The sequence below is a fragment of the Xanthomonas nasturtii genome (assembly GCF_001660815.1).
Taxonomy (GTDB): Bacteria; Pseudomonadota; Gammaproteobacteria; order Xanthomonadales; family Xanthomonadaceae; genus Xanthomonas; species Xanthomonas nasturtii.
On the sequence record NZ_LYMI01000078.1, the window covers coordinates 1 to 57,671 of the forward strand.

45 protein-coding genes, 2 other RNA genes and 2 pseudogenes (1 of these 49 running past the window's edge) are annotated in these 57,671 nt (G+C 65.0%); 39 read left to right on the forward strand and 10 right to left on the reverse strand.

Annotated elements, in window-relative coordinates; all coding sequences use genetic code 11:
- Positions 1-137, reverse strand: a pseudogene (locus A7D16_RS22725) (IS5/IS1182 family transposase); the annotation flags it as partial.
- 414 nt (positions 138-551) lie between these two features.
- Here A7D16_RS22725 and fliE point away from each other — a divergent pair.
- The 25 genes and pseudogenes from fliE to A7D16_RS19635 all read left to right on the forward strand — a co-directional run bounded on the left by fliE (position 552) and on the right by A7D16_RS19635 (position 30,796).
- Positions 552-923 (forward strand): flagellar hook-basal body complex protein FliE, encoded by a 372-nt coding sequence (gene fliE / locus A7D16_RS19510; RefSeq protein ID WP_064634877.1) that lies wholly within the window; start codon positions 552-554, stop codon positions 921-923.
- 13 nt (positions 924-936) lie between these two features.
- Entirely contained in the window at positions 937-2,661 is a 1,725-nt protein-coding gene (gene fliF / locus A7D16_RS19515) for a flagellar basal-body MS-ring/collar protein FliF (RefSeq protein WP_064634879.1), read from the forward strand.
- Between the two features lie 10 nt (positions 2,662-2,671).
- Positions 2,672-3,661 carry a flagellar motor switch protein FliG gene (gene fliG, locus A7D16_RS19520; RefSeq protein WP_010373680.1) on the forward strand — a complete coding sequence of 330 codons (990 nt, stop codon included), beginning with the start codon at positions 2,672-2,674 and terminating at the stop codon, positions 3,659-3,661.
- Positions 3,658-4,278 (forward strand): FliH/SctL family protein, encoded by a 621-nt coding sequence (locus A7D16_RS19525; RefSeq protein ID WP_064634881.1) that lies wholly within the window; start codon positions 3,658-3,660, stop codon positions 4,276-4,278. Before fliG ends, A7D16_RS19525 begins: the two co-directional genes overlap by 4 nt.
- A complete protein-coding gene (locus A7D16_RS19530; protein ID WP_064634883.1) occupies positions 4,275-5,651 on the forward strand; it encodes a FliI/YscN family ATPase in 1,377 nt (458 codons plus the stop codon). Before A7D16_RS19525 ends, A7D16_RS19530 begins: the two co-directional genes overlap by 4 nt.
- A gap of 3 nt (positions 5,652-5,654) precedes the next feature.
- Complete coding sequence (fliJ, locus tag A7D16_RS19535; RefSeq protein WP_064634885.1) at positions 5,655-6,110, forward strand: flagellar export protein FliJ; 456 nt, start codon at positions 5,655-5,657, stop codon at positions 6,108-6,110.
- On the forward strand, positions 6,107-7,399 hold the full coding sequence (locus A7D16_RS19540) for a flagellar hook-length control protein FliK (RefSeq protein ID WP_064634887.1): 1,293 nt from the start codon (positions 6,107-6,109) through the stop codon (positions 7,397-7,399). The genes fliJ and A7D16_RS19540 overlap by 4 nt, the downstream gene beginning before the upstream one ends.
- A 166-nt stretch (positions 7,400-7,565) precedes the next feature.
- Positions 7,566-8,117: a flagellar basal body-associated FliL family protein gene (locus tag A7D16_RS19545; RefSeq protein WP_181920513.1), complete on the forward strand. Its 552-nt coding sequence runs from the start codon at positions 7,566-7,568 to the stop codon at positions 8,115-8,117.
- Positions 8,118-8,127: 10 nt separating this feature from the next.
- Positions 8,128-9,141 (forward strand): flagellar motor switch protein FliM, encoded by a 1,014-nt coding sequence (gene fliM / locus A7D16_RS19550; protein ID WP_064634888.1) that lies wholly within the window; start codon positions 8,128-8,130, stop codon positions 9,139-9,141.
- Positions 9,138-9,476 carry a flagellar motor switch protein FliN gene (gene fliN / locus A7D16_RS19555; RefSeq protein WP_064634892.1) on the forward strand — a complete coding sequence of 113 codons (339 nt, stop codon included), beginning with the start codon at positions 9,138-9,140 and terminating at the stop codon, positions 9,474-9,476. Before fliM ends, fliN begins: the two co-directional genes overlap by 4 nt.
- On the forward strand, positions 9,473-9,880 hold the full coding sequence (gene fliO, locus A7D16_RS19560) for a flagellar biosynthetic protein FliO (protein WP_064634894.1): 408 nt from the start codon (positions 9,473-9,475) through the stop codon (positions 9,878-9,880). Before fliN ends, fliO begins: the two co-directional genes overlap by 4 nt.
- A 1-nt stretch (position 9,881) precedes the next feature.
- Entirely contained in the window at positions 9,882-10,724 is an 843-nt protein-coding gene (fliP, locus tag A7D16_RS19565) for a flagellar type III secretion system pore protein FliP (protein WP_064634896.1), read from the forward strand.
- 851 nt (positions 10,725-11,575) lie between these two features.
- Entirely contained in the window at positions 11,576-11,845 is a 270-nt protein-coding gene (locus A7D16_RS19570) for a flagellar biosynthetic protein FliQ (RefSeq protein ID WP_064634898.1), read from the forward strand.
- Positions 11,846-11,858: 13 nt separating this feature from the next.
- On the forward strand, positions 11,859-12,650 hold the full coding sequence (gene fliR / locus A7D16_RS19575) for a flagellar biosynthetic protein FliR (protein WP_064634899.1): 792 nt from the start codon (positions 11,859-11,861) through the stop codon (positions 12,648-12,650).
- 142 nt (positions 12,651-12,792) lie between these two features.
- On the forward strand, positions 12,793-15,708 hold the full coding sequence (locus A7D16_RS19580; RefSeq protein WP_064634993.1) for a ligand-binding sensor domain-containing diguanylate cyclase: 2,916 nt from the start codon (positions 12,793-12,795) through the stop codon (positions 15,706-15,708).
- A gap of 360 nt (positions 15,709-16,068) precedes the next feature.
- Positions 16,069-18,987, forward strand: coding sequence for a ligand-binding sensor domain-containing diguanylate cyclase (locus A7D16_RS19585; protein WP_082925894.1), 2,919 nt, complete (start codon positions 16,069-16,071; stop codon positions 18,985-18,987).
- 106 nt (positions 18,988-19,093) lie between these two features.
- Positions 19,094-20,584: pseudogene (locus A7D16_RS19595) on the forward strand (putative bifunctional diguanylate cyclase/phosphodiesterase); the annotation flags it as partial.
- A 255-nt stretch (positions 20,585-20,839) separates the two neighbouring features.
- Positions 20,840-21,970, forward strand: coding sequence for a flagellar biosynthesis protein FlhB (gene flhB, locus A7D16_RS19600; protein WP_064634900.1), 1,131 nt, complete (start codon positions 20,840-20,842; stop codon positions 21,968-21,970).
- 17 nt (positions 21,971-21,987) lie between these two features.
- Complete coding sequence (flhA, locus tag A7D16_RS19605) at positions 21,988-24,060, forward strand: flagellar biosynthesis protein FlhA (RefSeq protein WP_181920519.1); 2,073 nt, start codon at positions 21,988-21,990, stop codon at positions 24,058-24,060.
- Between the two features lie 716 nt (positions 24,061-24,776).
- The gene (flhF, locus tag A7D16_RS19610; protein ID WP_064634902.1) at positions 24,777-26,447 is read left to right on the forward strand and encodes a flagellar biosynthesis protein FlhF; all 1,671 of its coding nucleotides are present in this window, start codon (positions 24,777-24,779) and stop codon (positions 26,445-26,447) included.
- Positions 26,434-27,318 carry a MinD/ParA family protein gene (locus A7D16_RS19615; protein ID WP_064634904.1) on the forward strand — a complete coding sequence of 295 codons (885 nt, stop codon included), beginning with the start codon at positions 26,434-26,436 and terminating at the stop codon, positions 27,316-27,318. The genes flhF and A7D16_RS19615 overlap by 14 nt, the downstream gene beginning before the upstream one ends.
- Entirely contained in the window at positions 27,315-28,082 is a 768-nt protein-coding gene (locus tag A7D16_RS19620) for an RNA polymerase sigma factor FliA (RefSeq protein WP_010374297.1), read from the forward strand. Before A7D16_RS19615 ends, A7D16_RS19620 begins: the two co-directional genes overlap by 4 nt.
- A 34-nt stretch (positions 28,083-28,116) precedes the next feature.
- Positions 28,117-28,509 carry a chemotaxis response regulator CheY gene (cheY, locus tag A7D16_RS19625; RefSeq protein WP_002813536.1) on the forward strand — a complete coding sequence of 131 codons (393 nt, stop codon included), beginning with the start codon at positions 28,117-28,119 and terminating at the stop codon, positions 28,507-28,509.
- Positions 28,509-29,135 (forward strand): protein phosphatase CheZ, encoded by a 627-nt coding sequence (locus tag A7D16_RS19630; protein WP_010374309.1) that lies wholly within the window; start codon positions 28,509-28,511, stop codon positions 29,133-29,135. The genes cheY and A7D16_RS19630 overlap by 1 nt, the downstream gene beginning before the upstream one ends.
- A 2-nt stretch (positions 29,136-29,137) precedes the next feature.
- On the forward strand, positions 29,138-30,796 hold the full coding sequence (locus A7D16_RS19635) for a chemotaxis protein CheA (protein ID WP_064634906.1): 1,659 nt from the start codon (positions 29,138-29,140) through the stop codon (positions 30,794-30,796).
- Between the two features lie 223 nt (positions 30,797-31,019).
- Here the strand turns inward: A7D16_RS19635 and A7D16_RS19640 are convergent, their stop codons facing one another.
- The 9 genes from A7D16_RS19640 to A7D16_RS19680 all read right to left on the reverse strand — a co-directional run bounded on the left by A7D16_RS19640 (position 31,020) and on the right by A7D16_RS19680 (position 39,804).
- Positions 31,020-31,922: an XVIPCD domain-containing protein gene (locus tag A7D16_RS19640; protein WP_064634995.1), complete on the reverse strand. Its 903-nt coding sequence runs from the start codon at positions 31,920-31,922 to the stop codon at positions 31,020-31,022.
- A 104-nt stretch (positions 31,923-32,026) separates the two neighbouring features.
- Positions 32,027-32,575: a hypothetical protein gene (locus A7D16_RS19645; protein ID WP_064634996.1), complete on the reverse strand. Its 549-nt coding sequence runs from the start codon at positions 32,573-32,575 to the stop codon at positions 32,027-32,029.
- A gap of 255 nt (positions 32,576-32,830) precedes the next feature.
- Positions 32,831-33,448, reverse strand: coding sequence for a hypothetical protein (locus A7D16_RS19650; protein WP_064634997.1), 618 nt, complete (start codon positions 33,446-33,448; stop codon positions 32,831-32,833).
- 86 nt (positions 33,449-33,534) lie between these two features.
- A complete protein-coding gene (locus A7D16_RS19655) occupies positions 33,535-33,951 on the reverse strand; it encodes a SymE family type I addiction module toxin (RefSeq protein ID WP_064634907.1) in 417 nt (138 codons plus the stop codon).
- On the reverse strand, positions 33,948-34,220 hold the full coding sequence (locus A7D16_RS19660) for an XAC0095 family protein (RefSeq protein WP_064634908.1): 273 nt from the start codon (positions 34,218-34,220) through the stop codon (positions 33,948-33,950). Before A7D16_RS19660 ends, A7D16_RS19655 begins: the two co-directional genes overlap by 4 nt.
- A 691-nt stretch (positions 34,221-34,911) precedes the next feature.
- Positions 34,912-35,226: a hypothetical protein gene (locus A7D16_RS19665; RefSeq protein WP_064634909.1), complete on the reverse strand. Its 315-nt coding sequence runs from the start codon at positions 35,224-35,226 to the stop codon at positions 34,912-34,914.
- Entirely contained in the window at positions 35,223-35,807 is a 585-nt protein-coding gene (locus tag A7D16_RS19670) for a hypothetical protein (RefSeq protein ID WP_153043204.1), read from the reverse strand. The genes A7D16_RS19665 and A7D16_RS19670 overlap by 4 nt, the downstream gene beginning before the upstream one ends.
- A 2-nt stretch (positions 35,808-35,809) precedes the next feature.
- The gene (locus A7D16_RS19675; protein WP_064634912.1) at positions 35,810-36,352 is read right to left on the reverse strand and encodes a hypothetical protein; all 543 of its coding nucleotides are present in this window, start codon (positions 36,350-36,352) and stop codon (positions 35,810-35,812) included.
- 350 nt (positions 36,353-36,702) lie between these two features.
- Entirely contained in the window at positions 36,703-39,804 is a 3,102-nt protein-coding gene (locus tag A7D16_RS19680) for a TonB-dependent receptor (protein WP_064634998.1), read from the reverse strand.
- A 1,250-nt stretch (positions 39,805-41,054) separates the two neighbouring features.
- Between A7D16_RS19680 and A7D16_RS19685 the strand changes: the two genes are divergently transcribed.
- From A7D16_RS19685 to A7D16_RS19750, 14 genes are all read left to right on the forward strand, one after another.
- The gene (locus tag A7D16_RS19685; protein WP_064634914.1) at positions 41,055-41,795 is read left to right on the forward strand and encodes a flagellar motor protein; all 741 of its coding nucleotides are present in this window, start codon (positions 41,055-41,057) and stop codon (positions 41,793-41,795) included.
- 6 nt (positions 41,796-41,801) lie between these two features.
- A complete protein-coding gene (gene motD, locus A7D16_RS19690; RefSeq protein WP_064634916.1) occupies positions 41,802-42,776 on the forward strand; it encodes a flagellar motor protein MotD in 975 nt (324 codons plus the stop codon).
- Position 42,777: 1 nt separating this feature from the next.
- Entirely contained in the window at positions 42,778-43,560 is a 783-nt protein-coding gene (locus A7D16_RS19695) for a ParA family protein (protein ID WP_064634918.1), read from the forward strand.
- Positions 43,557-44,819, forward strand: a complete 1,263-nt coding sequence (locus A7D16_RS19700; protein ID WP_064634919.1) for a chemotaxis protein CheW — start codon at positions 43,557-43,559, stop codon at positions 44,817-44,819. The genes A7D16_RS19695 and A7D16_RS19700 overlap by 4 nt, the downstream gene beginning before the upstream one ends.
- Before the next feature lie 97 nt (positions 44,820-44,916).
- Positions 44,917-45,225 carry an STAS domain-containing protein gene (locus A7D16_RS19705; protein WP_010375641.1) on the forward strand — a complete coding sequence of 103 codons (309 nt, stop codon included), beginning with the start codon at positions 44,917-44,919 and terminating at the stop codon, positions 45,223-45,225.
- Positions 45,222-45,587, forward strand: a complete 366-nt coding sequence (locus tag A7D16_RS19710; RefSeq protein ID WP_002806565.1) for a response regulator — start codon at positions 45,222-45,224, stop codon at positions 45,585-45,587. Before A7D16_RS19705 ends, A7D16_RS19710 begins: the two co-directional genes overlap by 4 nt.
- Positions 45,588-45,619: 32 nt before the next feature.
- A complete protein-coding gene (locus A7D16_RS19715) occupies positions 45,620-47,611 on the forward strand; it encodes a chemotaxis protein CheA (protein ID WP_064634920.1) in 1,992 nt (663 codons plus the stop codon).
- A 394-nt stretch (positions 47,612-48,005) separates the two neighbouring features.
- Positions 48,006-50,276: a methyl-accepting chemotaxis protein gene (locus A7D16_RS19720; RefSeq protein WP_064634921.1), complete on the forward strand. Its 2,271-nt coding sequence runs from the start codon at positions 48,006-48,008 to the stop codon at positions 50,274-50,276.
- Positions 50,277-50,570: 294 nt separating this feature from the next.
- A complete protein-coding gene (locus A7D16_RS19725) occupies positions 50,571-51,104 on the forward strand; it encodes a hypothetical protein (RefSeq protein WP_064634999.1) in 534 nt (177 codons plus the stop codon).
- 61 nt (positions 51,105-51,165) lie between these two features.
- Positions 51,166-51,241, forward strand: a non-coding RNA gene (locus A7D16_RS19730) — sX9 sRNA.
- A 305-nt stretch (positions 51,242-51,546) separates the two neighbouring features.
- A complete protein-coding gene (locus A7D16_RS19735) occupies positions 51,547-53,724 on the forward strand; it encodes a methyl-accepting chemotaxis protein (protein ID WP_064634922.1) in 2,178 nt (725 codons plus the stop codon).
- Positions 53,725-53,790: 66 nt separating this feature from the next.
- The gene (locus A7D16_RS19740) at positions 53,791-56,550 is read left to right on the forward strand and encodes a methyl-accepting chemotaxis protein (RefSeq protein WP_064634923.1); all 2,760 of its coding nucleotides are present in this window, start codon (positions 53,791-53,793) and stop codon (positions 56,548-56,550) included.
- A 65-nt stretch (positions 56,551-56,615) separates the two neighbouring features.
- Positions 56,616-56,689: non-coding RNA, sX9 sRNA (locus tag A7D16_RS19745), on the forward strand.
- Between the two features lie 187 nt (positions 56,690-56,876).
- Positions 56,877-57,671, forward strand: the start of a protein-coding gene (locus A7D16_RS19750; protein WP_064634924.1) for a methyl-accepting chemotaxis protein. It continues 1,464 nt past the right edge of the window; the window shows 795 of its 2,259 coding nt (coding positions 1-795); the start codon lies at positions 56,877-56,879; its stop codon lies off the right edge, out of view.

Consider the following 57,671-nt stretch of genomic DNA (forward strand, 5'->3'; position numbering starts at 1 on the left):
ACGTACAACACTGCGCACCACACCTCATATAAATCCACACGGCGTGGCTTGGTGCGCTTGCGCGCTTGTTCCAGGATCGGCAGCACGTGTGCGAACTGCTCCCGGCTCATGTCACTCGGATAGGTCTTTTGGCGCATCCGCATAGTCTGCACTGATCTGCGAAGATCGTGAACAGGTTCTAAGAGCCTACATGGACGTACTTGCGGCGTGTCCCGCGATGGTGGGCGGGCAAGGGCCCTGCAGCCAAGCCGCAGATCCCGCCGCTCCGCAACTGATCTATCCGCGCCGCAGATCTGTCGCTCTTCGCCAGACAGGCCCGCGTCTTGCTAGACAAACCGGCTGAACAAACGCGCGCCCTGTCGACAAGGCCCGGTTAAAGAAGCACCCGATTCAACACGTAGGTGCCCGCCTCGCTAGCGCAGAGAAAGTTGCGCCCGCAGATCACACTCAGCCCAGCTACGGCAGTCCTCCCTGCCCCCGCGTCGGAATCCCGGCGCCATTTCGGCACGCCGCTTGCATTGGTGTGGATGCCTCCCTGGCTGACCGCACCCATGAGCGATTCCGTTACCTCCATCCTCTCGCAGATCCGCAGCTACCAGACGCAGATGGGCCAAGGCCCGATGGGCGCGGTGGGCGATGCGGCGCGCGGTAACCAGATCCAGGGGCTGGCCGGCACGCAGGGAACACCGGCCACCCAGGCACCGAGCTTCAGCGAAACCTTGCGCGGCGCCATCGGCGGCGTCAACGAGGCCCAACAGAAGTCAGGCGCGCTGTCCAAAGCATTCGAAATGGGCGACCCCAGTGCCGATCTGGCGCGGGTCATGGTCGCCTCCCAGCAGTCCCAGGTGGCCTTCCGCGCCACCGTGGAAGTCCGCAACCGTCTCGTCCAGGCTTACCAGGACGTCATGAACATGCCGCTGTAAAGGTTGACGACACATGGCTCTCGCGATCAGCAAAGAAAACATGAACCAGAACGCCGAAAAGGCGGGGCAATGGTTCGACCGTGTCCGCAGCCTGCAGATCACCCGCAAGCTGACCATGATGGCGATGATCGCCCTGGCGGTGGCGGCCGGTCTGGCGGTGTTCTTCTGGTCGCAGAAGCCGGGCTATCAGTCGCTGTACACCGGCCTGGATGACAAGGGCAATGCCGAGGCGGCCGACCTGCTGCGCACCGCGCAGATCCCGTTCAAGATCGACCAGGGCACCGGCGCGATCTCGGTGCCGCAGGACCGCCTGTACGACGCGCGCCTCAAGCTGGCCGGCTCCGGCCTGACCGGCAAGGAAACCGGCGGCGGTTTCGAGCTGATGGAAAAGGACCCGGGCTTCGGCGTCAGCCAGTTCGTGGAAAACGCCCGCTACCAGCACGCGCTGGAAACCGAACTCTCGCGCACCATCGGCACCCTGCGCCCGGTGCGCGAGGCGCGTGTGCACCTGGCCATTCCCAAGCCCAGCGCCTTCACCCGCCAGCGCGATGTGGCCAGCGCCTCGGTGGTGCTGGAACTGCGCGGCGGCCAGGGCCTGGAGCGCAACCAGGTCGATGCCATCGTCAATCTGGTCGCCTCCAGCATCCCGGACATGACCCCCGAACGCGTCACCGTGGTCGACCAGAGCGGCCGCATGCTCTCCATCGCCGACCCCAACAGCGACGCCGCCCAGCACGCTGCCCAGTTCGAACAGGTGCGCCGCCAGGAAAGCTCCTACAACCAGCGCATCCGCGAGCTGCTCGAGCCGATGACCGGCCCGGGCCGGGTCAACCCGGAAGTCAGCGTAGACATGGACTTCTCGGTGGTGGAAGAAGCCCGCGAGCTCTACAACGGCGAGCCGGCCAAGCTGCGCAGCGAGCAGATCAACGACACCAGCACCAGCGCCACCGGCCCGCAGGGCCCGCCGGGTGCAACCAGCAACAGCCCCGGCCAGCCGCCGGCACCGGCCGTCGCCGGCGCGCCAGGCACCCCGGCTGCCGCCAACGGCCAGGCCGCCGCCCCGGCCGCGCCAACCGAAAGTTCCAAGAGCGCCACCCGTAACTACGAATTGGACCGGACCTTGCAACACACCCGTCAGCCGGCCGGCCGCATCAAGCGCGTCTCGGTGGCGGTGCTGCTGGACAACGTCCCGCGCCCCGGCGCCAAGGGCAAGATGGTCGAACAGCCGCTCACCGCTGCCGAGCTCACCCGTATCGAAGGCCTGGTCAAGCAGGCAGTGGGCTTCGACGCGGCACGTGGCGACACGGTGTCGGTGATGAATGCCCCGTTCGTGCGTGAAGCGGTGGCGGGCGAAGAAGGCCCCAAGTGGTGGGAAGACCCGCGCGTGCAGAACGGTCTGCGCCTGCTGGTCGGCGCGGTGGTGGTGCTGGCGCTGCTGTTCGGTGTGGTGCGCCCCACCCTGCGTCAGCTCACTGGCGTGACCGCGGTCAAGGACAAGCAAGCCAAGGCTGGCAAGGATGGCACTCCACAGAGCGCCGACGTGCGGATGGTCGACGAAGACGATGAGTTGCTGCCGCACATGGGTGAGGACACCGCCAGCATCGGGCAGGAGCGCAAGACCCCGATCGCCCTGCCGGATGCCTACGAAGAACGTATGCGGGTTGCACGCGAAGCAGTCAAGGCCGATTCAAAACGTGTCGCACAAGTCGTGAAGGGATGGGTTGCCAGTGAAGCCTGAAACACAACCAATGAGTGGCGTGCAGCGTGCTGCCGTGTTGTTGCTGTCGCTTGGGGAAAGCGACGCCGCCGAAGTGCTCAAGCACATGGACCCCAAGGAGGTGCAGAAGATCGGCATCGCCATGGCCACCATGACCGGCATCTCGCGCGATCAGGTCGAAAAGGTGATGGACGACTTCAACGGCGAACTGGCGGGCAAGACCTCGCTGGGCGTGGGCGCCGACGACTACATCCGCAACGTGCTGATCCAGGCGCTGGGCGCCGACAAGGCCGGTGGCCTGATCGACCGCATCCTGCTCGGCCGCAACACCACCGGCCTGGACACCCTGAAGTGGATGGACCCGCGCGCGGTCGCCGACCTGGTGCGCAACGAACACCCGCAGATCATCGCCATCGTGATGGCGCATCTGGACAGCGACCAGGCCGCCGAGGCGCTGAAGCTGCTGCCCGAGCGCACCCGCGCCGACGTGCTGCTGCGCATCGCCACCCTGGACGGCATCCCGCCCAACGCGCTGAGCGAGCTCAACGACATCATGGAGCGCCAGTTTGCCGGCAACCAGAATCTCAAATCGTCCAACGTGGGCGGCATCAAGGTGGCGGCCAACATCCTCAACTTCCTGGACACCGGCGCCGACCAGGGCGTGCTGGGCGAGATCGGCAAGATCGACGCCGACCTGGCCGGCAAGATCCAGGACCTGATGTTCGTGTTCGACAACCTGGTGGACCTGGACGACCGCGGCCTGCAGACGCTGCTGCGCGAAGTCTCCGGCGAGCGCCTGGGCCTGGCCCTGCGCGGCGCCGACGTCAAGGTGCGCGAAAAGATCACCCGCAACATGTCCCAGCGCGCGGCCGAAATCCTGCTCGAGGACATGGAAGCGCGCGGCCCGGTGCGCCTTGCCGACGTGGAAGCGGCGCAGAAGGAAATCCTCACCATCGTCCGCCGCCTGGCTGACGAAGGTGCCATCAGCCTGGGCGGCGCCGGTGCGGAGGCCATGGTATGAACGATGTGGTCACCCGCTGGCTGGCTCCGGACCTGCACATGGCGCCGGCATTGCCGGAATCCGAATTCGACGAACCGGCCGTCTATGAGCCGGTGCTGCGTCCGCCCACCCTGGAAGAGATCCAGGCCATCGAAGACGCCGCCCAGCAGGAAGGTTTCGCGCGCGGGCATGCCGAGGGCTTTGCCCAGGGCCAGTCGGAAGTGCGCCGCCTGACCGCGCAGATCGACGGCATCCTGGACAACTTCACCCGCCCGCTGGCGCGGCTGGAAAACGAAGTGGTCGGCGCGCTCGGCGAGCTGGCCGTGCGCATTGCCGGCCAGCTGGTCGGGCGTGCCTACCAGGCCGACCCGCAGCTGCTGGCCGACCTGGTCGGCGAGGCGGTCGATGCGGTTGGCGGTGCCGGGCGCGAAGTCGAAGTACGCCTGCACCCGGACGACATCACCGCGCTGCTGCCGCATCTGGCGCCCAGCAGCACCACCCGCGTGGCCCCGGACATGAGCCTGAGCCGCGGCGACCTGCGTGTGCACGCCGAAAGCGTGCGCATCGACGGCACCCTGGATGCGCGCCTGCGGGCCGCGCTGGAGACAGTCATGCGCAAATCCGGAGCGGGCCTGTGAGCGCCCTGTTCGGCGCCACCCCGGCCGATTGGCTGGATGCACGCAACCTGCGCCTGGCCACCCGGCTGGGCACGCTGGGCCTGGAGCCCACTGCCGGCCGCACCTTGATCCGCGAAGGCATCCTGCGCCGCGCCGTCGGCCTGACCCTGGAAGCCACCGGCTGCGAAGCGCCGATGGGCGCCACCTGCAAGGTCGAAGTGGATGGCGGCTGGGTGGATGCCGAAGTGGTCGGCTTTGCCGGCGAACGCACCTATCTGATGCCCAGCGCCGAACTGCATGGCCTGCTGCCGAACGCGCGCGTGGTGCCCTCGCGGCGCCGCGGCGGCGTGGAAGTGGGCGAAGGCCTGCTGGGCCGCGTCATCGACAGCGACGGCACCCCGCTGGACGGCAAGGGCCCGATCCGCGCCGAAGGCAGCGTCGGCATGGCCGGCGTGTCGATCAACCCGCTGGCGCGCGAACCCATTACCACCTCGCTGGATGTCGGCGTGCGCGCCATCAACGCCATGCTGCCGATCGGCCGCGGCCAGCGCGTGGGCCTGTTCGCCGGCTCCGGCGTCGGTAAATCGACGCTGCTGGGCATGATGACCCGCTTCACCTCGGCCGACGTGATCGTGGTCGGGCTGATCGGCGAACGTGGCCGCGAAGTCCGCGACTTCGTCGAGACCACCCTGGGCGAGGAAGGCCTGCGCCGCGCCGTGGTGGTGGCCGCCCCGGCCGACCGCCCGCCGTTGGCGCGTCTGCATGGCGCCTACCGCGCCACCGCCATTGCCGAATGGTTCCGCGACCAGGGTTTGAACGTGTTGCTGCTGATGGATTCGCTGACCCGCTTTGCGCAGGCGCAGCGCGAGATCGGCCTGTCGGTGGGCGAGCCGCCGACCACCCGCGGCTACCCGCCGTCGGTGTTCGCCAAATTGCCGGCGCTGGTGGAACGTGCCGGCAACGGCGCCAAGGGCCGCGGTTCGATCACTGCGTTCTACACCGTGCTGACCGAAGGCGACGACCCGCAGGACCCGATCGCCGATGCGGCCCGCGCCATCCTGGACGGCCACATCCTGCTTTCGCGTCGGGTTGCCGACAGCGGCCTGTACCCGGCCATCGACCTGGAATCCTCGGTCAGCCGTGTGGTGCAGGACATTGCCGACGAACCGTGGCGCCTGCGCATCCGCAAGCTCAAGCGGCTGCTCTCTGCCTACACCGCCAACCGCGACCTGATCGCCATTGGCGCGTACCAGCGCGGCAGCGACCCGGCCACCGACGAAGCGTTGGCGCGTTGGCCGGAGATCGTCGAATTCCTGGGCCAGGACGTGCACAAGGCATCGCTGCTGAGCGACAGCCTGTCCGCGTTGCAGGAACTGGTGGAGCCGGGGACCTAATCCATGATGCAGTCAAAACGAATCGATCCCCTGCTACGGCGGGCGCAGGAACAGGAAGACAAGGTCGCCCGCGATCTGGCCGAGCGCCAGCGCACTCTGGAGACCCACCAGTCGCGCCTGGAAGAACTGCGCCGCTATGCCGAGGAATACGCCAACAGCCACATCGCCGGCACCAGCGCCGCTGCGCTGAGCAACCGCCGTGCTTTTCTGGACCGGCTCGACAGCGCCGTGCTGCAACAGGCACAGACCGTGCAGAGCAATATCACCAAGGTCGAATCCGAACGCACCCGCCTGCTGCTGGCCAGCCGCGAAAAGCAGGTGCTGGAGCAACTGGCCGCCAGCTACCGCGCGCAGGAAAACAAGGTCATCGAACGCCGCGACCAGCGCGAGATGGACGATCTGGGCGCACGCCGCTCGCGCCTTGCGCGTGCCGAAGATACTCACGGAGATTCCGCATGAACCCCCTTTCCGCATTTGCCGCCGGCCTGGGCGCGCTTGCCGGCACCGGCAAGACATCCAGCTACAGCGACCCCTCGTCCGAACCGGATGCGGGCCAGGACCAGTTCGCGCGCATGCTCAATCCGGCCAACACGCCCAACCAGGCCCCGCCGCAGGCGCCCGAGCGCGTGCCGGCCAAGCAGGCCGCGCCCAAGCCCAACCAGTCCGACAACAATCGCAGCGACGACGACACCCACGACGATGCGGCCGGCGATGCCACCGCACGCCCGCGTGCGCAGGACGGCGAGGCCAAGCCGGCCAGGTCCGGCGCCGCCAAGGATCCGGCAGCCACCGACAGCAGCACTGCTGCTGGGACCGGCAAGCCCGGCAAGACCACCAAGGCCGCCACTGCCGGCGAAGACGCACCGGCAGACGCGGCGACCGCCACCGACGCCGGCTGGCCTCCACCGGGCCTGGGCGGCTTCGGCATGGGCCTGCTGGCGCAGGCGTTGCCGGGCGGCGATGTACTGGCTGCCGCAGCAGCGGCACTGACCGCCAGCATGGCCGGCGCCGCCGGTGCGACGGCTTCTGCCACCGCATTGCCCACCGATGCAACCGCAGCCACCGCCACCGCGAACGCCGCCACCGCCCTGCCCGCGCTGGGTGCACTGGTGCCGGCAGCCGCCGCAGGCGCCAAGCCCACCTCGTCCACCGCAGTGAGCGGCGATGCGCAGACCGCCGCGTTGATGAGCATGGCCGCCAAGGCGCTGGAACCGGCAGCCGACGACAGCGCTGCGCCCGCAGCGCCGGACGCCCCGGCGTTCGTGCTGCCGACCACCACCGCGCCGGCGCTCAGCCGCCTGCAGGACGCAGCACCGATCTTCAGCGCCTCGCCCACCCCCACCCCGGACCTGGGCAGCGACAACTTCGACGACGCCATCGGCGCACGCATGAGCTGGCTGGCCGACCAGAAGATCGGCCACGCCCACATCAAGGTCACCCCCAACGAGATGGGGCCGGTGGAAGTGCGTTTGCATCTGGACGGCGACAAGGTCAACGCCAGCTTCACCGCCGCCAATGCCGACACCCGCCAGGCGCTGGAACAGAGCCTGCCGCGGCTGCGCGAAATGCTTGGCCAGAACGGCTTCCAGCTCGGCCAGGCCGACGTTGGCCAGCAACAGCAGAACCCGTCCGGCAATCGCAATGGCGCCAATGGCAGTGGCAACGGCCTCAGCCTGGACGACGCCCCGCCCGTCGGAATTCCGTCGGTGGTGTTACGCCAGCGTGGATTGCTGGACGCCTACGCCTGAGGCAATGCGCCGGGCACACCCCGGCGCGGCGGCAAATCGCGCCGCGGCTTGCGACCGCTGACGCCCGTTCACCCTTGCAGCACAAGGCTTGCGGGGGTGTTCCGGTTTGCGTGGCGCAGGCGCCAGGAAACCGACGCGTGTTTGGCATGCCAATTGCATCGACAGGGTGAGCATTCCCCTGGAGCAGACTGTGGCAGCCGCCGAAAAACCCAAGAAGACCGAAGACAAAGACGAGAAAGGCGAAAAGAAGAAGGGTGGCAAGAAGTCCATCCTGCTGATCGCCATCGGTGTGGTGGTACTTGCGGCTGCTGGCGGCGGCGCGTGGTTCTTTTTCGGCCACAAGGGCGATGAGAAAGACGGCAAGCACGCCGCGCCCAAGGTGGCCGAAGTGCCCAAGCCGGCGCAGTACTTCCCGATGGACCCGGCAATCGTGGTCAACCTGGCCGATCCCGGCGATGGCCCGCAGTACCTGCAGGTCGAAGTGCAGCTGGTCACCCGCGACCCGGAAGAACTCAAGCTCATCACCGAGAACGCCCCGGCCATCCGTGCGCATCTGTTGATGCTGCTGTCGCAGACCAAGGCCACCGACGTGGCCGACCTGGCCGGCAAGCAGAAGCTGCAGAAAGCCGCCCTGGCCGAAGCACAGAAGGTCATGACCAGCGAGACCGGCAAGAAGTGCGTGGAAGACCTGCTGTTCACCAGTTTCGTTACCCAGTAAGGCCTGCCCGATGAGCGTCAGTGATCTGCTTTCCCAGGACGAAATCGATGCCCTGCTGCATGGCGTGGATTCGGGTGCGGTCAATACCGAGCCGGAGCCATTGCCGGGCGAGGCCCGCCAGTACGACCTGTCCAGCCAGGACCGCATCATCCGTGGGCGCATGCCGACCCTGGAGATGGTCAACGAGCGCTTTGCGCGGCTGTGGCGCATCGGCCTGTTCAACCTGATCCGGCGCTCGGCCGACCTGTCGGTGCGCGGCATCGACCTGGTCAAGTTCAACGAGTACATGCATTCGCTGTATGTGCCGACCAACCTCAACCTGATCCGCTTCAAACCGCTGCGCGGCACCGGCCTGATCGTGTTCGAACCCACCCTGGTGTTCACCGTGGTGGACAACTTCTTCGGTGGCGACGGCCGTTACCACACCCGCATCGAAGGGCGCGAATTCACCGCCACCGAAATGCGTGTGGTGCAGCTGATGCTCAAGCAGACCTTCGCCGACCTGAAGGAAGCCTGGGCGCCGGTGATGGACGTGGACTTTGAGTACATCAACTCGGAGATCAACCCGCACTTCGCCAATATCGTCACCCCGCGCGAGTACGTGGTGGTGTGCCGCTTCCATGTGGAGCTGGAAGGCGGCGGCGGCGAGATCCACATCACCCTGCCGTATTCGATGCTGGAGCCGATCCGCGAATTGCTCGATGCCGGTATCCAGAGCGACCGCAACGACCGCGACGACTCCTGGAACGTGATGCTGCGCGAGCAGCTGGACACCGCCGAGGTGACGCTGTCGAGCGTGTTGGCCAGCAAGCGCATGAGCCTGCGCCAGCTCACCGGCTTGAAGGTTGGCGACATCCTGCCGATCGACCTGCCCGCCCAGGTGCCGCTGTGCGTGGAAGAAATCCCGTTGTTCACCGGCGAATTCGGCGTTTCCAATGGCAACAACGCCGTCAAGATCACCGCCGTACGCCCGCCCGGCGTGCAAGCCCCGCGTGCCGTTCCATCCCAGGACCCCAGCAAATGATGAACTCCGACATCCTCGACGCCGCGCCCGCTACCTTCGACAGCCTGCAGCCCGAGCGCGATCTCAACGCCAGCGACCTCAATCTGGACGTCATCCTGGACGTGCCGGTGACCCTGTCGCTGGAAGTGGGCCGCGCGCGCATCCCGATCCGCAACCTGCTGCAGCTCAACCAGGGCTCGGTGGTGGAACTGGAACGCGGCGCCGGCGAACCGCTGGACGTGTACGTCAACGGCACCCTGATCGCGCATGGCGAAGTCGTGGTCATCAATGACCGCTTCGGCATCCGCCTGACCGATGTGGTCAGCCCCAGCGAACGGATCCGGAGGCTGCGGTGATCGGCCTGCTGGCCGCCGCCGCGCCGGTCGCGGCCAAGGCCACCCAGGTCGGCGCGCAGGCGCCGTCCTCGCCCAGCCTGTTTGGCGCGGTCTTTGCACTGCTGTTGGTGCTCGCGCTGATCGTCGGCCTGAGCTGGTTGCTCAAGCGCATGCCCGGCAGCGGTTTTCGCAACAGCGAGGGCCTGCGCGTGGTGACCAGCCTGGCGGTGGGTGCCAAGGAACGCGTGGTGGTGGTGGAGGTGAACGGCCAGCAATTGCTGTTGGGCGTCACCGCCGGCGGCATCAGCACCCTGCACACCCTACCCGAACCGCTGCCACCCGCGCCCGCCCCCACCCTGCCCAACTTCAAGCAACTCCCCAATTTCGCCCAGCTGCTCGCACAGAAGCTGCGCAAGGACCCGTGACATGTTCAGTCGTTGGAATCGCTGGGGGCGCAGCCTGCGCCTGATCCTGATCCTGCTGGTGATGAGCTGCCCGCTGCTGGCCGCCGCCACGCCCGCCGCGTTGCCGTCGATGGCGCAGGCCGCCGCCCCCGCTGCCGCACCGGCGGTGCCGCCCGGCTCCAACCAGTTGCCGAACCTGCCCAACGTGAGCGTGGGCCGCATCGGCGACCAGCCGGTGAGCCTGCCGCTGCAGACCTTGCTGCTGATGACGGCGATCACCCTGCTGCCATCGATGCTGCTGGTGCTCACCGCCTTCACCCGCATCACCATCGTGCTGGGCCTGCTGCGCCAGGCGCTGGGCACCGGCCAGACCCCGTCCAACCAGGTGCTGCTTGGCCTGGCGATGTTCCTGACCGCACTGGTGATGATGCCGGTGTGGCAAAAGATGTGGGGCGCCGGCCTGCAGCCGTACCTCAACAACCAGATCGATTTTTCCAGCGCCTGGACGCTGACCACCCAGCCGCTGCGCGCCTTCATGCTGGCGCAGATCCGAGAGACCGATCTGATGACCTTTGCCGGCATGGCCGGCGACGGCAAGTACGCCGGCCCGGACGCAGTGCCGTTCCCGGTGCTGGTGGCCTCGTTCGTGACCAGCGAGCTGAAGACCGCCTTCGAGATCGGCTTTCTGATCTTCATCCCGTTCGTGATCATCGACCTGGTGGTGGCCAGCGTCTTGATGTCGATGGGCATGATGATGCTGTCGCCGATGTTGATCTCGGCACCGTTCAAGATTCTGTTGTTCATCCTGGTGGATGGATGGGTGCTGGTGGTGGGCACGCTGGCGGCGAGCTTTAACGCCTCGTAGCCGCAGCGCGGCTTCAGCGGCACTCTGAGCGGATTTCTGCAGCTTGGCTTTGGCTGGTGCTTGGCTTTGGCTTTGGCTGTTGCTTTCCGGGGCCTCATACCGCAGCGGCAAGGCCGGCAGATACAACCCGTAGGGCGGCGCGCATGGATGCGCGTCGTTTTTGTAAGGGACATGGATGTCCCTTACAAAAATTTCTGCCGGACTTGCGTACCCGCAGCGCCGCAGGCGCGGAGGGCGCGAGGACGGGGTGTGCTTTCTTTTGGTTACTTTTCTTTGCACAAGCAAAGAAAAGTGACTCGCGCCCATAGGGCGTGAAAGCCTTTGATTTCAATATTTTGCATCAACATGCAAAGTCAAAATCGTTGAGCCAAGGCAAATTCCAGTGCAGAGCTTTCGCTCCCCTTCGGGGCGCGAGTCACTCTCTTTGCTTGTGCAAAGAAGCGCTTTACAGCAGCCGAAGGCTGATCAAGTAACCAAAGAAACACACCCCGTCCTCGCGCCCCTACGCGCCAAGGCGCTACGGGTACGCAGTCCACGTGGGAATTTTTCTAAGGGACATCCATGTCCCTTAGAAAAACCTCGCGCATCCATGCGCGCCGCCCCTTCGGGGCTTGACCCACGTGGCCTGCCGCTGCGGTATGGGGGATGAAAGCGAACTGCAAAAGCCAAGCAAGAGCACAGCAAGAGCACAGCAAGAGCACAGCAAGAGCACAGCGACAGGCTGACGGGAAGGCCACTGGCAAAGATGAAACCGACCTCACCCACCACCAAACCGCCAGCCAGGTCGCAAATCCCGAATCCCGAACCCCCAATCCCAGCCCTTTGGCACCCCACTTGCATCACAGCCCTCCATGAGCCCTGAAATCGCCCTGACTGAATTGCGTGGTGGCCTGGTCGCCGTCCTGTGGATTGCCGGACCGATGTTGCTGGCGGTGTTGATCGTCGGTGTCGTCATTGGTGTGGTGCAGGCCGCTACCCAATTGAACGAACCCACCATCGGCTTCGTGGCCAAGGCGGTCGCGTTGACGGCCACGCTCTTTGCCACCGGCAGCATGCTGCTGGGGCATCTGGTGGAGTTCACCATCGCGCTGTTCCAGCGCATTCCGCATTTGATCGGTTAGCGGACCAGACCGGATGGATTCCGCTACCCAGATGGTGATCGACGGCCAGCGCGCGTTTGCGATGGTCGGGGCGATCATGTGGACCATGTTGCGCACCGGAGCCTTGCTCACGGCCATGCCGTTGATCGGCACGCGTGCGGTTCCCGGCCGGGTGCGGGTGATGCTGGCCGGAACCTTGTCGATGGTGCTGGCGCCGATCCTGCCGCCCGTGCCGGAGTGGGATGGTTTTACCGCGCAGGCGGTGCTGAGCATCGCGCGCGAACTGGCCGTGGGCGCCAGCATGGGCTTCATGTTGAAGCTGATCTTCGAGGCCGGCGCGCTGGCCGGCGAGTTGGTGTCGCAGTCCACCGGCCTGTCGTTCGCACAGATGTCCGACCCGATGCGCGGCGTGACCTCCGGCGTGATCGCGCAGTGGTTCTATATCGGGTTCGGCTTGCTGTTCTTTGCGGCCAACGGGCACCTGGCGCTGATTTCGCTGTTGGTGGACAGCTACAAGGCGCTGCCGATCGGCACGGCCATTCCCGACGCCAGCGCGTTCGCGCAGGTGGCGCCCACTTTGTTCCTGCAGATCCTGCGCGGCGGGCTGACCCTGGCCTTGCCGATGATGGTGGCGATGCTGGCGGTCAACCTGGCCTTCGGTGCGTTGGCCAAGGCGGCGCCGGCATTGAACCCGATGCAACTTGGTTTGCCGCTGACGGTCTTGCTGGGGCTATTCCTGCTATCCAGCTTCGCAAGCGAGTTCGCGCCACCGGTGCAACGCATGTTCGATACCGCCTTCGACTCTGCCAGGGAACTGACAGGTTAAGCATCCGGCCGCTCAAGTTTTGCCGGCGGTCGCCGTCAACGCTAAGGACGATTGACCCGTTCAATCGCACGACCTCTTTCCACGGAAGCCGATGTCCAACGTGCCTGCGCTGTTCGTTCCACCTGGTTCGCACGGCACGGCAATGTGTCGGCTGGCAGCGCTATGCCTGCTGGGGTGGCTGGTCGCCGGCAGTGCATGGGCGCAAACCTACAGCTTCCGCGATTACGCCCAGGCCGATGGCCTGCAGGGCATGACCGTCAACAGCCTGCTCGAGGATCAACAAGGCGTGGTCTGGGTCGGCACCGAACTGGCGTTGCACCGCTTCGAACGCGATCACTTCATCGCCGTCGGGCAGGAAAGCGGCCTGGACGCGCGCTACATCCGCGCATTGACGCTGGATGCGCGCGGGCGCCTGTGGGTGGCCAGCGCCAATGGCGTGTTCGTGCGCAATGGCACCACCTTCAGCCCGGTGTTGCAGAACGGCAGGCCGATCCGTGCCGACAGCGGCAATGTGATCGCCCCGTACGCGGGGGGCGTGGTGGTGGCCAGCGAAAATCAGCTGTTGCATCTGACGTCGACCACGCCAGACGGCTGGAGCGTCCGTGCGCTGCCGCTGCGGCTGGACGACGGCACCACGCTGCCCGCCGGTAAAGCCTTGCTGGCCGATGGCACTGCGCTGTGGGCCAGTTGCGGAAAACGGGTCTGCCGCATCGATGCTAGCGGGCGCATCACCCAGCTTGGCGATGCCGACGGTGTTCCGGAACGGCAGTGGCGTGCGGTGTTCCGCGACCATCGTGGCGACCTGTGGCTGCGCGGTGGCGGCATGGTGCTGTCGCGCGCAGCAGGCGAGCGCGTGTTCCGCAACCATGCGCCTCCGGTCGGCACCAGCTTCGACACCTTGTCTGGCGCAACCACCCTGTCGGAGGATGCCCAGGGCCGTCTGATTACCCGCTCCGACCGCGGAATGGTGCGCTGGGAAGGCGATCACTGGCGCTATTTCGGGCACGACCAGGGGCTGTCGATCAGCCCGATGGTGGGCCCATTGATGATGCAAGGCACCGGCCAGCTGTGGATCGGCACGCGCGGACTGGGTGTGCAGCGTTGGCTGGGCTACGGCAACATCGAACACTGGGACGAAAGCCAGGGCCTGGCCGAAGCGCCGACCTGGGCCATCCAGCGCCTGCCGAGTGGCGAGCTGCTGGTAGGCGGCGATGCAGGCTCCAACGTGCTGGATCCGCATACCGGACGCATGCAGCCGTGGACCCTCGCCGATGGCGAGCCGTTGCTGCAATCGATCTCCATCGCGCTGTCGCCGAAGGACGGTGCGGCCTGGGTGGCGCGCTCGTCCGGTGCCCTGGCCCGTCGCGACCCGCAGACGGGCAAGACCTTCGACATGCTGCAGCTCGGCCTGCCCACCAACAAGGTGTTGTTCGATTCGCGCGGCCTGCTCTGGGTCACCACGCCGCGCGGCCTGTACTTCATCACGCCCGAGCTGCCGTTGCAGGCCAGGCGCGAGGAAGCGGTGCCGGCAGCGTTCGTCGGCGATATCGAACTGGATGGCCGCGGGCGCCTCTGGGCCAGCACGCGCGAAGGGTTGTATCGCCAGGAAAACAACGGCCACTGGCTGCAGGTTAAGGTGCACGGCAACCTGCCCAGCCACGATTACTTCCTGCTGGATTTTTCTGCCGACGGCCAACTCTGGTTGTCCTTGCGCGACACCGGGCTGTGGCACGGCGCCGTGCAGGACGATGCGGCGGTCACACTCACTGCAGTCAGCGACCCGCTGGTGTCGCGCGTGATGCCGTTCATCCTGCATCACGACAGCAAGGGACGCTTGTGGCTGGGCAGCAGCCAGGGACTGGATCTGCTGGACCACGGCCACTGGACGCGCGCCACGCGTAGCGAAGGGTTGTTGTGGGACGACGTGTCTGCCAATGCGCTGTTCGAGGACGGCGATGGCAGCGTCTGGCTTGGCAGCAGCCGCGGGCTGACCCATCTGATTGATCCGTTGCGCGTGTTCGCCTCGCCGCCGCTACGGGTGGAAGTGCTCCGCGCGCAGCGTGGCGGGCAGACCATTGCGGCCGGTGCGCAGGTGCCCTGGTCGCAGGTTCCGCTGGACGTGGATCTGAGCACGCCCGGCGCCGAAGGCGGCCCGGACCGCATCAGCTTCCGCTACCGCGTGGAAGGCCACCAGGCCAGCTGGACCAGCACCTCGCTCAGCCACATCACCTATCCACTGCTGCCGCCTGGCCGCTATGCGCTGGAGGTGCAGGCCGTGGACGCGGGCCTGCGCAGCGCCAGCCCGATCACGCGGTTCGCCTTCGTGCTCACCCCACCCTGGTGGGGCAGCATTCCCGCCTACATTACGTATGTGCTGCTGGCGATCGCAGCGGTGATCGTGCTGTTGCGCTGGCGCACGGCCAAACTGCTGCGGCGCAAGCGCGAGCTGGAGCAGCTGGTTGCCGAGCGCACTGCCGAGCTGGAACAGGACAAGCGCGACCTGGAATCGGCACGTGCCGAACTCGCCCTCAAGGCCACCCACGACGAACTCACCGGCCTGCTCAACCGCTCCGGCATTCTCGCCACACTGCGCGAGATGCTGCTGCGGGCAGATGCAACGGCGCGGCCATTGGCGGTGGTGCTGATCGACCTGGATCACTTCAAGCTGGTCAACGATCAGCACGGGCATCTGGCCGGCGATGCGGTGCTGGCCGGGGTCGGTCGTCGGATGGATACGCTGGTGCGTGGAGACGACCGGATCGGCCGCTATGGCGGCGAAGAATTGCTGGCGCTGCTGCCGGGGCTGACGCACGAAGCCACGCACCGGCTGGACGCGCTGCATCGCGGCATCTGCGGCGATTACCCCATCGATGGCGGTTGGCTGCACGTCACCTGTTCGATCGGCGTGGCCTGGTTTATTCCCGGCGAAACCCTGGAGCAATTGCTGGCGCGCGCCGACGCCGCGCTGTACAGCGCCAAAGGCAGTGGCCGCAATCGCATCTATTACGATGCAGCCCACCTCGCTGCGCCTGCAGCATCCGGCAGTGTCGGTGCCTGATTGCTGCGATCGGGCCACGCTGATCGCGCTTCATCGCACGCATGCGCATCGGTCGTTCTCGCTCGACCACCGCCAGCCTCGATGCCGCATGCTGCAAGGGACGCCACGCAGTACGCGATCATCAAATGCAGTGATAACGTGCAGTCGCAGTGCTTGCATGCAAAACGTCGGCCTGGTGCAGCAGTTGCGCCTGCCTGGCAGCTGCGCAATGACCGTGGTGCAGGCACTAAAGTAAATCGCGTGAACAGCCGCTAGTCGATATATCGCGGCCTGCTATAGGGGGCTGCCAATGGCAAGCGTGAGTCACCCGCGCGAGGGGCGCGGACCGCACGCACCGATGCGTGGGAGATTGCAACGCCCGTGGGGTTTTTGCACCGCCAATGGAGGACGTCAGGCCGAGGAGCATCGTTCGCTGCGATGCTGCTGGCGTTGCTGTCGTTTGCCGATCTGGCCAACGCACAGAGCGCCAGCATCCGCCGCTATGCCCACGACCAGGGCCTGCTCGGTCTTGCCGGCACCTGCCTGTTGCAGACCCGCAGCACCTTGCTGTGGGTGTGCACAGAAAGCGGGCTGTATCGCTACAACGGGCGCAGCTTTCAACAGGTGCCGCTGGACGGCCTGCGTAACGAGACCATCAGCTCGATGACCGAAACCGCCGATGGGCGGCTGTGGGTTGCCGGCTTCCAGGCGCTGTTCGTCGGCGACGAAAACGGGTTTCGCAAGCTGGCGCCGGATGAAGCCGAGCACCTGCAGGACCAGATGCAGCTGGCCAGCCTGCCCTGGGGCACCGTGCTGGCCAATGACGGCACGCTGGAACTCCTGCAGGCCCGTGCCAGGGACCGCTGGCATAGCGAACCGCTGCTGGACACCGCAACGCGGGTGCGCGTTCCGGAGGTGTCCAAGGTGCTCAGTCTGTCGGTGGATGGCGACACGCTGTGGGTGGGCTGCGCGCGCAAGCTGTGCGCCATCGATGCGCAGCGCAAGGTGCAGGTGTTTGGCCCCGAACAGGGCGTGCCGGACGACCGTTGGTATAGCGTGCTGCGCGACCACGACGGCGCACTGTGGGTGCGCGGTGTCGGCACCCTGCTCTATCGCGCACGCGGCGCCAGCAACTTCAGCGTTCGCCCGCTGCCGCTGCTGGATAGCAGCACGGTCGGGCGGCAGGCGCCACTGGTCATGGACCGCGAAGGGCGCGTGCTGGTCCGTCGCAACGATGGTCTGGTGCGCTGGGAAAACGGCCACTGGCGTAGTTTCGGTGCCGACAACGGGCTGCCGCCCGGCAGCAGCGATGCAATCGTGGTGGACCGCGAAGGCGACGTGTGGATGACCGTCGACGGCGAGGGTCTGGTGCGCTGGGCCGGCTACGAATGGATCGAAAACTGGGATGCGTCGCAAGGCATGCCACCTGCGCCAACCTGGTCGTTCACCCGCGACGCACAGGGCGCACTGCTGGTTGGCAACGAACACGGCGTCGGCCGCCAGGCCGCCCCGGATGGCCGCTTCGTCCCGGCCCTGCAGAACGCCGGCATCCAGGTCGTGGGCCTGCAGCGCAGCGCAGATGGCAGCCTGTGGACGCTCAATTCGGCCGGGTTCCTGCGCCGCACCTGGCCAGACGGGCACAGCGCGCAGATCGCCAAGCTGCCGCGCACCGCGCGCCGCCTGCTTATCGACCGCCAGGGCCGGCTGTGGATGCTCAGTGCCGGCGGCTTGTTCGTAATCGAACACCCGCTCGAGGGCGGCAGCATGCAGGCGGTGGCCAACATGCCCGCCATCGCCTACACCGATGTCCAGCAGACCGCCGACGGCACGCTGTGGATGGCTACCGCCAACGGCTTGTTCCGGCTGCAAGGCGAGCGCTGGTCCAAGGTCAAGGTGAAGGTCAACGGCGGCGCGTCCGAGCCATGGATCAGCAAGATCCACATCAGCGACAGCGGCGAGGTGTGGCTGGCCTTCTACCGCCCCGGTCTGTGGCACGGCATGTTGCTGGACGACGGCCTGGACCTGCGGGAAATCAGCGACGAGGCATTGCGCGATGTCGGCGTGTACCTGCTGAGCGCCGACAGCGTCGGCCGGGTCTGGGTGGGCCATGCGCGCGGCGTGGAGGTGTACGACGGCGAGCGCTGGGCGCATCTGTCGCAGTCGCAGGGGCTGATCTGGGATGACGTGTCGGAGGCAGCGTTTGCCGAAGATCCGGACGGTTCGGTCTGGATCGGGACCGCACGCGGGGTGAGCCACCTGAGCGATCCGGCGCGCCTGTTCGACGAGCGCCAGCCCAGCGTGCGCATCGACAGCGTCAGCCGCGGCGGCGCGCGGGTGCAGCGTGGGCAACTGTTGGGATGGAGCGACAAACCGCTGCATATCGAGTTGTCGACGATGGAGGTCTACGACGACCCCAGCCGGCTGACGGTGCGTTATCGCCTGCTGGGCCTGCACAACGAATGGATCCAGAGCGATTCCCTGTCGATCGACCAGCCGCCGCTGCCGTCCGGGCATTTCCGCCTGCAGGTGCAGGTGCTGGACCGCTACCGGCGCACCGCCTCGCCGATTGCCGACCTGCCCTTCGCGGTGGCGCCGCTGTGGTGGCGCAGCCCGCCGGCGATCGCGCTGTATGTGCTGATCGGCAGCGGCCTGTTGATCGGCCTGTGGCGCTGGCGCCACCGCCACCTGGTCGCGCGCGAACGCATGCTGGCCGAACTGGTGGCCGAGCGCACCTATCAACTGGAACGCGAAAAACGCGAACTGGAAAGCGCGCGTGCGGCGCTGGCGTTGAAGGCCAGCCACGACGCTTTGACCGGCCTGCTCAATCGCTCCGGCATCCTGGAAGCGATGGCCGAAGAACTGCAGGCCTGCGCGCACGGCGCGCACCCGCTGGCGGTGGTGTTGATCGATCTGGATCATTTCAAGCTGGTCAACGACGAACACGGGCATCTGGTCGGCGATGCGGTGCTGGCCAAGGTCGGCGCACGGCTGACCGCCTGCCTGCGCGATTCGGACAAGGTGGGCCGCTACGGCGGCGAAGAATTGCTGCTGTTGCTGCCGGGCATGACCCAACAGAGCCAGCACCGGCTGCGCGCCATCCACGAAGCGCTCAGCCTTGCCCCGTACGATGTGGGTGCCGCACGCCCGCTGCAGGTGACCTGCTCGGTGGGCGTGTCCTGGTTCCGCGTCGGCGACACCGCCGCCTCGTTGCTGGCGCGTGCCGACGAGGCGCTGTATCGGGCCAAGCGCTCGGGCCGTAACCGCATCGAACCGGAGGAGCCGGAAAGCTCGGTGGCCTGAGCCGCGCAGGCAAGACGCGTGCAAGGGCGCGGGGTGGCGCGGTCGTCCGCTGCCGGCCGCGGCGCATGCGCAAGCGGAGTCTGCCGGCGCGATGCACTTGCCACGTTGCCTGTGCGGCGCGGCGGCCGATGCGCATCTGCCGTTGTCGTGGCTGGCTGCGGTGGTGGTGCTGGTGATCCTGGCCCTGCTGATGCTGGCACTGGTGATTTCGGTGCTGTCGCGCCGCTTTCAGCAGCGCACCGACGTGCTGGCGCAGTCGCTGGCCAAGGCCAATGCCGACCTCGCGCTGGCCGCGCTGCACGACCCGCTCACCCGCCTGCCCAACCGCGTGCTGCTGCACGAGCATGTGCTGCAGAACATCGAACGCGCCCAGCGCCAGGGGCAGCGCTTTGCGGTGATGCTGATCAACCTGGACGGCTTCAAGGTGGTCAACGACGGCTACGGCCATCAGCTGGGCGACCGCCTGCTGATGGTGGTGGCCGAGCGTCTGAACGCGCACCGGCGCGCAAACGGCAGCCTGGCGCGGCTGGGTGCGGACGAATTCGTGCTGGTGGCCGACATCGCCGAGCCGGAAGATGCCGCCGCCCTCGCCGCACATCTGGTGCAGGCGCTGGCGGTGCCGTTTCTGGTTGCCAACCACGAACTGCGCCTCAGCAGCAGCATTGGCATTGCGCTGTACCCGGAAGATGCCGGCAGCGAGCACCAGCTGATGACGCATGCCGACGCAGCCATGAGCCATGCCAAGCACGCCGGCCGCAACCGCTACAGCTTTTTCGAACACTCGATGACGGCCACCACCCGTGAGCGCCTGCAGCTGCTGCAGGAACTGCCGCGCGCGCTGGAACTGGGCCAGTTCGTGCTGCATTACCAGCCCAAATACTGCGCCGACGACGGCCGCCCGATTGGTGCCGAAGCGCTGATCCGCTGGCAGCACCCCGAGCGCGGCCTGGTGCCGCTGGACAGCTTCATCCCGCTGGCCGAACGCAGCGGCATGATCGGCCTGCTCGGCAGCTGGGTGCTGCGGCAGGCCTGCCGCCAGATGCGCGACTGGCGGCAGGCCGGGCACGGCGACTGGCGGGTGGCGGTCAATCTGTCGGCGATCCAGCTGGCCTCGCCCAGCCTGCTGGACGAAGTGGCCACCACGTTGAGCGAATTCGCGCTGGCGCCGGGCCAGCTCACCCTTGAAATCACCGAAACCATGGCCATGCGCGACGCCGACGCCTGCCTGCGCACCCTGGGCCAGCTCAACGCGCTGGGTGTGCGCATTGCCATCGACGACTTCGGCACCGGTTGTTCCAACCTGCTCTATCTGCGCAAGCTGCCCGCGCACGAGCTCAAGATCGACCGCAGCTTCGTGCAGGCCATGGACGGCAGCGCCGAAGACATCGCCATCGTGGCGGCGGTGGTGGCGCTGGCGCACACCATGCGCCTGCAGGTGGTGGCCGAAGGCGTGGAAACTGCCGCCCAGCGCAACACCCTGGAGCGGCTGGGCTGCGACCAGCTGCAAGGCCATCTGCTGGGCCGCCCGATGGACGCCGAGCGCTTCATCGCCACCGTGGTCGCCCAGCGCGACGGCCCGCGACGCCTCGTCGGCTGAGCAACACACGGCGTCAAACGCCCGCCCACGCAGCCGCTCAAACGCCGCTTGGCTGAGCCGAGCACCAGGCCAGACCGCTACAGCAACGCAGCAGCTCCGCGGTGCAGTGCTTCCACCACGCAGCCACAACTTCCCGCCAGCGGCTCAGCTCGCGGCTACTGCTGTTCCGAATCCCCAATCCCGATTCCCGACTCCCCGCCCCACAAACTGGAACGCCGCTTGCATCAGCTGGGTTAATCCCCTACCGGCACCTCCATGTCCGAGTCCGACGACGGCGGCGAGCGTACAGAGCTTCCCACCGAAAAACGCCTGCGCGAGGCGCGTGAGCAGGGCAACATCCCGCAATCGCGGGAGTTGTCCACCGCCGCGGTGTTCGGCGCCGGCGTGTTTGGCCTGATGGCACTGGCGGGCGGCATCGGCAATGGCACGGCAGTGTGGATGAAGACCGCGCTCAGCCCCGACCCGAGAATGCGCGAAAACCCGATGGCGCTGTTTGGCCACTTCGGCGACCTGCTGATGCAGCTGCTGTGGGTGATGCTGCCGTTGATCGGCGTCTGCCTGCTGGCCGGGCTGGCCGGCCCGCTGCTGATGAGCGGCCTGCATTTTTCCGGCAAGGCCATCATGCCCGACCTCAACAAGCTCAACCCGGCCAACGGGATCAAACGCATGTGGGGCAGCAACAGCCTGGCCGAGCTGGTCAAGTCGATCCTGCGCCTGCTGTTCGTCGGCCTGGCGGCCTGGCTGTGCATCTCCAAGAACCTGCACGGCCTGCGCTCGCTGGTGAACCAGCCGCTGGAACAGGCCGTGGGCAACGGCCTGGACTTCACCAAGAGCCTGCTGTTCTACACCGCCGGGGCCTTGGTGCTGCTGGCCGCCATCGACGCGCCGTACCAGAAGTGGAACTGGATGCGGAAGCTCAAGATGACCCGCGAAGAGATCAAGCGCGAGATGAAAGAGAGCGAGGGCAGCCCGGAAGTGAAGGGCCGCATCCGCCAGATGCAGATGCAGATGTCGCAGCGCCAGATGATGGAAGCGGTGCCCAAGGCCGACGTGGTGCTGATGAATCCGACCCACTTCGCGGTGGCGCTCAAGTACGAGGGCGGCAAGATGCGCGCCCCGATCGTGGTGGCCAAGGGCGTGGACGAAATGGCCTTCCGCATCCGCGAAGCCTGCGAACAGCACCGGGTGGCGATCGTCACCGCACCGCCTTTGGCACGCGCCTTGTATAGGGAAGCACAAATCGGCAAGGAAATTCCCGTGAGACTCTATTCGGTCGTGGCCCAGGTGCTCTCCTACGTCTACCAGCTGCGTGGCTGGAACGGTGGCCCGATGCCGGAATTGCCGTCGTTGGACGTGGATGAGTTCGGCAAGGGAGCCAGCGCATGAGCGCCCGCCCCGCTCCGATGAATGCCCGCCGCGTGATGGAGCTGCTGCGCAACGGCCTGGGCGCCCCGCTGGCCTTGATGGCCATGCTGTCCATGCTGATGGTGCCGCTGGCCGCACCGGTGCTGGATGCGCTGTTCACCTTCAACATCGCCATCTCGCTGATGGTGCTGCTGGCGGTGGTGTACGTGCAGCGCCCGCTGGAATTCACCATTTTCCCGATCGTGCTGTTGATGACCACGATGCTGCGGCTGGCGCTCAACGTCGCCTCCAGCCGCGTGATCCTGATCAACGGCCAGGACGGCCACGCCGCAGCCGGCAAGGTCATCGAGGCCTTCGGCCAGTTCGTGATCGGCGGTAACTACGCCGTGGGCATCGTGGTGTTCGCGATCCTGACCATCATCAACTTCGTGGTGATCACCAAGGGTGCCGGGCGCGTGTCGGAAGTGACCGCCCGCTTCATCCTGGACGCCATGCCCGGCAAGCAGATGGCCATCGACGCCGACCTCAACGCCGGTTTGCTGACGCGCGAGGAAGCCAAGGCCCGGCGCGAAGAAGTGCGCGAGGAAGCCGACTTCTACGGCGCGATGGACGGTGCCAACAAGTTCATCCGCGGCGACGCCATCGCCGCCATCCTGATCCTGTTCATCAACCTTATCGGCGGCATGGCGGTGGGCATGTTCCAGCACGGCATGAGCTTCATGGATGCCGCGTCCACGTATACCTTGCTGTCGATCGGCGACGGCCTGGTGGCGCAGCTGCCGGCCCTGCTGGTGTCGTCTTCGGTCGCCTTGCTGGTGACCCGCGCCTCGCGTGCGCAGGACATGCGCGGCGCCATGATCAGCCAGGTGTTCGGCCAGCACCGCGCCCTGGCGGTAGCGGCAGCCATCCTGGGCCTGGTCGGCCTGGTGCCGGGCATGCCGAACGTCGCGTTTTTGACGCTGGGCCTGATCCTGGGCGTGATCGCCTGGAAAATGTACAAGCGCAGCCTGGTGGTCGCCCCCACCGGCGACCCGGCCACCGATCCGCAGGCGGCTGCGGCCGCCACCGCCGCCCAGGCCAGTTCGGAATTGAGCTGGGACGAACTGCGCCCGATCGACCCGCTGGGCCTGGAAGTGGGCTACCGGCTCATCCCGCTGGTGGACAAGAACCAGGGCGGCGAACTGATGGCGCGGATCAAGGGCGTGCGCCGCAAGCTCACCCAGGACATCGGCTTCCTGGTGCCGCCGGTGCATATCCGCGACAACCTGGAGTTGTCCGCCAACGCTTACCGCCTGCTGGTGCACGGCGTGCCGGTGGCCACCGCCGAAATCTATTCCGACCGTGAGCTGGCGCTGGACCCGGGCGGCGCGCTCGGCCAGCTCGACGGCATTCCCGGCAAGGACCCCGCATTCGGCCTGGACGCCACCTGGATCCAGCCGCATCAGCGCGCCTATGCCGAATCGATGGGCTATACCGTGGTCGACCCGGCCACCGTGGTCGCCACGCATCTGTCGCACCTGATCCGCGAACACGCCCCGGAACTGCTCGGCCACGAAGAAGTGCAGCAGTTGCTGGCCACCCTGGCCAAGACCGCGCCCAAGATGGTCGAAGACCTCACCCCGAAGGCGCTGCCGCTGTCGGTGGTGGTGCGCGTGCTGCAGAACCTGCTGATCGAGCGCATCCCGGTGCGCCAGCTGCGCAAGATCGTCGAAGCGCTGGTGGAGCACGCCCCGCACAGCCAGGACCCGGCCACCCTCACTGCCGCCGTGCGCACCTCGCTGGGCCGCTTCATCGTGCAGGAAATCGCCGGCATGTCGGCCGAGTTGCCGGTATTCACCCTGGCCCCGCAGCTGGAGCGCGTGCTGCAGGAATCCACCCACGGCAACGGCGTGGCGCTGGAACCCGGCCTGGCCGAGCGCCTGCACCAGAGCCTGGCCGATTGCGTCGGCAAGCAGGAAGCCCGCAACGAACCGGCCGTAGTGCTGGTGCCCGGCCAGGTCCGCGCCGCCCTGGCCCGTCTGGTCCGCCACAGCGTGCCGACCCTGTCGGTGCTGGCCTATAGCGAAGTGCCGGAAGACAAGCGCCTGAAGCTGGTCGGCACCATCAGCTGAGGTTTGTCGCTGTTACGCCGCGCAACCCATGACATGCCATGGACCCGGCAAGGTCGCCGCCCTATTTAGGAGCGACCTCGGTCGCGAGGGCGTTAGCGGAACGCCCCATCGCGCCCAGGTGCCCTGCGACACGCTGCGCTGCCCCTTGTAGAAACGCCCTTCGGCGCGACAGGCGTTACCGGGACAGTCCATCGCGCCCAAGGGCGCTCCTAAGGAGTTGTCAGCTCCCCGCCGTCACCACGCCGGCCGGCAATGCCTGCAGACCGGCGACCGACCGCCGTCTCCGGCGTCGGAAAGCCGCCACTGGCCCGGACCTCCAATCGATTGCACGACGCCAGCCATTTCCAGGCGTTCCGGGCCCGCCACGTTCGGCGCCCAGCCCGCCGGCGCATCCACCGGCACGGTGACGCCCACGTATTGCACTACCGCAAAAAATGTCAAGCATGCCAATGACTTGAAAGCGCCAACCCGGGCCGAACGCACAGATTCCGCCCCGTCCCCGATCACCCGGATCCCCGCGCCGGACCCCCGGCATCCCGTTTTGGCACACCGCATGCATTAGCTCTGGCGAGACCGCAGCCAGCAACACCGCTACGGGGCGCGCGCAGGACTTGGAACAACGAACGGGACAGGCAACTCATGACGCTGGCAACACACCCACATTCATCGCGCACCCGCCCGGCGTCCGGCGGGTCCCGTTCCTGGAGGCACTTCGCATGAAAATCAAACGCTTCGTTGCCCCGGACATGCGCACCGCATTCCGCATGGTGCGTGAAGAACACGGCCCGGACGCAGTGATCCTGTCCAACCGTCGCACCGCCGAAGGCATCGAGATCGTCGCTGCCAGCAACTACGACGAAGAACTCGTGCAGCGCGCCCTGGAAACCGCGCGCTCCGAGCCGCCGGCTGCACACAGCGAGCCGGCGCCCATCCAGCAGGCAGCTGCCCGCCCGGCCGCGCCGGTGCACGCGCCGCTCAAGCCGGCTGCCGAGGCCAACGTGAGCCAGCGCCAGCGCGTTGCCAGCGCCGCCGAAGACATGATCGCCGCCATGGCGCTGCGCCAGCCGGTCAACGTGCCGCGCCAGGCGCCGGTCGCCGCACCGGTGCGCACCGCCTCCATCCCTTCGCCGGCCGCCCAGGCGCTGGCCCATGCGGTTGCCGTCACCACTGCACCGCGCCAGGAACACGCGCTGTCGGCCGTGCCGGAACAGCTGTTCGCCGACTTTTTGACGACCGCCCCGGTGCAGCGCCCGGCCGTGCAGGCCGCCCCGGTGCAGGCGCCGACCCCGATCATGGCCGCCGCCGCTGCCCCCGTGCATGCCGGCTACGGCCAGGACGAAGACGACCGCGACGACGCAGCCGACTTCGATCTGGACGACGCGCTGCCGCAGATCCTGCCGCCTGCCGCGTTACCTCCGATCGTCGTCGCTCCCGCCGCGCTGGCCGCGGTGCCGGTTGCCGCTGCTCCGGCGCCGCAGAACGACGAAGAACTCAAGCAGCTGCGCGGTGAGCTGGCGCTGATGCGCCAGATGATCGAGCGCGAAATGAACCGCCTCACCGACGAGCGCCTGCGTGGCTCCCCGGTGCGTGCGCAGGCCCTGGAGCTAATGGACGACTACGGCTTCGACGCCGGCCTGATCCGCGACGTGGCCCTGCAGATTCCGGCCGATACCGAATTGCACCGTGGCCGCGGGCTGATGCTGGGCCTGTTGTCCAAGCGTCTGCCGGTCGCCCCGGTCGACCCGCTGGAACGCGGCGGCGTGATCGCCCTGGTCGGCCCGACCGGTGCCGGCAAGACCACCACCATCGCCAAGCTCGCCCAGCGCTTCGCTGCCCAGCACGCCCCGCGCGACGTGGCCCTGGTGACCACCGACACCCAGCGCGTCGGCGGCCGCGAGCAGCTGCACAGCTACGGCCGTCAGCTCGGCATCGCGGTGCACGAAGCCGACAGCGCCGAAAGCCTGCTGGACCTGCTCGAGCGTCTGCGCGATTACAAGCTGGTACTGATCGACACCGCCGGCATGGGCCAGCGCGACCGCGCCCTGGCCGCGCAGCTGAACTGGCTGCGCGCCGCCCAGCAGGTCACCTCGCTGCTGGTGCTGCCCGCCAACGCCCATTTTTCCGACCTCGACGAGGTCGTACGCCGCTTCGCCCACGCCAAACCCCAAGGCGTGGTGCTGACCAAACTCGACGAGACCGGCCGCTTCGGCAGCGCCTTGTCGGTGGTGGTCGACCACCAAATGCCCATCACCTGGGTGACTGACGGACAGCGGGTCCCTGACGACCTGCACCGCGCCAATGCCGCCAGTCTCGTTCTTCGTCTTGAAGATTTGCGGCGCGCTGCCGATAAGCCCTGTACTCCGGAGCACAACCATGCAGTCGCGTGAATACGCCAAGCTGACCAACGCCTTCCCCCTGTCGGCGACCCGTCCCGAGCCCTTGGGCCCGGTGCGCACCATTGCCGTGACCGGTGGCAAGGGTGGCGTGGGTAAAACCAACATCTCCGCCAACCTGGCCGTGGCGCTTGCCGACATGGGCAAACGCACCCTGCTGCTGGACGCCGACCTTGGCCTGGCCAACCTGGATGTGGTCTTGGGACTCTCGCCCAAGTACACCCTGGCCGACCTGATCGCCGGCCGTTGCACGCTCGATGAAGTGATCATCGAAGGCCCCGGCGGCGTGCTGGTGGTGCCGGCCGCGTCCGGTCGCCGCCACATGGCCGAACTGGCCCCGGCCCAGCACATCGGCCTGGTCAACGTGTTCTCCGAACTGGAACGCGACCTGGACGTGATGGTCATCGACACCGCCGCCGGCATCACCGACAGCGTGCTGACCTTCTGCCAGGCCGCCCAGGACACCGTGGTGGTGGTCTGCGACGAGCCGGCCTCGATCACCGACGCCTACGCGCTGATCAAGGTGCTCTCCCGCGAACGCGGCGTAGACCGCCTGCAGATCATCGCCAACATGGTGCGCGACCCCAACGAAGGCCGCCTGCTGTACGACAAGCTCTCGCGCGTGTGCGAAAAGTTCCTGGGCGATGTGTCGCTGAACTATCTCGGCCACGTGCCACAGGACGACTGGTTGCGCCTGTCGGTGCAGCGGCAGCAGCCCGTCATCAAGGCCTACCCGTCCAGCCCGTCGGCGCAGGCCATCGCAGAAATCGCACGCCGTACCTCGCGCTGGCAGGCCCCCACCGTGTCGCGCGGCAACGTCGAGTTCTTTGTCGAACGCATCATCCAACGGGGAGTGGCCGCATGAGCACCGCTACCGCAACCACGGCCAGCGCGCAGTACCGCGCCGTGCAGCGCAACAACGCCAACGACGTGGTGACCCAGCACGCCGACCTGGTCCGCCGCATCGCCCACCATCTGGCGGCGCGTCTGCCGGCCAGCGTGGAAGTGGACGACCTGATCCAGGCCGGCATGATCGGCCTGATCGAAGCCTCGCGCAGCTACGACTCCGAACAGGGCGCTTCGTTCGAAACCTATGCCTCGATCCGCATCCGCGGCTCGATGATCGACGAGATTCGACGTGGCGACTGGGTGCCGCGTTCGGTGCACCGCCGCGCCCGCGACGCCGCTGCCGCCGTGCGCAAGATCGAACAGAACACCGGCCGCGCCGCCGCCGCCACCGAAGTGGCTGCCGCGATGGAAATGCCGCTGCCCGACTACCTGCGTCTGATGGAAGACGCCGCACGTGGCCAGGTGCTGAGCCTGGAATCGCGCATCGAAGATCACGGCGAGCTGGACACCACCGCCAAGGGTGGACCCAACCCGCAGCAGATGATGGAGCGTGGCGAATTCGGCCGCGAGCTGGGCAAGGCCATCGGCCAGTTGCCCGAGCGCGAGCAGCTGGTGCTGTCGCTGTACTACGAACAGGAATTGAACCTGAAGGAAATCGGCGCCGTGCTCGGTGTCAGCGAATCGCGCGTGTGCCAGATCCACGGCCAGGCAGTGGTGCGTTTGCGGGGCCGCCTCAAAGTCTTCGAACTGGCCGATGCCGGTGTCGAAATTGACGAATAATTTTTCGCGTAATTTTTCGTGTTAGGAGCTTGATGTGAACAAGAACATGCGGATCCTGATCGTGGACGACTTTTCGACGATGCGACGTATCGTCAAGAATCTGTTGGGCGATCTCGGCTTCACCAATACCGCAGAGGCCGAAGACGGCAACAGCGCCCTGGCGGCGTTGCGTGCCGGCCCGTTCGATTTTGTGGTGACGGACTGGAACATGCCCGGCATGACCGGCATCGACCTGCTGCGCAACATCCGCGCCGACGCCAAGCTCAAGCACCTGCCGGTGATGATGGTGACCGCCGAAGCCAAGCGCGAACAGATCATCGAAGCCGCGCAGTGCGGCGTGAACGGCTACATCATCAAGCCGTTCACCGCGCAGACGCTGGAAGAAAAGCTGGGCAAGGTGTTCGAACGTCTGGCGGCCACCGCCTGATGAACGCCACCGTGGAAACCAATGCCGAACGCGCCGCGTTGATCGACCGCCTGCAAGGCGCGCTCGACGCACTGGAAAGCGGTGACGAAGCAGCGTGGAAGCGCGAGGTCGACCACCTCGCCGCCCTGCGCACGCGTCCGATGATGCAGGGCCTGAGCCGGCTCGCCCGCGAACTTGGCCAGGCACTGGGCGAACTGCCCACCGTGCCCGAAGAGGCCGGCGAACTGGACGATGCGTGTTCGCGCCTGGACCACGTGGTGGAAATGACCGAAAAGGCCAGCCATCGCACGCTGGATCTGGTCGAAGAATGCCGCGAGCTGGCCAACCAGTTGCGCGATGGCGGTCTGAATCAGGACCAGGGCGCGTTGCTGGAAAAGATGCGCCACAACCTGACCGAGCTGTCGCTGGCGCAGAGCTACCAGGACCTGAGCGGGCAGATCATCCGGCGCGTGGCCGGCATCGTGCGGCGCGTGCATGAAGGCTTTGGCGCGCTCGGCCTGCCGCCGAAGAGCACCGAACCGAAGAAAGACGACGGCGGTCTTGCCGGTCCTGCAGTCAAGGGCCTGGACCGTCACGCGGTGTCGCAGGACGACGCCGATGACCTGCTGTCCGGATTGGGGTTGTAACCATGAGTGCTGTTCCAGACGATATTGCTGCCGATTTCATCGTCGAGGCCCAGGAAATCCTGGATCGCCTCGGCGAACAGCTGGTGTCGCTGGAACAGACACCAGACGAGGCCGACCAACTCAACGCGGTGTTCCGCGGCTTCCACACGCTCAAGGGCGGCGCCGGCTTTCTGGCGATCAAACCGATGGTGGAGCTGTGCCACGCCGCTGAAGAAACCCTCGGCATGGCGCGCTCCGGCCAGGCGGTGCTGCAGGCGCATCACTTCGATGCCGCGCAGCAATCGCTGGATTATCTGCAGGCCATGCTGGATGCGATGGGCACGGGCGAACCGGTACCGCACGCGCCGGCCGCGTTGATTGCACAGTTCGATGCAAAGAGCGGCCCGCCGGCGGTCAAGGCCGTGCCGCAGGCAGCCGCTGCCAAACCGGCGGGCGCCGCACATGCCGACGATGCGCATGCGCCCGCTCCCAAGGCGGCCGGCAAAGGCGCAGCCAAGGGCGGCACCGAAGCCGAACAGACCGTGCGCGTGGATACCAAACGCCTGGACGCCATCGTCAACCTGATCGGCGAACTGGTGCTCTCGCGTAACCGCTTGAAGACCTTGCGCACCCGCCTGCGCGATGAAGAACTCGACCGCGCGGTGAGTACGCTGGACATCGCCACCGCACGCCTGCAGACCGCGGTCATGCGCACCCGCATGCAGCCGGTCAGCAAGGTGTTTTCGCGCTTTCCCAAGGTCGCCCGCGACGTCGCGCGCTCCTTGTCCAAGGAAGTGGAGCTGGAACTGATCGGCGCCGAGACCGAGCTAGACCGTAATCTGGTCGAGGCGCTGGCCGACCCGCTGGTGCACCTGGTGCGCAACGCCATCGACCACGGCATCGAATCGCCGGCCCTGCGCGAAGCCACCGGCAAACCGCGTAGCGGCCATGTGCGCCTGTCCGCACAGCAGGAAGGCGACTACGTCAGTATCGAGATCCAGGACGACGGCGCCGGCATCGACCCCGAACGCCTGCGCGAGATCGCCCGCAACAAAGGCCTGATCGACGCCGAAGCCGCCGCCCGCCTGAGCACCGACGAGTGCCTGCATCTGATCTTCATGCCGGGATTTTCCACCAAGGTGGAAGTGACCGACATCTCCGGCCGCGGCGTGGGCATGGACGTGGTGCAATCGCGCATCCGCGAATTGAGCGGTCAGATCCAGATCCAGTCCGAACTGGGCCGCGGCAGCCGCTTCATGATCCGCGTGCCGCTGACCCTGGCCATCCTGCCCACGCTGCTGGTGCAGGCCGGCGAAGCGGTCTACGCCTTGCCGCTGGCGCGCGTGGTCGAAGTACTGCACGCCCCGCAGACCTCGCTGGGCTGGTTCGACGGCCGCGCCGTGCTCGACCGCCGCTCGCACACCCTGCCGCTGATCGACCTGCGCCGCTGGCTGGGCGTGCCTGCCGAACAACCGCCGCTACTGACCGTGGTGCTGCTGCAGGCCGGCGAAACCCGCTTCGGCCTGGTGGTAGACCAGGTCCGCGGCCGCGAGGAAGTGGTGATCAAGCCCCTGCCCCGTGCCCTGCGCGGCCTGCCCGGCTACGCCGGCGCCACCCTGATCGGCGACGGCCGCATGGCGTTGATCCTGGATGTGGATGGATTGCGCTCCAGCGATCATTGAGGTTGGGGATTCGGGAATCGGGAATCGGGAATCGTCAAGACGATCCTGGCTGCCTGATCTAACAGAAACGGCCGCGTACTGCGGCCGTTATCGTTTCACTACCAGCATCGCTGCCGATCTATGCCGCTACGCGCGCAGGCATGGGCGCGATGGTTTGGCGACGGCCAGGCTGCCGTGGAAGTGAACCTGGAACCGTTATTTCGAACCGTTATTTCACTAGGCCTCACACCATACGGTGTTGAGGCGCAATCGACTGCTCTCGCTGTTGCTCCTGCTGCTGGAATTGCTGTTGGCGCTGCGTTTCGCCCAAGGCCTGTAATTGCGCCAAGGATTGCTCGACGGGCTGCGCAATCGCATCGCTCGTCTTCATATGCGCCATCTTGTGAGCGGGATCGTTCAACGCACCTTCCACAACGAAAACGTTCTCGCCCTGCCGCACGGACTTGGTGTTCTCGCTCAGCACAACATGATCGATTCGCGACAGCCCGTTCTCTTTAGCTAAATACGCGCTGCTTGCTGCCAGCCGTGCGCTGTTGTCGTCGTATTCGCGGCCGAGACCTTGCTCAAGGCGGCGAACGGCCTCTTCGGCTTGGTGATGCAGCGGATCTGCTGGCAGCACTCTCGCGAGCTGTGTTGCTTCCTGTAGTGGAGATACCTGCTCACCGGGCGGCTGCGCCTCACCAATCACCTTCTGCCAAAGTTCCTGCTTGGGCTTCGGATTGTTGTGCTCCTTATTCAACTCACTTTTAGGCACAGGAGCAGGAATGCTCTTGATATCATCTACATTTTCTACGGGTCTGATATCCCCCTCAAAGCTTTTATCAACTCCATCTTTTGTCTTCCGGTGCAGTCCAGCGTGATTGAGCGCATCCCATGTGAAGTCGATACAACTGTTTTTAGCACCGTTATATTCCATATTGAACCCGTGCTTAGCAGGGGCCGCGCCGAAGGCCTCCAGCTTTTCATACTGCGCTTTATCGATCTCCATCGTGCGTGAGTAATATGGTTTTTGGTAGGTATCGACGTCATTGAACGAAACTTTTCCTGGCCCTCTAGCCTCGCCATGCTTGATGGGCGAGAACCCATAACTTTTGACAGTCGTTCCGTCGTCAATCGAGTAGTACATATGGCCACCGAAGGATGTGCCTCCGGCCATCAACGGCGTACCTGCGGCAGCGACGTAGACAGTGACTGCATAGCGCCTTCCATGATCATCCATGCTCATTCCCCTCACTTTCCTCTGTAGGTGTAAGCGACAAGAAGTTGCGCATTAGCCGCAACCAGGGCCTCGGCGTTCCGATCAAAGCGCAGTTTGAGCCGATAACGGCCTGGCTGGACAGCATTGCTGTAGCCGAATGCCAACTCCCTGGATGCGGTCTGCTTAGTAGACAAACCGGCGTCCTGCAGCGTCGTACCGTCCGCATCAAAAGCGAACAGACCAGGAGCCATACCATCAGCTGACAAGGGAATGGACGCCTGCTGACCTACTCCCACACGCTGACTACGCTGCAATTCCACGGAGACTGGACCGGATGGTTCAATACGCTCCAAGTGGAGCTCGGCCGAAACACCAGCGCTAATCAGCCTGTCAGCACTTTGGGAGACGGCAGTTGGATCGACACCGGTGATCCGCACACCGATGAAAACGGGCGGAGTCGCGTCGTCGGGCAGTGCGGGCACATCGAATTCCAGCTCTGTAGGCCCACGATCATGTGGGGTCAAACTCCGTACCAACGGGACGACCGTTCTCATCTCTATCTGCTCCTTTGCGATAGGCACGTTTGCAGGCGGCGGTTGCAGGCTGCAGCCAGCGATCAGGCAGGTAATCAATGCCGTGAGTGCAAAGCGCATTGGATCGTTTGCAAGGGGCACGGCCTTTCTCCAATAAGTGTTGGTGCTGCAGGGGCAATTTTGACAGTTTTTTCAATGTCATCGTGTCATGCACGCCTCTCAACTACCCCCAATGCCCTATGCACGCATTGCTTTATGAGGCCTGACAATTCCGGGGCTGAGTGACATGTCCGCTACCTCAGCTTATCGGATGTAGACCCATTCGACGCATTTGTGCGCCACCAACTCTTGCGGTTCCGCAGCCTCGCCTCGCGGAAAGACCTCTACTCGCATTCCTGGGCGCGTAAAGAAATCACTCATCCAGCGCCCGTCTTCGACGATGTTGCGCTCACGCGCAAAGCCCATCTGCTCAAGCTGCTGGGTGAAACGATCAAAGTCCAGGCGACAAATTTCGGTCATCGCAGGCGATGCACCGGCCACATTGCGACCGAAGCGGAATTCGAACCATCTGCCATCAAGCTTGGTTTCATCGACTCCAAATCCATAACTCCAATCCTTAGTGAGCGGGCCGAAGACCCGATATCGGCGTTCGTCGCCTTTCACAGACTGAACCGCCTGCCCCATCGTGGAATTCAGACGCTCGGGAGTGAAGTCGGAGATGGTCTGGCTGCCCTTGATCAACACAAGCAACTGACCAAGCAAGCCTTCCGCAGTGGGCTTGTTAGGCGGCACAGCGGTAGGACTGGATGAATTCATGGCAGATGTCTCCGTGACGGTTGCCGGGGCTGGGTTGGCCGCAGTGTGGGCGCATGCGCCCAGGGCAAAGGTGGCGAGCAAGGCGTAGAGGGGGCGCGCGATCATGAAGCGTCCGTTGTGCGCTGGTGCGGCGGGGACGCTAGTGGCATCCGGCACCGAGGTCAATCGCAAGGGGTCTGCCAGCCGCAGCATCATCGCCGCACGCTGCGCGCCTTGGCCGGCACCTCCACCGGCGGCAACACCTCCATCAACAGCTGCCCTTCGCTGGCGGTGATGCGTAGCTTGGTGCCGATGGCAAAGCCCAGTTGTTCCAGCCATAGGCCGCTGAGGCGGACGTGGGGCACGTGCTGGTCGCCGGCGTGGTCGTGGGCGCCGGGGTAATGGGTGTAGCTGACGGTGCATTGGCGCGGGCGGCGGGCGCGGCGGGGTGCGCGTAGCGTGCCGGGGCCTTGCGGGGAGGCATCCGGGTCGGGCGGCAGCATCGGTGGCAGCTTGGTGCGGTCGGGTTCCACAACGACCCACTGCACGCGCTTGGGCGGCGTGGGGCGCGCACGCGTGCGGGGGGGCCGTGTGCTGGCAGATGCCGTGGGTGGGCGCCGGCGTGTCATGGCACCTCCGGTTGGCGGCGGGTAGCGCCAGGCGCAGCGACACACTGCTGCAACGCCACGTCGATGCGTGCAGAAAGGCTATGCAAGGCCTGCGACAACACGCCGGGCTGGTTGAGCAACTGCTGCGCAAGATCGTCGCTGGCCTGCTCAACGGCCGCGCGTGCGGCTAGCCGGCGCAGCACGTCGCCTACCTCGCTCAGCAAGCTGTGGGCGGAAGCTGGCAACAGATAACCCGGCACCGATGCCGGCACGGATGGTGCGGTAGACATGGCAACGCCCTCCTGGAACAACCCAAGAACCGCCGCCAACGGCGACGGGATGTCGGGAGGTTCGAAACCGCTAAGAGCCGGCGGGCGTATTCCCCTTGCGGGTGTTGTATTAGCCGCCCTCCCGACGCAGGCATCGCATCGGCTTGTACCTGCAGGATGCAGGCACAAAAAACCCACCGGTTTGACGGAGGTGGGTACCGCTCTTAGAGGAGTTTCGACGCTCCTTGGGCCTAGATTGCAAGTACGCGGTCTGGCGTGTCAATACACGCTGGCGGGTCTCGCGCGGCTGTGTGCGCCGCGGCGCAGTTCCATACGGGCCACGCAAGCAGGGTGCCGTCGCCTGATAAGTGCACTTGCCCCCATCACGGTCGATAACGCCTTCAACCTGTAGGTAATGCAGATGATCCGAGAGCTGGACCGCGCGCCGATACCGCCGCGTGGCAGGCATGGGCGCGATGGTTTGGCGATGCCCATGCTACGTGGAAGTGAACCTGGAACTGTTATTTCGCCGCCCGCAGTCTCCCCAGGCATTGACACAAGGGTATCGTACAAACTGACTTTATCTGGGCCATAGCGGTAGTCCTGAGCGTGCAAAGTTGGCACCATCAAAATTGCAAGTGAAAGCGACAGAAGAGCAGCCTTCTTTACAGGCCATTGACAGCCTTCGGATCATAAGCCGCATGCACTGAAATCAATCAAAGAACTTACTCAAATCGTCCGAAACCGAGTTAGCGTTAGCAACAACCGCATCAAAAAACCGGACCATCTGATCGAAGTCGCCATCATCGTCATTTACAACAAAAGGCGTGTATTTATCACCACCCCTAAAACGAAATATGACGCTCTCCCTGTCACGATCCTCGTTGAAATGCCTCTTGATATAGAGGGTAAATTCTTTATGGTCACACACATATGAGCCATATTCTCCCTCACTCCAAACGAGCATACCAGATTCAGTCTGCTGGAAGGCCTTCTTGATAAACCCCTGAAAAACTTTTGGAATCACGCAATCTTCTCCTTGACATACTTTGTCTGGCCTTGCTCTTGAGCCAAATGGCCTGATATTTCAAGCAGGGCTCTTTTAGTTTTTTTAGGGACACCACCCTTAACTGCCTCTGCAGCGCTAAATTCATAAGACTCCAAGATCGTTCGGTTTCTTCGATGGGGAGAATTATCACTCTTCATTTCAAGCGGAAAAACTCGCGAGTAGAGCCGAATGATTCTTACGATATGGCTTCCAGAAATACCCTCACCTCTGCCAATCCCCTCAAGCGCGGACTCCACTGCAGCCTGGCATTCCGAGATCTCACGAGCCGTCATCAAGTCTTCTATCACACTGACAACATGTGAGGCCTTCTGCTCCGCGAGCTCAGCGGCACTTCGTGTACGAGCAAGCTCAATCAATGCAAAGATGACACCGTAAACCGTGAGAAAGGCACTTACGGAACCAAGCGTCTTTGGAATGCCGTCATATAGATCTTTGTCGTACAAAAAGCATCCAACAGCAACAACAAGGACTGCAAGAAAACATAGCAAATGATCGTATTTGCTTGGAACCCATCTGCGATATCGCGCTTTAATACCCATAATTAGCTCAAAACGATATGGGCAATTCCGACAACGACTGCGCCAATTACGAAGTAGCGCCAAAACGTCGCACCCTGGCTGCGCCGTCCCTCAGCTACAAACTGATTGAACGTGACCCTACGAAATGCGTACATCGAATGCGCAACCATCAGGATCGCCGTCAAGTACGCCTCGTCACTATCGAAGCTTGACCTGTACTGCATATCCTTGAGTAGCAAATTAACCACAGCCACCGATATTGCCTTGGACTTTGCATCATTGACTTGCTGCATGGACAACATCGTGAACGCGTGCGCAGCGTCTGCCGTGTCCTTGAACGAATAATTGAACTCGCCCCGATTGAACGTAAGCGCCACGCCGCTCAAACGACGTGCAAAATATTCGGCAAATTCTTGGTTGTGATCTCGCACAACCACTTGACTGGCGGCGAAGGCCGCCGCCACTATCTGAGCGTCTGATTCTGGCTCGTTGGCCTTATCCATCAACGGTTGCAGCCGCACAAGGTCATGCGCAAGCTCCGGCGTCATCTTCATCGCGTCGTCCATGCCCCCTGCTTAGCGCATGATAGCTCAGCACAATCCCCATTCCCAACAGTCCAAACACCGGACCTCAAAAAGGGCGCATGCCTGTGCCCCATGATTGATCACCATCGCGGGATCTCGATCAGTACGTCACCGTGAAGGTTACAGAAGAGGTGTAGGTGCCTTCCGCGTAAGCGTCCGGCAACTCCAGCTATACAAAGCGTCAGCATCCCGTTGGGATATCGCGTTCCTCTGGTGAACAACAGCGCAAACGCGACGGTGTCGTGGTGGACGGCGAAAACCGCACCCCAGCCGTCACCAAGCCATCGCGCCCATACCGCCAAGCGGCAAGCATGGGCGCGACACATTGGAGCCTAGAACTTGTAGGTCAGCCCCAGATACGCCAGCCGGCCTGCGTATCCGCCGGTATAGAAGCGGGCGCGGGTGTCCTCGCCCAGGTGCGAGCGGGACTCCTGCTTGGTCAGGTTCAGCACCGAGGCGGTGAGGCTGAGCGCCGGGGTGATGTTGTAGGCCGCGTTGACATCGATCTGGTAGTACGGCTCCTCAAAGACGTTCAGCCCGTTGACCAGGCCCTGCACCAGTTCACCGCGACGGTTGTACGAGGCGCGCAGCAGCACGCTGTCGGTTTCGTAGAACACGGTGAGGTTGGTCTGGTTCCTGGCGCTGCCCGGCATGGAGGTCTTGCCGGCCTCGGTACCGTCTTCCAGCCGCACCGCTGCCTTGCTGGCATCGTTGTAGGTGTAGTTGAACTGCACACCGAGGCCGAACGGCAGCGTGTGCTGCGCGTAGAGCTCCACACCCTGCGAGACCGCATCCTGGCCGCCGGCCTGGGTGCTGTAGTTCTGCACGGTGACCGGTTGCCCGTCGACCAGCATGTTGACGTCGCTGATCACGTCGACCGCGAAGTTCTCCACGTTCTTGCGGAACAGCCCCACACCCGCCACCGAACCCGGATGGAAATACCATTCCAGCCCCAGGTCGAACTGGTTGGCCTTGTACGGCTCCAGGTTCTTGTTGCTGCCCGAGCCGTACCAGCCCTGCTCGCTGGCACCGCCGGTCAGGCGCCGGTCGGCCACGTACTCGGGGCTGTAAAACTCCAGGCTGCCAGGCGCGGCGATGTCGTTGTAGCTGGGGCGTGCGATCACCTTCGCGGCGGCCGCGCGCAGCAGCAGGTTTTCGGTCAGGTCGTAGGCCAGGTTGAAACTCGGCAGCACGTCGGTGTAGTTGCGGTCCAGCCCGCTGACCACGAACGACTCGGTGCGTTGCACGCTGTCGGCCAAGCGCCAGTAGCCTTCGGTACCGCAATAGGTGTCGGCCGGGGCGCCGCCGGGCATGGCGGCGCCCTGCTGGCAGGCCAGCGGATTGCCGTCGGCGCCATCGAAGAAGTAGTCGTTGTAGGCGGTCACCTTGTCGGTGGAATCGGCGCGCTGCCCGGTGCGCGCCACCCGCACGCCGACGTTGCCACGCAGCCGCTCGGTGTGGAAGTTGAGCTGCAGGTAGCTGGAATAGATCTCTTCGTCGACGTTGTAGACGAAGTTGTCTTCGCTGCGGGTTTGCATGGCGCCGTAGGTTTGGTTCAAGTAGCCGATGTAGCCCGGGAAGTTGATCGCCGGGAACGCGCTGGCGTTGACGCCACCGGCCAGGTTGTCCTGCGCGAACAGCAGGCCCGGCGAGAACTGCGTGGCAATGGCATTGCAGCGCCCATTCCAGTAGCGGTTGTCGTAGTCGCCCGGGTCGGTGCCCGGGCACACCCAGTAGTTGTTGCCGGTACTGCGATGGATGCCGCCGTCGCGACGCTTGATGCCGAACTGCAGCGAGTCGAAGACCTCGCCGTCGAAATGCCAGGTGGTATCGATCTGCGCGTACTGCTGCTGGTTGGTGTTGCGGGTCCAGGACGAGCCGGTCGAGCCCAGGTCGACCTGCAGGAGGCCGTTGCGCAGGTTCTGCATCAGCTCCGGCGAGAACGTCATGCTCGGTGTGCCAGTCAGGTCCCAGGCGCTGGCGAAGTTGCCGTTGGTCCAGGTGCCGTCGGGGTTCTGCAGGCGCGGCTTGATCGGCAGGGAAAACTGCAGCTCCGGCCCGCCCTTGGCCCAGGTGCGGCCTGCCTTGAACGCCACGTCCACCTGCTCGCCACGCCATTCGCCGCCCAGGTCCACCGTCTGCGACTGCGATTTTTCGATGTTGTAGCTGCCGGTGATCTGCGGCGTCGGCACCGTGCAGTCGTCCGAGCCCCAGCCGCCCGGCGGCAGACCGGCCGCAGCGGCCTCCGCTTCGCTGCAGTAGTAGGTCTTGCCCGGACGCAGGCTGTAGGCGGCGCCAGTGACGATGGTGCCGCTGGGGTCGAACTGCAGCCGGTCGAGCAGACGGCCACCGCGCCAATTGCCGTCGCCGTTATAACGGGCGATGTTCCACTCGGGAATCTTGATGATATTGGTCTGCGAGTTCTGCGACAGGTCGAAGCGGAAGTAGTTCGCGGTCAGCGTCAGGTCGTCGGTCGGCTTGAACTGCAAGGTCAGCTGCCCGCCCTTGCGCTCGCGCTCCTCGCGTTTGGCGCCAAGGCTGACCGCCGTCGGCATCATGAAACCGGTGGCGTAATTGCCGTCCTGGTTCCAGAAACCGGTCCCGCCCCACCAGTTGGCATTGAAGTCCGACGGATTTCCGTTGACGTCGACCGCCGGGCCGCCTTCGTCGCGGCCGTACCACTGCCAGCTCTCGGTACTGGCATCGAGCGTCCGTGCGGTGCGCTTTTGCTGCGTGTAGCCAACGAAGACACCGAAGCGGTTGTCCTTGTCGTGCCACGAGTACGAACCGGAGAACTGCCCGTCGGTCTTCTTGCTGGTATCGGACCAGGTGCCCTCGGCGGAGACGAAGCCGGAGTTTGGCTCCAGTTCCAGCGGGCGCCGCGTCTGCAGGATCACCGTGCCGCCGATGCCGCCTTCGTCGATGCGCGCTTCCGAGGTCTTGTACAGCTCCGCGCTGCCCAGCAGGTTCGCGGGCAGCAGCGTGTAGTTGAACGAGCGCGTCGGGTCGCCGTTGGATTCGGCCGTGGCGATGTAGTTGCCGTTCAATTCGGTCAGCACCAGTTCCGAGGACAGGCCACGCACGCTGACGTTCTTGCCTTCGCCGCCGTCGCGGCTGATGACCACGCCGGGCACGCGCTGCAGCGCATCGGCCACGTTCTTGTCGGGGAACTTGCCCACGTCCTCGGCGGTGATTACATCGACCACGGCGTTGGCGTTGCGCTTCTGCTCCAGGCTTTTTTCGATCGCGTAGCGGTAGCCGGTCACCGTCACCGCATCCAGGTCCGTGGCCTGCAACGCGGCCTGGCCCGTGGGCGCCGGCGTACCGTCGGCCTGCTGGGCGGCGGCGGTGGTGGTGGCGGCGCTCGCGAACAAGGCGATGGCGATACCGGCAGACAGCGTGCTGCGGTGGCGTGCGAATGGCGTGCGGTTCATTTCGATCATGCTCTCCCAAAAGTGATCGGCTTCGGCGAATTTCTATCGATCCAAAGATCGGACAAAAAAAACGACGCACGAAGTGACGCAAAAAGATCCGGCGCCGTTGCGGCGACCCGGTTCCTCTCCTCTTCCCCCCTCTGCGCAGATGCAATTAGATCGTTCTAATGCAGTGGAAAACTAAGTATCACAGCCCGTGCGGCAGCGCATTCTGCTGCGCAACAGGCCCGCGGCGCTTTAAGACATCCACGACCTGCAGAGCTCGCCACGCTTGCATGCTGCACAGCACAGCCTGCTTGCAGCAGCGGCTCGATCGCGCCAGCAAAACGCGCTCGTCCGCAACCGGGCGCAAGCGGTTTACCGAAGCGCTTGCACACTCCCATTGTTTGCAACCGAGCTCAGCGAGAGAACAGCAGCATCCGCGTGGTAATTGGCGACTCCGAGTAGCAGCACCCAACTGACAGCTGCGCACGCGTTCTGTCGGCTGCTCCAAGGACCGCCGGCACCCTACGCCGTTACGCGCGGCTGCACGTTGGTTTCGATTTCGCTGTGGGTGGGCAAGGTTTTCAGGTCGTCGGTCGCCTGCGCGCCAGCCACGATGCAGCGTCGCCACCGAAGTGGCGCGCGAGAGCGGTAACGGCAGTGATCGCGCGCGCGCCGTGCACGATGCTGCGCTGGTGCCCCTTACCGAAGCCGACAGCTGATAGTCCGCGCCTGGACGTACCCTCACCCCAACCCCTCTCCCGCAGGAGAGGGGCTTTAGTGCCGCGCCGGACTCAGGATTCCTCGAAATCACACCAACAACGTGCCGAGGCGACAGCGTGGCCGGCGATTGGCGGAGAGCGGCACACGGATGTGCCGCGACGGCGCGTCAGACAGGATGTCTGCCGCGCTGGTGCCCCTTACCGAAGCCGACAGCTGATAGTCCGCGCCTGGACGTACCCTCACCCCAACCCCTCTCCCGCAGGAGAGGGGCTTTAGTGCCGCGCCGGACTCAGGACTCCTCGAAATCACACCAGTAACGTGCCGAGGCACCAGCGTGGCCGGAGATTGGCGGAGAGCGGCACGGGAATGTGCTGCGACGGCGAGTCAGACAGGATGTCTGTCGCGCCGAAAAGCCAGTCCCCTGCCGCGCTCCAGCTCTCGGCGCAGTCGGCAATTCGAAGACCCATCCCCCAGAACGACAACTTTCTGGCGCCCCGGCCAGGCGCATCTATCAAGTCCGCCGCGCTTGGGCCGATACCGCATGCATGGACAGACTCAGCATTATCGGACTGGTGTTGGCGATCGTGGCGATCGTGGGCGGCAGCGTGTTGAAAGGCGCCGGCATTTCGTCGCTGTGGTCGCCGGCTGCCTTCGTGATCGTGATCGTCGGCACCGTGGCGGCGATCCTGCTGCACACCTCGCCGGCAGTTTTCCGGCGCGCGTTCAAGATCCTGCGTTGGGTGATCCAGCCGCCGGCCAGCGACCGCCCGCAGCTGCTGTCGCGGATCGTCGAATGGAGCAACATCGCACGTCGTCAGGGCCTGCTGGGCCTGGAAGACCAGCTGCCGCGCCAGAACGATGCCTTCCTGCGCAAGGGCCTGCAGATGCTGGTCGATGGCGTGGAGCCCGAATCCATGCGCCACATGCTCGAGATCGAAGTCGATAACCAGGAGCGTCAGGATCTTGCCGCGGCCAAGGTATTCGAAGGCATGGGCATCTATGCGCCCACGCTGGGCATCATCGGTGCGGTGCTGGGGCTGATGGCGGTGATGAAGAATCTGGCCGACCCGGCCATGCTCGGGCACGGCATCGCCGCGGCGTTCACCGCCACCATTTACGGCATCGCCTCGGCCAACCTGCTGTTCCTGCCGGTGGCGGCCAAGCTCAAGAGCGTGATCCATTGCAGCACCAACGAGCGCGAAATGGCGATCGAAGGGCTGATTGCGATCGCCCAGGGCGAGAACCCGCGCAACATCGAGTCGAAGTTGGCAGGCTACTTGCATTAACCCGTTATGGTCCGTCGTCGCAAACACCACGAAGAACATGGCAACCACGAAGCGTGGGCGATCCCGTATGCCGATCTGATGACGCTGCTGCTGGCGTTCTTCGTGGTGATGTATGCCATCTCCTCGCTCAACGAGGGCAAATACAAGGTCATGGCGCAGGCATTGACCAGCGCCTTCGGCGGCTCGTCCAATGCCGCCAGCCCGGTGCAACTGGGCAAGACCCAGACCCTGGGCGCCGACTACGACCGCCCTTCGGTGATCAAGGCCGGCGCGCCGATGGCGGCATCCAACGGCCCCACCGACCCGACCCTGCTGCCGTCGATGGCCGCGCAGATGCGCATGCCGGTGTCGCTGCGCAACCAGGCGCAACTGGCGCGCGCGCAGCGGCAGATGGATGCGGTGGCCCAGCAGCTGAGCAAGACGCTGGCACCGCTGATCGACAAGAAACTCATCACCATCCGCCGCAACGACCTGTGGATCGAGGTGGAGATCAACAGCGACATCCTGTTCGGCACCGGTTCGGCGGCGTTGGCCGGCACTGCCCGTGCCACCTTGTCCACGCTGGCCTCGGTGCTGCGCGATGCGCCCAACGGCGTGCGCGTGGAGGGCTATACCGATAACCAGCCCATCGCCACCGCGCAGTTCCCTTCCAATTGGGAGCTCTCGGCGGCACGTGCGGCCAGCGTGGTGCACCTGTTCGCCGACGACGGCGTCGCCCCGCAACGATTGGCGATGGTGGGCTATGGAGAATTCCGCGCACGTGCCGATAACAGCACTGAGGCGGGACGGAATGCGAACCGGCGTGTGGTGTTGATCATCCTCGCTGACTCAGCTGGCTCACTCGCACCCGATCCGCCATCGCAGTTGCATGCGACCGCCGCCGGGGCGCCAAAGCTACCCAAGTCTGATGGCGGCCAAACGGCCGTCACCACCGAAAGCGGCACAAGTTCCGTCCCCGCCGTAATTCAAGGAGTGCAGTGAGATGCGTATCTGGGCAATCGCCAACCAAAAGGGTGGCGTCGGCAAGACCACCACGACGCTGGCACTGGGTCGCGGCCTGGCCGCGCTCGGCCACCGGGTATTGTTGATCGACCTCGATCCGCACTCCTCGCTCACCCGCGCGTTCGGCGTGGCGGTGGACCCGCCGCCGCGCGGGGTGCTGGACCTGTTCGGCACCCCGCCGAGCGATCTGGCCAGCCTGGCGCATGAAAGCAGCATCCCCGGCCTGTCGTATGTGTGCGCGCAAGCCGCACTGGCCACACTGGAGCGCCGCAGCGCCAACCAACCCGGCCTGGGCCTGGCACTGCAGAACGCCATGACCCGCCACGCTGGCCAACACGACTACATCCTGCTCGACTGCCCGCCCACGCTCGGCCTGCTGATGATCAATGCACTGGCCGCCTGCGACCGCGTGGTAGTGCCCACCCAGGCCGAGCCGCTCGCGCTGCACGGCCTGGCCAGCATGGTGCGCACGGCCGACATGGTGCAGCGGTCGCGTCGCCGCGACTTGCCGGTGTCGATTCTGCCGACCCTGTTCGACCGCCGCACCCGCGCCGGCAACGAAACGCTCAAGGAAATGCAGACCACCTACGGCCCGGTGGTGTGGGAAGACGCCGTTCCGATGGACACCCGTATTTGCAACGCCGCCGCACTCACCGTCCCCGCCAACGGCGCAGATTATCAGGGCCGCGGCCTGTCCGCCTATCGCCGCGCGCTGGAATGGGTGCTGGCCGATGACGCGATGCGTATGGAGCAAGCCGCATGAGCAACCACACCGCCAACGGTGAGCTGGACGACTATCTGGAAGGCCTGCTGCACGATGCGGGCGTGGAGAGTGTCGCCCCGCCTGCCGTGGCTACTGCCGCCGCTGCCGAAGCACCGGCCCTTGCGCACACAGACCTCGCGCTGGCCGAGCCGCCGGTGCAGGCCGCCGCGCTTCCCGAAGCCGCCGCTGTCTCCGAAGCTGCCACCTCTACTGCGATTGCCGCAGTGCTGAGCGCCGATGCGATTGCGGCCGATTTCCTGGCTGAAATGGATGCCGACCCGGCGTTCGGCCCGCCTGTGGTTGCCGTGCCCAGCGCTGCCGACATCGCCGCCGATTTCCTGGCCGAGACGGATGCCGACCCGGCATTCGGCCCGCCCGTCGTTGCTGCGCCCAGCGCTGCCTATATCGCCGCCGATTTCCTGGCCGAGATGGATGCCGACCCGGCGTTCGGCCCGCCTGTCGCTGCTGCGCCCAGCGCGGCCGATATCGCCGCCGATTTCCTGGCCGAGATGGATGCCGACCCGGCGTTCGCCAGTGAAGCGCCCAGCCCGTTCCTGAGCACGGCCGATCTGATGGCCGAGATGGACGCGGACCCGGCCTTCGGCACTGCGCCTACCGCCGTGGACCTGCTCACCGCCGATCTGCTGGCAGAAATGGACGCCGATCCGGCCTTCGGGCTGGACGCCGCACCGGTCGCAACACCCGCACCGGCACCGGCACCACGTGCAGCACCTGCGCCGCTGCGCGCTGCACCGGCACCGATCGCACCGACCGGGTTGCAGGCATTGCTGGCACCTGGCCAGGCCGACAAGATCCATGCCGAGCGCCGCGCCAGCGAACGCAGCACGCGTTGGTTGCGTCTGCGCTGTGGCGAACAGACCTATGCACTGGAACTGCTCAAGGTGCAGGAAGTGGTCTTGCCGGTGCCGCTGTTGCCATTGCGCGGCACCGCCAGTGCGATGCTCGGCATCATGAATCTGCGTGGCCAGGTGGTGCCGGTGATCGATCTGGGCATCCATCTGGGCGCTTCGCCGGTGGACATGGACCTGCATACCCGTGTGGTGGTGCTGGAAGAAAACGGCGAAACCATGGGCCTGCGCGTGTCGGCCGTGGAAGACGTCACCAGCCTGACCGATCACCAGATCGAGCCGCCGGACAACGCACGCCTGTGCCGCATTTCCAACAACCTGTTCCGCGGTGTCGCCCGTTTGGGCCATCAACCGATGATCCTGCTCGATGCCACACACCTGCTGCATTAATGCAGACCGTGCGCAATCTGGCGTGTCGTCGATTCACCGTTAAAGCTTTTCCGCCTTCCGCCGTTAGTACGCATAGAACCAGCCGTTCGGAGCAACAATGAGCACAGTGACATTGGGTGAGGATCTCGGCATCGAGACCAGCGCCGACCTCAAGCAGAAGCTTGCCGGATTCCTCACCCAGGACGGCGACCTGGTGCTTGATGCCGGTGAAGTCCGACGCATCCACACCGCCAGCGTGCAGTTGCTCTGCGCCTTTGTGCAGACCCGCCGTCAGGCCGGCCTGCACACCGAGTTCGATGGCTGCAACGACACCTTTAGAGATGCGGCTCGTCTGCTCGGCGTCACCGACGCGCTCGGACTTCCCGCATCCAATGACAACCTGAAATCTGTGGAGAACGCCGCATGAGCGCACGTATCTTGGTGGTGGACGATTCGGCGTCGATGCGCCAGATGGTCTCTTTCGCCCTCACCTCTGCCGGCTTTGCCGTCGAAGAAGCCGAAGACGGCGCCGTTGCGCTGGGCCGCGCGAAGGGCCAACGCTTCAATGCGGTGGTGACCGACGTGAACATGCCCAACATGGACGGCATTTCGCTCATCCGCGAGCTGCGCCAGCTGCCGGACTACAAGTTCACCCCGATGCTCATGCTCACCACCGAGTCGGCGGCCGACAAGAAGTCCGAAGGCAAGGCGGCCGGTGCCACCGGTTGGCTGGTCAAGCCGTTCAATCCGGAACAGCTGATCGCCACCGTGCAGAAAGTCCTCGGTTAAACCCTCTCGCTTCACCTTCGGATTTCACGCCCATGAGCATGGACCTGCAACGTTTCCACGCCACCTTTTTCGAGGAAAGCCGTGAAGGGCTCGACGCGATGGAGGCCGGGCTGCTGTCGCTTGAAGAGGGCAACCGCGACCCGGAAATCATCAACTCGGTGTTCCGCGCCGCGCACTCGATCAAGGGCGGCGCTGCCACCTTCGGTTTCGATGCGGTCGCCGGCCTGACCCACGTGCTGGAGACGCTGCTGGACGAGTTGCGCTCCAACAAGCGCCAGCTCGAACCCAATGCGGTCGACGCCATGCTGGGCTCGGTCGATGTATTGCGCGCGCTGTTGCGCGAAGCCGAACACGGCACCCCGGCCGACCCGGCCGCGGTCAAGGCCGTGCACACCCGCTTGAACGCGGTGCTGGCCGGCGAAGCACCGGTAGCTGCGGTGGTCGCCAAGCCGAAGGAAGAAGAACCCGAAGCCTGGCATATCGGCTTCACGCCGGCGCCGTCGCTGTTCATGAGCGGCAACGACCCGCTGCGCATCATCCGCGAGCTCGAACACCTGGGCCCGCTGCAGATCGCCGCACGTCTGGAGCGCATGCCCGGCTTTGAAAACATCGACCCGCTGGAAGCGTATCTGGCGTGGGATCTGGGCCTAATCGGCAAGATTCCGCGTAGCAAGATCGAAGACACCTTCGCCTGGGTGGTGGACGATTGCGAACTGGACATCCGCCCGATGGCGGTGCCCGGCCCGCCGCCGAGCCTGGCGGTGGACGCTGCAGCTGCCGCACCGGTTGCCGCCGCTGCCGAACCCGCTGCTGCCGCTGCAGCAACGCCGGCCAAGGCCGCCGCGGCCGAAGCCGAAAGCTCGATCCGCGTCAGCGTCGACAAGGTCGATGCGTTGATCAACCTGGTCGGCGAGCTGGTGATTACGCAGGCCATGCTCAAGCAGGTGTCCACCGGTCTGGATCCGGCGCATGCCGAACAGCTGTTCGCCGGTCTGGATCTGCTCGAACGCAATACCCGCGATCTGCAGGAAGCAGTCATCGGCGTGCGCATGCTGCCCGTCGATGCGGTGTTCCGCCGCTTCCCGCGCCTGGTACGCGACCTCTCCAGCCGTCTCGGCAAGCAGGTGCGTCTGCGCACCATTGGCGAAAGCACCGAGCTGGACAAGGGGCTGATCGAAAAGATCGCCGACCCGTTGGTCCACCTGGTACGCAACTCGATCGACCATGGTCTGGAAATGCCCGATGCGCGGCGCGCTTCCGGCAAGGACGAGACCGGCACCATTACCCTGGCAGCATCGCACCAGGGTGGTCACATCGTGATCGAAGTCAGCGACGACGGCCGCGGCCTCAATCGCGCCAAGATCCTGGAAAAAGCGGCCGAACGCGGCATTGCGGTGCCGGACAACCCGACCGATGCGCAGGTGTGGGACTTGATCTTCGCACCGGGCTTCTCCACCGCCGATGCGGTGACCGATCTCTCCGGTCGTGGCGTGGGCATGGACGTGGTCCGCCGCAACATCCAGGGCCTGGGTGGCGAAGTACAGCTGGAAAGCAACGCCGGCAGCGGCACCCGCGTGCTGATCCGTCTGCCGCTGACCCTGGCCATCCTGGACGGCATGACCGTCTCGGTTGCCGGCGAAACGCTGATCCTGCCACTGTCCTACGTGCTCGAAGCACTGCAGCCGGCGCCGGAAGATGTGCGCTCAATGGCGGGCGACGGCCGGGTGCTGCGGGTGCGTGGCGAATATCTGCCGATTCTCTCGCTCACCAATTACTACGGTTTCGGCGGGCAGCAGTCCTCCAAGGAATCGCTGGTGGTGGTGGTCGAAGGCGACGGCCAGAAGATCGCGCTGGAAGTGGACGAATTGCTCGGCCAGCAGCAGGTGGTGGTGAAGAACATCGAGAACAACTACCGCCGCATTCCGGGTGTTTCCGGCGCCACCATCCTCGGCGATGGACGGGTCTCGCTGATCGTGGACATCGGTGGCCTGGTGCGTTCGTTGAAGGTGCCGCAGGCAGCGTAAGAACCAAGCGGCACAAGAACAGCACTAAACCACGCAAAAGGCGCAGCCCCCTTCTTCCATCTGGAGAAGGAACCCCGAAGGAGCAGATGAGGGTACGTGCGAAGCCAGGCAATCATTTAAAGCGCAAGAACCGCCGATGTTGTGCGGTAACGACAAAGCCCTGGCAGCGATGCCGGGGCTTTGTCGTTACCACGCACCCACTCGCCACACACGCTGGCACTGTCGCCGCTGCCGCCCTTGCCTTGTCCGCATTGCACGAGGCAACGCAACGCCTCATATGCCGCACCGGCGATGAACGCAGACGCATCGACGAACGCGCATCGGCTCAAGAAAACCTGCCAGCGGACGCTACCGTTGTACTTCTTTTCCTCTCCCCTCCCTCCCAGAGAACACCATGAAATTTCTGCATTCTCTCAATGTCGGGCGACGCCTGGCCTTGGCTTTCGCCTTATTGATCGTCCTGCTTGCCGGCTCGACCAGCCTGGCGTTGTACGAATTCAAGACGGTCAAGCATCAGGTTTCGATCATTATCGAAATCAATAATCGCAAGGCACAGCTGCTCAACCAGATGCGCGAGAGCAATATGCTGAGCGAACGTTATATCCGCGACTTGATGCTGGCCGCGCCGCAGCAACAGCCCACGATCGATGCGCAGCTCAAGGACAACCGCACGCACTACGCCCAGCTGTGGACTGCGCTCAAACGCCTGCCGACCACTGCCGATGGCATGCGTGCACGCCAGAGCATCGAAGACAGCCTCAACGCAGCCCGCGCCACCAACAACCATCTGCTCGGCATGATCCGCGACGGCGATCTGGACGGCGCCAAGCAGCTACTGGGCGGTGAAGCAAAGCCGCTGCTGGAGCAACGTTCCGACGCCATTGCCGCTGCAGTGGAATTGCAGAACCAGCAGAACGCTGCCGGTGCAGCCGCCATCCTGAGCAGCGTGGCGCTGGCCAATCGCGCCCTGTTCGCCTTCGGTCTGTTGTCGGCCGGTCTGGCTGCTGCACTGGCATGGCTGATCTCGCGCAGCCTGGTGCGGCCGTTGAAGCAGGCCACGCAGGTGGCCGAGGCGATCGCGCACGGCAAGCTGGATAACCCGATCGGCCCGCAACCGGGCGACGAGCCTGGCCAATTGTTGACCAGCATGCGCGGCATGCAGGACCAGCTCAAGGCGGTGGCCGCCGCGCAGCAGGACATGGCACGCCGGCACGACGCCGGCCAGATCAGCTTCCGCATGGATCAGGCGGCGTTTCCCGGCGAATACGGCGCCATGGTGCGCGATACCAATGCACTGGTCGCTTCGCATATCGAAGTCAAGATGAAGCTGGCGCAGATCATGTCGCGCTATGCCATCGGTGACATGAGCCAGGACATGGACCGCCTGCCCGGCGAGAAGGCCGTGCTCAGCGACACCATGGATGCGGTCAAGCGCAACCTCTCGGCGATGAACAGCCAGATCCAGTTGCTCGCGCAGGCGGCCGCCGATGGCGACTTCAGCGTGCGCGGCGACACGCAGCGCTTTCAGCACGATTTTCTGGCGATGGTGGAAAGCCTCAACCGGTTGATGGCCACTGCCGATGGCAACCTCGGTGCGTTGTCCAAGGTGCTGCAAGCCATTGCCGCCGGCGATCTGACAGAGCGCATGCACGGCCAGTTCCACGGCGTGTTCGCGCAGATGCGCGACAACGCCAATGCCACCACCGAGCAGTTGTCCGGCATCGTCGGGCGTATCCAACTAGCTACCAGTTCGATCGACACCGCTGCCGGCGAAATCGCTGCCGGCAATGACGACCTGTCGCAGCGCACCGAGCAGCAAGCGGCCAATCTGGAAGAAACCGCCGCCTCAATGGAGGAACTCACCTCCACCGTCAAGCAGAACGCCGAAGGCGCACGCCAGGCCAATCAGCTCGCCATCGGTGCCGCCAACGTGGCCTCGCAAGGTGGTGAAGTGGTCAGCAAGGTCGTCGCCACCATGGCCGACATCCAGGCGTCGTCGAAGAAGATTGCCGACATCATCAGCGTCATCGACGGCATCGCCTTCCAGACCAATATCCTGGCCTTGAATGCGGCCGTGGAAGCGGCGCGTGCCGGCGACCAGGGCCGCGGATTTGCGGTGGTGGCCAGCGAAGTGCGCACGCTGGCGCAGCGCTCGGCCGGTGCCGCCAAGGAGATCAAACACCTCATCGACGACTCGGTGAGCAAGGTCGCCGAAGGCTCGCTGCTGGTGGACCAGGCCGGCACTACCATGGCCGATATCGTGGCCAGCGTGCAGCGCGTGACCGACATCATGGGCGAGATTTCCGCCGCTTCGCAGGAGCAATCGGCCGGGATCGAGCAGGTCAACCTCACCGTGACGCAGATGGACGAAGCCACCCAGCAGAATGCTGCACTGGTGGAAGAAGCCACCGCTGCGGCGCGTGCAATGGAAGAACAGGCCGGCCAGCTGTCCGATGCAGTGGCGATCTTCAAGATCCATCCCGGCACGACGCAGCCGGCAACGACGTCCCGCCCTGCCCCGCAGCGGCTGACAGGTGTTGTCTCGACGCATGCGCCCCGTCACCTTGGATCAGCCAAAGCGAAGCCGGCGATCAAACCCACGATCGTCTCGCGCCCGGCGCTTGCGACGGCCACCGACAGCCAAGCGGACTGGCGCGAGTTTTAAGCGCACAGCGCTAGCCCAGCTCCCTCACGGAGATGGATTCGGGTGAGAGGATGGCCCGGTGTCACTGCGCCAGTCGTCCTCGCACCTCACGCAACGTCCCAGAACGCCCCGGCCAACCGCCGGGGCGTTCTGCCATCCACATACCGAAAGCCACAATCACCGAGCGCTTCACCAAGCCAACGATTCATGCACCTGCCTTGCCGTTGGTCGAAAGGTGATCAAGCACAAGCTTCCGCGGCCGATACACACAGCAATGAGGGCGGAAGCGCCCGCGCCATGTCGAAGGACGTCCGCATGCATACCGCCAATTCCATCCGCTCTGCCCGCTACACGCTGGGCGCCGTATTCGGCGTCGCCATGCTGGCAGCGAGCGTGTCGCTGCCGCCCTCGTTTGCAGCTCCGGCCGCACCGGTCTCGGTACTGCTGGACAGCGTGCCGGTAAGCGCGTTGCAGTCGCTGGCCATCGACCTGGTGCAATTGCGCGACGACCAGCGGGCACAGCTTGCCGCTGCGCACGATGCGGCCCGCGTGCAGGCCTATGACGAGCGCATGGGCAGCCTGCGGCAACGCATTGCCCGGCATGCCGGGTATTTTCAGGCCACCGCACCGCAGGGTGAGCAGGCGCGCCAGTTTGCAGTGGTGCAGCAGCAGCTGGGCCAGTATCTGGAGCAACAGCGTCTGGCCAATCGCGCGCTGCATGCCGGCGATCTGCACCAAGCGCACGTCTTGTCGCTTGGGCAGCCCGGCGATACCCACCAGATGCTCTGGGCCGAGCTGCAGAACCTGCAGGCATCGGTGGCCAAGGCTGGCGCGCCGCAGCGCCGCTGAAAGCAGCTGACAAGACGACTACGTTCACCGCCAGGCGGGCGCGGCCGGTGCCTGGTGCGGCATGAAGCGCTCGCACACTGCGGTTTCTCGGCGCTGTCCACACCCACCTGACGCCGGCTCGCTACGTCCTGTTGACTCTCTTTGCGTTGCAGCATGTGCCGGTCACACCCGTAGCGCGATCACCACTACACCCTCCACAACACGCCGTACGCTTCACATGATTTGCCTGGCGGTGGTTCGTGCGCGCCACGCCGTGCCGGCATGTTTCTGGACCTGAGCATCAGCCGATGGCGCTGTCTTGACCCATGCGGTGGCGCGCCGCCCGGACATCGGTGGTTGCACGGTGCGCTAGCACAACTGGCGCCACGCAATGCTCAACATTTCCACTACCGGGTCGCTATTCGACTTATCCCGGTCACAATCCTCTTGCTGGATACCTGTCATGACGTTCAAGAGCTCGTTCACAAAGACGTTGGCCAATGTACCGCTCAAACGCAAATTTTTCGCCCAGACCGCGCTCGTTGCGTTGGGGATCATCATCCTGGCCGTCGTCGCGGCACGCATGCAGTATGTCGATCTCACCGATACGCGGCGCGATGGGCTCAAGAGCCAGATCGAAATGGCGATCGCGGTGGTCAATGGCTACGCCGAGCGCGCCGACAAGGGCGAGATGGATGTGGCGACCGCAAAGTCCAAGGCATTGGCAACGCTGTCCACCATGCGTGCACGCGGTGGTGTTGACTACATCTACGTCACCGACCAGGCGCCGGTGATGCTGATGCACCCCACCCGCCCGGATCTCAACGGCAAGCCGTTGACCGACGTGCTCAGCCCGGACGGCAAGCGTATCTTCCCGGCGTTCGTGACCGTCGCGCAGGCCGGTGGCGGCTATGTCGATTACACCTGGGCCAAGCCCGGCCAGAAGGACCCGGTGCCCAAGACTTCGTACGCGGCGCTGTACAAGCCGTGGGGCTGGGTGATCGGCACCGGTGTGTATCTGGACGACACCCAATCGCAGGCGCTGGCCTTTACCGGCGTGGTGACCCTGGCCGGCGGCGTGCTGGTGCTGATCAACCTGCTGGCCGGCTGGATGATCGGCAACTCGATCCTGGAGCCGGTGGCGCGCGCATTGGCGGCGATCAAGGGCGTGGCACGTGGCGATTTGAGCGTGCGCACCGCCGAGCATGGCAACGATGAAATCGGCCAGATGCTCAAGGCCACCGACGACATGGTGCATACCCTGGAGCGCTTCTCCGCGCAGACCAAGGTGATGATGCACATGCATGCCGGCGACGACGTCACCCACCGCATGCCGACCGACTTCCCGGGCGTCTATGGCGAGCTGGCCAGCGGCGTCAATACCATGGTGTTCGAGCATCTGGACGCCATCGTCGATGCGATCGACATCCTCAACGAATATGCACAGGGCGACCTGTCACGCGATGCCACGCGCTTGCCCGGCACCCGCGCGGTGCTGCACGAAGCGATGAACGCGGCCAAGGCCAGCCTGCTGGCGATCAATACCGAGATCAAGCGGCTGGCACAGGCGGCGGCAAATGGCGACTTCAGCCAGCGTGGCGATGCAACGCGCTTCAAGCACGATTCGGCGCGCATGATCAACGACCTCAACGCGATGATGGAAGTCAGCGACCGCAACCTGGGCAAGCTGTCCGAGCTGCTGGCCTCCCTGGCCGAAGGCGACCTCACCGTGCGCATGGACGGCCAGTTCCATGGCGTGTTCGCCCGCATGCGCGACGATGCCAATACCACGGCCACGCAGCTGGCCGGCATCGTCGGGCGCATCCAGCAGGCGGCCAGTTCCATCACCGGCTCGGCCAGCGAAATCGCCGCCGGCAATAACGACCTGTCGCAGCGCACCGAACAGCAGGCGGCCAATCTGGAAGAAACCGCCGCCTCGATGGAAGAGCTCACCTCCACCGTCAAGCAGAATGCCGAAAGCGCGCGTCAGGCCAACCAGTTGGCGATCGGGGCCGCGTCGGTGGCGTCGCAAGGCGGGCACGTGGTCAGCCAGGTGGTGGACACCATGTCCGGCATCCAGACCTCCTCCAGGAAGATCGCCGAGATCATCAGCGTCATCGACGGCATCGCCTTCCAGACCAACATCCTGGCCCTGAATGCCGCGGTGGAAGCGGCGCGCGCCGGCGAACAGGGCCGCGGGTTTGCCGTGGTGGCCTCGGAAGTGCGCACGCTGGCACAGCGCTCGGCCGGTGCGGCCAAAGAGATCAAGCATCTGATCGACGACTCGGTCGGCAAGGTGGCGCAGGGGTCGGCCTTGGTGGATCAGGCCGGCAAGACCATGGCCGATATCGTGTCCTCGGTGCAGCGCGTGACCGACATCATGAGCGAGATTTCCGCCGCCTCGCAGGAACAATCTGCCGGCATCGAGCAGGTCAATCTCACCGTCACCCAGATGGATGAGAGCACCCAGCAGAACGCCGCGCTGGTGGAAGAAGCCACCGCTGCCGCCAACGCCATGCAGCAGCAGGCGCAGCAACTGGACGATGCGGTGTCCAGCTTCCGGGTCGTGGCTGCAACCTCCAGCCAGTTCGGCCATGCCGGCGCACGCGCACCGGCGCGGGTTGCGCTAGCCGCCTACTGATCGCACCTGCCCCGCTTCGGCGGGGCTCCTTCTCTCTTCTCCCTTCCCCTTTCGCGGCTACTGCTCATGACTTCGTCTTCCACACACACTCGCTCCGGCGGCAGTCTGGCGTATCGCCTGATGTTCGGCACCGCGGTGGCTGCGCTGCTGTGTTTCGGTTTGACCGCGGCCATCACCTACTGGCAAAGCAGCCGCGCATTGAGCACGTCTGCGCAGGCCACCATGCAGAATGCCGCGCGCTACCAGGCCGAGCAGATCGGCAGCGAACTGGGCCAGGCCATGACCACCAGTCAGGCGCTGGCCACCACCTTGCTGGCGCAGCGCGCCAACGGCGGTATCAGCCGCGATACCGCCGCTGCGGTAATCCACAATCAGTTGCAGGATCACCCCGAGTGGGTGGGCATGGGCACGTTGTGGGAAGCCCAGGCCTTCGATGGCAAGGACAGCGACTTCGCCAACGCCAAGGGCCACGATGCCAGTGGCCGCTTCATGACCTACTGGGGGCGCGACGGCAAAACGCTGGTGCGTGAACCAGCCACCAATTACGAAACCCCGGGCCTTGGCGACTGGTATCTCAAGCCGCGCGAGCTGCTTCGGCAGACCGTTGCCGAACCCTACGAGTACACGATCGGCGGCAAGACCGTGTTGATGACCACCTTGTCCACCCCGATCCTGCAGGACGGCAAGTACCTGGGTACGGTGGCGGTGGACGTGGCATTGCCCGCCTTGCAGCAACGGCTGGGCGCACTGCGCCCGATGGACAAAGGCTATGTCGAATTGCTCTCGCCCTCCGGCGTGGTGCTGGCATCGCGCGACAGCACGCGCATCGGCAAGCCGCTCACCGACGCGCGCCACCGCGCCGTGCTCGACGCGATCAAGGCCGGCAAGGATGCGGTGGATTTCATTCCCGATGCCAATGGCACGGTGAGTGCCTATGTCCCCTTGCAGATCGGCAAGGCGCAGGAGCGTTTTGCGCTGGGTGTGGTGGTGCCGTCTGCGGCGATCATGCAGCAGGCGCATCGTCTGCTGTGGACGATCCTGTTGGTGGGCCTGATCTCGGCGGTGGTGCTCAGCGGTGCGTTGTTCCTGCTGCTGCGTCGCCAGGTGGTGCGCCCGCTGGAATCTGCAGTAGTCGTGGCCGATGCGATCGCCTCAGGCAAGCTCGATAACCACATCACCGTGCAGCGTCGGGATGAAGTGGGCCGGTTGATGGGCGCCATGCAGCGCATGCAGGACGACCTACGTGCACGGATTGAAGGCGACACCGCCATCGCCAATGAAAACCTGCGGATCCGCTCTGCGCTGGAATACTCCGGCATGGAAGTGTTGCTCGCCGACGAACAACACACCTCAGTCTTCATGACCGAAGCGCTGCATACATCGCTCAAGCACGGTGAGCCGGCTTTTCATGCCAAAGGCCAAACCGGTTTCAGCGCCGATGCGGTAATCGGCAAGCCGCTGGATTACGTACTCGGCACCGACGGCGAGGGCAAGGCGCGTGCACTGCGCGTGCGGCAAGTGCAGTCCACGACGCTGGAGCGCTACAGCTTCGGTCCGGTAACGCTGGATCTGACCATGACTCCGCTGTACGCAGCCGATGGTCGTCGCAGCGGCAGCATGCTGCTGTGGCGCAATGTCAGCGATGAGGTCAGCACGCAACAGGAAGTGGCGGCACTGGTGCAATCGGCGTTGATGGGCGACTTCGGCCAGCGTCTGGCGCTGGAAGACAAGCATGGGTTCTACCTGGAATTCGGTCGCCAGCTCAACGGATTGCTGGAAACCACCTCGCAAAGCCTGGAGCGCATTTCCAGCCTGCTCAGCGCGCTGGCCGAAGGCGACCTCACCGTGCGCATGGATGGGCAGTTCGCCGGCGTGTTCGCCCGCATGCGCGATGACGCCAATGCCACCGTGGCGCAGCTCACCGGCATTGTCTCCGGCATCCAGACCTCGGCCACGCAGATCAATGCGGCCGCCAGCGAAATCGCTGCCGGTAACAACGACCTGTCGCAGCGCACCGAACAGCAGGCGGCCAATCTGGAAGAAACCGCGGCCTCGATGGAAGAACTCACCTCCACCGTCAAACAGAATGCCGAACACGCACGCCAGGCGAACCAGCTGGCCATCGGTGCGGCCGGCGTGGCATCGCATGGCGGTGCGGTGGTGGCGCAGGTGGTCACCACCATGTCCGGCATCGAAACCTCGTCCAAGAAGATTGCCGAAATCATCAGCGTCATCGACGGCATCGCGTTCCAGACCAACATCCTGGCCTTGAATGCGGCGGTGGAAGCCGCGCGAGCCGGCGAACAGGGCCGTGGTTTTGCGGTGGTCGCCTCGGAAGTGCGCACGCTGGCCCAGCGTTCGGCCGGCGCCGCCAAGGAAATCAAGAGCTTGATCGACGACTCGGTCAGCAAGGTGGCAGAAGGCTCTGCGCTGGTGAATCAGGCCGGCAGCACCATGGCTGAAATCGTCTCCTCCGTGCAGCGCGTCACCGACATCATGGGCGAGATTTCTGCCGCCTCGCAGGAACAATCCAGCGGCATCGAGCAGGTCAACCTCACCGTGACGCAGATGGACGAAGCCACCCAGCAAAATGCTGCGCTGGTGGAAGAAGCCACCGCTGCCGCCCGCTCGATGGAAGAGCAGGCCGGGCAGCTGGCGCAGGCCGTCGCGCGCTTTACGCTTGCCGATGCGCCCCAGGTCGCGGCGCTAACACGCCCGGCCAGGCCGGCTTCCATCGCGCCCAGACCGGCAGCACCCGTGCGCCGTGCAGCGGCAGGCGCACCCGCCGGAGCGCCCGGTAATGAAGCCCAGTGGCAGGACTTTTGAGAGCAGCCGATAAAACAACTGTGCTCACTGCCAGTCGGGCGCAGCCGCTGCTCGGAATCGAGTACATACCACTCGTAGACGCTGGTTCCTCCGCGCCATCCACACCCACCTGACGACCGCTCCAGGCGCTCTGTGCGCCGTCGCAACCACGGCGCTGGACCATGGCGCTCTGGATAGATGACGACAGATCAGCTGGTTTACGCAGACATACACGCATTGCGCCCAGCCGCAGAACTATTTGGCTCATTGTTGACACATAAAGAATCGTCGCCAGGAGCCGCTAGCGTGCAAGACAACATCGCGCAGCGACACCCCGGAGTTACATGATGAACAAGTTCAACGATTGGCCCATTCGCCGCAAGCTGATGTTTGCGTTCTGCCTCAGTGCCGTGCTCACCGCCCTGCTCGGCGGCCTGGGTTTTTCGCGCATGAAGCAGATGCAGCAGCAGACCGCCCTCATCAATGAAGATGTAGTGCCGGTGCTGAGCAAGCTTTCGGAACTGCGTGGCTTCGCTGGCGAATTCCGCGTCTATGAAGTGGGCCAGTTCGTCAATCTGGACGACCCGGAGCGCTATGCGTATTTCTTCAAGCGCATGGACGAGATCCAGGCCAAGTACGCGCAGACCCAGAAGGCGCTGGACGCCAAGATCGGGCCGGATTCTGCGCTCAAGGCCGAATACGCCAAGCTGGCCGATGCCAGCACGCGCTACTTCGCCGCCAACGTGAAGCTGCGGACGTTGTACGCAACCACTGACCGCGCTGCGGCGATGGAATTCTCGCGCAAGCAGTCTGGCGAGATCCGCAAGGAATTGTTCGCCTCGGTCGACAAGATGTATGCACAGCAGTCCAAGGCGCTGGGCGACATGGTCGCCGCCAGCGCAACCTCGTTCAAGTTCACCAGTGCGGTGCTGTTACTGGGCACCTTATTGATGGCCGCGCTGTCGATCACTTTCGGCTGGTTGATCGCGCGCGGCATCACCAACCCGCTGTCCAGGGCATTGGGCGCCATCCAGGCAGTGTCGCGCGGCGATCTGAGCGTGCAGGTGAGCAAGACCAGCAAGGATGAGATTGGCCAGATGCTCGACGCCACCGGCAACATGACCCAGATGCTGCGTCGTTTC

What these genes read in the sequence shown, in the direction of transcription:
- fliE (WP_064634877.1), top strand. Translation starts at nt 552, where the DNA reads ATGAGCGATTCCGTTACCTCCATCCTCTCGCAGATCCGCAGCTACCAG.
- fliF (WP_064634879.1), top strand. Translation starts at nt 937, where the DNA reads ATGGCTCTCGCGATCAGCAAAGAAAACATGAACCAGAACGCCGAAAAG.
- fliG (WP_010373680.1), top strand. Translation starts at nt 2,672, where the DNA reads ATGAGTGGCGTGCAGCGTGCTGCCGTGTTGTTGCTGTCGCTTGGGGAA.
- A7D16_RS19525 (WP_064634881.1), top strand. Translation starts at nt 3,658, where the DNA reads ATGAACGATGTGGTCACCCGCTGGCTGGCTCCGGACCTGCACATGGCG.
- fliJ (WP_064634885.1), top strand. Translation starts at nt 5,655, where the DNA reads ATGATGCAGTCAAAACGAATCGATCCCCTGCTACGGCGGGCGCAGGAA.
- A7D16_RS19540 (WP_064634887.1), top strand. Translation starts at nt 6,107, where the DNA reads ATGAACCCCCTTTCCGCATTTGCCGCCGGCCTGGGCGCGCTTGCCGGC.
- fliM (WP_064634888.1), top strand. Translation starts at nt 8,128, where the DNA reads ATGAGCGTCAGTGATCTGCTTTCCCAGGACGAAATCGATGCCCTGCTG.
- fliN (WP_064634892.1), top strand. Translation starts at nt 9,138, where the DNA reads ATGATGAACTCCGACATCCTCGACGCCGCGCCCGCTACCTTCGACAGC.
- fliP (WP_064634896.1), top strand. Translation starts at nt 9,882, where the DNA reads ATGTTCAGTCGTTGGAATCGCTGGGGGCGCAGCCTGCGCCTGATCCTG.
- A7D16_RS19570 (WP_064634898.1), top strand. Translation starts at nt 11,576, where the DNA reads ATGAGCCCTGAAATCGCCCTGACTGAATTGCGTGGTGGCCTGGTCGCC.
- fliR (WP_064634899.1), top strand. Translation starts at nt 11,859, where the DNA reads ATGGATTCCGCTACCCAGATGGTGATCGACGGCCAGCGCGCGTTTGCG.
- A7D16_RS19580 (WP_064634993.1), top strand. Translation starts at nt 12,793, where the DNA reads ATGTGTCGGCTGGCAGCGCTATGCCTGCTGGGGTGGCTGGTCGCCGGC.
- flhB (WP_064634900.1), top strand. Translation starts at nt 20,840, where the DNA reads ATGTCCGAGTCCGACGACGGCGGCGAGCGTACAGAGCTTCCCACCGAA.
- flhA (WP_181920519.1), top strand. Translation starts at nt 21,988, where the DNA reads ATGAATGCCCGCCGCGTGATGGAGCTGCTGCGCAACGGCCTGGGCGCC.
- flhF (WP_064634902.1), top strand. Translation starts at nt 24,777, where the DNA reads ATGAAAATCAAACGCTTCGTTGCCCCGGACATGCGCACCGCATTCCGC.
- A7D16_RS19615 (WP_064634904.1), top strand. Translation starts at nt 26,434, where the DNA reads ATGCAGTCGCGTGAATACGCCAAGCTGACCAACGCCTTCCCCCTGTCG.
- A7D16_RS19620 (WP_010374297.1), top strand. Translation starts at nt 27,315, where the DNA reads ATGAGCACCGCTACCGCAACCACGGCCAGCGCGCAGTACCGCGCCGTG.
- A7D16_RS19630 (WP_010374309.1), top strand. Translation starts at nt 28,509, where the DNA reads ATGAACGCCACCGTGGAAACCAATGCCGAACGCGCCGCGTTGATCGAC.
- A7D16_RS19635 (WP_064634906.1), top strand. Translation starts at nt 29,138, where the DNA reads ATGAGTGCTGTTCCAGACGATATTGCTGCCGATTTCATCGTCGAGGCC.
- A7D16_RS19640 (WP_064634995.1), bottom strand. Translation starts at nt 31,922, where the DNA reads ATGTACTACTCGATTGACGACGGAACGACTGTCAAAAGTTATGGGTTC.
- A7D16_RS19650 (WP_064634997.1), bottom strand. Translation starts at nt 33,448, where the DNA reads ATGATCGCGCGCCCCCTCTACGCCTTGCTCGCCACCTTTGCCCTGGGC.
- A7D16_RS19655 (WP_064634907.1), bottom strand. Translation starts at nt 33,951, where the DNA reads ATGACACGCCGGCGCCCACCCACGGCATCTGCCAGCACACGGCCCCCC.
- A7D16_RS19660 (WP_064634908.1), bottom strand. Translation starts at nt 34,220, where the DNA reads ATGTCTACCGCACCATCCGTGCCGGCATCGGTGCCGGGTTATCTGTTG.
- A7D16_RS19670 (WP_153043204.1), bottom strand. Translation starts at nt 35,807, where the DNA reads ATGGGTATTAAAGCGCGATATCGCAGATGGGTTCCAAGCAAATACGAT.
- A7D16_RS19675 (WP_064634912.1), bottom strand. Translation starts at nt 36,352, where the DNA reads ATGGACGACGCGATGAAGATGACGCCGGAGCTTGCGCATGACCTTGTG.
- A7D16_RS19680 (WP_064634998.1), bottom strand. Translation starts at nt 39,804, where the DNA reads ATGAACCGCACGCCATTCGCACGCCACCGCAGCACGCTGTCTGCCGGT.
- A7D16_RS19685 (WP_064634914.1), top strand. Translation starts at nt 41,055, where the DNA reads ATGGACAGACTCAGCATTATCGGACTGGTGTTGGCGATCGTGGCGATC.
- motD (WP_064634916.1), top strand. Translation starts at nt 41,802, where the DNA reads ATGGTCCGTCGTCGCAAACACCACGAAGAACATGGCAACCACGAAGCG.
- A7D16_RS19695 (WP_064634918.1), top strand. Translation starts at nt 42,778, where the DNA reads ATGCGTATCTGGGCAATCGCCAACCAAAAGGGTGGCGTCGGCAAGACC.
- A7D16_RS19700 (WP_064634919.1), top strand. Translation starts at nt 43,557, where the DNA reads ATGAGCAACCACACCGCCAACGGTGAGCTGGACGACTATCTGGAAGGC.
- A7D16_RS19705 (WP_010375641.1), top strand. Translation starts at nt 44,917, where the DNA reads ATGAGCACAGTGACATTGGGTGAGGATCTCGGCATCGAGACCAGCGCC.
- A7D16_RS19710 (WP_002806565.1), top strand. Translation starts at nt 45,222, where the DNA reads ATGAGCGCACGTATCTTGGTGGTGGACGATTCGGCGTCGATGCGCCAG.
- A7D16_RS19715 (WP_064634920.1), top strand. Translation starts at nt 45,620, where the DNA reads ATGAGCATGGACCTGCAACGTTTCCACGCCACCTTTTTCGAGGAAAGC.
- A7D16_RS19720 (WP_064634921.1), top strand. Translation starts at nt 48,006, where the DNA reads ATGAAATTTCTGCATTCTCTCAATGTCGGGCGACGCCTGGCCTTGGCT.
- A7D16_RS19725 (WP_064634999.1), top strand. Translation starts at nt 50,571, where the DNA reads ATGCATACCGCCAATTCCATCCGCTCTGCCCGCTACACGCTGGGCGCC.
- A7D16_RS19735 (WP_064634922.1), top strand. Translation starts at nt 51,547, where the DNA reads ATGACGTTCAAGAGCTCGTTCACAAAGACGTTGGCCAATGTACCGCTC.
- A7D16_RS19740 (WP_064634923.1), top strand. Translation starts at nt 53,791, where the DNA reads ATGACTTCGTCTTCCACACACACTCGCTCCGGCGGCAGTCTGGCGTAT.